General features: G+C 34.0%; 60 protein-coding genes and 5 pseudogenes (1 of these 65 only partly in view). 12 read left to right on the top strand and 53 right to left on the bottom strand.

All coding sequences use genetic code 11. The annotated features are described in order from the left end of the window. Positions 1 to 505 precede the first annotated feature (505 nt). The 9 genes and pseudogenes from ACQVV1_RS00635 to ACQVV1_RS00595 form a co-directional block, all read right to left on the bottom strand. On the bottom strand, positions 506 to 634 hold the full coding sequence (locus ACQVV1_RS00635; RefSeq protein WP_257148973.1) for a hypothetical protein: 129 nt from the start codon (positions 632 to 634) through the stop codon (positions 506 to 508). Positions 635 to 762: 128 nt separating this feature from the next. Further along, the gene (locus ACQVV1_RS00630) at positions 763 to 1,374 is read right to left on the bottom strand and encodes a C1q-like domain-containing protein (protein WP_063223448.1); all 612 of its coding nucleotides are present in this window, start codon (positions 1,372 to 1,374) and stop codon (positions 763 to 765) included. Positions 1,375 to 1,480: 106 nt separating this feature from the next. Next, positions 1,481 to 2,068: a C1q-like domain-containing protein gene (locus tag ACQVV1_RS00625; protein ID WP_375296227.1), complete on the bottom strand. Its 588-nt coding sequence runs from the start codon at positions 2,066 to 2,068 to the stop codon at positions 1,481 to 1,483. 185 nt (positions 2,069 to 2,253) lie between these two features. Then, positions 2,254 to 2,565 carry a hypothetical protein gene (locus tag ACQVV1_RS00620; RefSeq protein ID WP_309260129.1) on the bottom strand — a complete coding sequence of 104 codons (312 nt, stop codon included), beginning with the start codon at positions 2,563 to 2,565 and terminating at the stop codon, positions 2,254 to 2,256. Then, entirely contained in the window at positions 2,547 to 3,569 is a 1,023-nt protein-coding gene (locus tag ACQVV1_RS00615; RefSeq protein ID WP_242251873.1) for an anti-sigma factor, read from the bottom strand. The genes ACQVV1_RS00620 and ACQVV1_RS00615 overlap by 19 nt, the downstream gene beginning before the upstream one ends. Then, positions 3,559 to 4,059 carry a sigma-70 family RNA polymerase sigma factor gene (locus ACQVV1_RS00610; RefSeq protein WP_063223407.1) on the bottom strand — a complete coding sequence of 167 codons (501 nt, stop codon included), beginning with the start codon at positions 4,057 to 4,059 and terminating at the stop codon, positions 3,559 to 3,561. The genes ACQVV1_RS00615 and ACQVV1_RS00610 overlap by 11 nt, the downstream gene beginning before the upstream one ends. Before the next feature lie 147 nt (positions 4,060 to 4,206). Further along, positions 4,207 to 4,379: pseudogene (locus ACQVV1_RS00605) on the bottom strand (IS66 family transposase); the annotation flags it as partial. Positions 4,380 to 4,721: 342 nt separating this feature from the next. Further along, positions 4,722 to 4,979, bottom strand: coding sequence for a DUF3947 family protein (locus ACQVV1_RS00600; RefSeq protein WP_242251872.1), 258 nt, complete (start codon positions 4,977 to 4,979; stop codon positions 4,722 to 4,724). Positions 4,980 to 5,358: 379 nt separating this feature from the next. Beyond that, on the bottom strand, positions 5,359 to 5,757 hold the full coding sequence (locus tag ACQVV1_RS00595) for a CHRD domain-containing protein (protein ID WP_242251871.1): 399 nt from the start codon (positions 5,755 to 5,757) through the stop codon (positions 5,359 to 5,361). A gap of 202 nt (positions 5,758 to 5,959) precedes the next feature. Between ACQVV1_RS00595 and ACQVV1_RS00590 the strand changes: the two genes are divergently transcribed. Then, entirely contained in the window at positions 5,960 to 6,097 is a 138-nt protein-coding gene (locus ACQVV1_RS00590) for a DUF3956 family protein (RefSeq protein WP_000443219.1), read from the top strand. 124 nt (positions 6,098 to 6,221) lie between these two features. Here ACQVV1_RS00590 and ACQVV1_RS00585 read toward each other — a convergent pair whose 3' ends face one another. The 3 genes from ACQVV1_RS00585 to ACQVV1_RS00575 form a co-directional block, all read right to left on the bottom strand. Next, positions 6,222 to 6,497, bottom strand: a complete 276-nt coding sequence (locus ACQVV1_RS00585; RefSeq protein ID WP_242251870.1) for a hypothetical protein — start codon at positions 6,495 to 6,497, stop codon at positions 6,222 to 6,224. A gap of 234 nt (positions 6,498 to 6,731) precedes the next feature. Next, entirely contained in the window at positions 6,732 to 7,385 is a 654-nt protein-coding gene (locus ACQVV1_RS00580) for a DUF6944 family repetitive protein (protein WP_242251869.1), read from the bottom strand. A gap of 478 nt (positions 7,386 to 7,863) precedes the next feature. Then, the gene (locus ACQVV1_RS00575) at positions 7,864 to 8,160 is read right to left on the bottom strand and encodes a hypothetical protein (protein WP_242251868.1); all 297 of its coding nucleotides are present in this window, start codon (positions 8,158 to 8,160) and stop codon (positions 7,864 to 7,866) included. Positions 8,161 to 8,851: 691 nt separating this feature from the next. Here ACQVV1_RS00575 and ACQVV1_RS00570 point away from each other — a divergent pair. Next, complete coding sequence (locus ACQVV1_RS00570) at positions 8,852 to 9,460, top strand: hypothetical protein (RefSeq protein ID WP_431168427.1); 609 nt, start codon at positions 8,852 to 8,854, stop codon at positions 9,458 to 9,460. Positions 9,461 to 9,514: 54 nt separating this feature from the next. Here the strand turns inward: ACQVV1_RS00570 and ACQVV1_RS00565 are convergent, their stop codons facing one another. Beyond that, the gene (locus ACQVV1_RS00565; protein ID WP_431168426.1) at positions 9,515 to 9,793 is read right to left on the bottom strand and encodes a hypothetical protein; all 279 of its coding nucleotides are present in this window, start codon (positions 9,791 to 9,793) and stop codon (positions 9,515 to 9,517) included. A gap of 16 nt (positions 9,794 to 9,809) precedes the next feature. Beyond that, positions 9,810 to 9,884, bottom strand: a pseudogene (locus ACQVV1_RS00560) (helix-turn-helix domain-containing protein); the annotation flags it as partial. A 142-nt stretch (positions 9,885 to 10,026) separates the two neighbouring features. Here ACQVV1_RS00560 and ACQVV1_RS00555 point away from each other — a divergent pair. Beyond that, positions 10,027 to 10,386 (top strand): annotated as a pseudogene (locus ACQVV1_RS00555) (site-specific integrase). A gap of 45 nt (positions 10,387 to 10,431) precedes the next feature. Beyond that, positions 10,432 to 10,773, top strand: a complete 342-nt coding sequence (locus ACQVV1_RS00550; protein ID WP_223290742.1) for a thioredoxin family protein — start codon at positions 10,432 to 10,434, stop codon at positions 10,771 to 10,773. A gap of 26 nt (positions 10,774 to 10,799) precedes the next feature. Here ACQVV1_RS00550 and ACQVV1_RS00545 read toward each other — a convergent pair whose 3' ends face one another. After that, positions 10,800 to 11,219, bottom strand: coding sequence for a YhfM domain-containing protein (locus ACQVV1_RS00545; protein ID WP_242251865.1), 420 nt, complete (start codon positions 11,217 to 11,219; stop codon positions 10,800 to 10,802). Between the two features lie 210 nt (positions 11,220 to 11,429). On the opposite strand from ACQVV1_RS00545, the gene ACQVV1_RS00540 reads away from it, so the two are divergent. After that, entirely contained in the window at positions 11,430 to 12,311 is an 882-nt protein-coding gene (locus tag ACQVV1_RS00540) for a cation diffusion facilitator family transporter (protein ID WP_431168425.1), read from the top strand. Here ACQVV1_RS00540 and ACQVV1_RS00535 read toward each other — a convergent pair. From ACQVV1_RS00535 to ACQVV1_RS00515, 5 genes are all read right to left on the bottom strand, one after another. Next, positions 12,301 to 12,936: a phosphatase PAP2 family protein gene (locus ACQVV1_RS00535; RefSeq protein ID WP_242251863.1), complete on the bottom strand. Its 636-nt coding sequence runs from the start codon at positions 12,934 to 12,936 to the stop codon at positions 12,301 to 12,303. The genes ACQVV1_RS00540 and ACQVV1_RS00535 overlap by 11 nt on opposite strands. 77 nt (positions 12,937 to 13,013) lie before the next feature. After that, positions 13,014 to 13,769 (bottom strand): sporulation protein, encoded by a 756-nt coding sequence (locus ACQVV1_RS00530; protein ID WP_431168424.1) that lies wholly within the window; start codon positions 13,767 to 13,769, stop codon positions 13,014 to 13,016. Then, entirely contained in the window at positions 13,751 to 14,572 is an 822-nt protein-coding gene (locus ACQVV1_RS00525; RefSeq protein WP_242251860.1) for a serine/threonine protein kinase, read from the bottom strand. Before ACQVV1_RS00525 ends, ACQVV1_RS00530 begins: the two co-directional genes overlap by 19 nt. After that, complete coding sequence (locus ACQVV1_RS00520) at positions 14,572 to 14,754, bottom strand: hypothetical protein (RefSeq protein ID WP_016088012.1); 183 nt, start codon at positions 14,752 to 14,754, stop codon at positions 14,572 to 14,574. Before ACQVV1_RS00520 ends, ACQVV1_RS00525 begins: the two co-directional genes overlap by 1 nt. Positions 14,755 to 14,864: 110 nt before the next feature. Next, a complete protein-coding gene (locus ACQVV1_RS00515; protein ID WP_000658451.1) occupies positions 14,865 to 15,044 on the bottom strand; it encodes a YozD family protein in 180 nt (59 codons plus the stop codon). Between the two features lie 150 nt (positions 15,045 to 15,194). On the opposite strand from ACQVV1_RS00515, the gene ACQVV1_RS00510 reads away from it, so the two are divergent. After that, entirely contained in the window at positions 15,195 to 15,362 is a 168-nt protein-coding gene (locus ACQVV1_RS00510; protein WP_064774808.1) for a DUF3930 family protein, read from the top strand. Between the two features lie 4 nt (positions 15,363 to 15,366). On the opposite strand, the gene ACQVV1_RS00505 is transcribed toward ACQVV1_RS00510, so the two are convergent. From ACQVV1_RS00505 to ACQVV1_RS00460, 10 genes are all read right to left on the bottom strand, one after another. After that, positions 15,367 to 16,029, bottom strand: coding sequence for a hypothetical protein (locus ACQVV1_RS00505; protein ID WP_063223421.1), 663 nt, complete (start codon positions 16,027 to 16,029; stop codon positions 15,367 to 15,369). A 189-nt stretch (positions 16,030 to 16,218) separates the two neighbouring features. Next, on the bottom strand, positions 16,219 to 16,434 hold the full coding sequence (locus tag ACQVV1_RS00500) for a YozE family protein (RefSeq protein ID WP_000750725.1): 216 nt from the start codon (positions 16,432 to 16,434) through the stop codon (positions 16,219 to 16,221). Between the two features lie 72 nt (positions 16,435 to 16,506). Next, positions 16,507 to 16,779, bottom strand: coding sequence for a YokU family protein (locus ACQVV1_RS00495; RefSeq protein ID WP_063223422.1), 273 nt, complete (start codon positions 16,777 to 16,779; stop codon positions 16,507 to 16,509). Beyond that, complete coding sequence (gene kamA, locus ACQVV1_RS00490; RefSeq protein WP_431168423.1) at positions 16,776 to 18,197, bottom strand: lysine 2,3-aminomutase; 1,422 nt, start codon at positions 18,195 to 18,197, stop codon at positions 16,776 to 16,778. Before kamA ends, ACQVV1_RS00495 begins: the two co-directional genes overlap by 4 nt. 210 nt (positions 18,198 to 18,407) lie before the next feature. After that, entirely contained in the window at positions 18,408 to 19,793 is a 1,386-nt protein-coding gene (gene rocR, locus ACQVV1_RS00485; RefSeq protein WP_242251930.1) for an arginine utilization transcriptional regulator RocR, read from the bottom strand. Positions 19,794 to 19,891: 98 nt separating this feature from the next. Further along, on the bottom strand, positions 19,892 to 20,737 hold the full coding sequence (gene ablB, locus ACQVV1_RS00480) for a putative beta-lysine N-acetyltransferase (protein ID WP_431168422.1): 846 nt from the start codon (positions 20,735 to 20,737) through the stop codon (positions 19,892 to 19,894). Next, on the bottom strand, positions 20,734 to 22,002 hold the full coding sequence (locus ACQVV1_RS00475) for a peptidase (protein ID WP_309260128.1): 1,269 nt from the start codon (positions 22,000 to 22,002) through the stop codon (positions 20,734 to 20,736). Before ACQVV1_RS00475 ends, ablB begins: the two co-directional genes overlap by 4 nt. Positions 22,003 to 22,017: 15 nt before the next feature. After that, positions 22,018 to 22,680: a CoA transferase subunit B gene (locus ACQVV1_RS00470; protein ID WP_242251857.1), complete on the bottom strand. Its 663-nt coding sequence runs from the start codon at positions 22,678 to 22,680 to the stop codon at positions 22,018 to 22,020. After that, on the bottom strand, positions 22,665 to 23,363 hold the full coding sequence (gene atoD, locus ACQVV1_RS00465) for an acetate CoA-transferase subunit alpha (RefSeq protein WP_063223428.1): 699 nt from the start codon (positions 23,361 to 23,363) through the stop codon (positions 22,665 to 22,667). Before atoD ends, ACQVV1_RS00470 begins: the two co-directional genes overlap by 16 nt. Continuing rightward, positions 23,360 to 24,670 carry an aspartate aminotransferase family protein gene (locus tag ACQVV1_RS00460; RefSeq protein ID WP_063223429.1) on the bottom strand — a complete coding sequence of 437 codons (1,311 nt, stop codon included), beginning with the start codon at positions 24,668 to 24,670 and terminating at the stop codon, positions 23,360 to 23,362. Before ACQVV1_RS00460 ends, atoD begins: the two co-directional genes overlap by 4 nt. An 815-nt stretch (positions 24,671 to 25,485) precedes the next feature. Here ACQVV1_RS00460 and ACQVV1_RS00455 point away from each other — a divergent pair. Further along, positions 25,486 to 26,235, top strand: a complete 750-nt coding sequence (locus ACQVV1_RS00455) for a DUF4397 domain-containing protein (RefSeq protein ID WP_242251856.1) — start codon at positions 25,486 to 25,488, stop codon at positions 26,233 to 26,235. Positions 26,236 to 26,268: 33 nt separating this feature from the next. Here the strand turns inward: ACQVV1_RS00455 and ACQVV1_RS00450 are convergent, their stop codons facing one another. Further along, entirely contained in the window at positions 26,269 to 27,402 is a 1,134-nt protein-coding gene (locus tag ACQVV1_RS00450; protein WP_080468540.1) for a BA2291 family sporulation histidine kinase, read from the bottom strand. A 232-nt stretch (positions 27,403 to 27,634) separates the two neighbouring features. Between ACQVV1_RS00450 and ACQVV1_RS00445 the strand changes: the two genes are divergently transcribed. Next, positions 27,635 to 28,027 carry a YueI family protein gene (locus ACQVV1_RS00445; RefSeq protein WP_063223431.1) on the top strand — a complete coding sequence of 131 codons (393 nt, stop codon included), beginning with the start codon at positions 27,635 to 27,637 and terminating at the stop codon, positions 28,025 to 28,027. A gap of 102 nt (positions 28,028 to 28,129) precedes the next feature. Here the strand turns inward: ACQVV1_RS00445 and ACQVV1_RS00440 are convergent, their stop codons facing one another. Beyond that, positions 28,130 to 29,554 carry an aldehyde dehydrogenase family protein gene (locus ACQVV1_RS00440; RefSeq protein WP_199677600.1) on the bottom strand — a complete coding sequence of 475 codons (1,425 nt, stop codon included), beginning with the start codon at positions 29,552 to 29,554 and terminating at the stop codon, positions 28,130 to 28,132. 132 nt (positions 29,555 to 29,686) lie between these two features. Then, a complete protein-coding gene (locus ACQVV1_RS00435; RefSeq protein ID WP_242251855.1) occupies positions 29,687 to 31,042 on the bottom strand; it encodes a hemolysin family protein in 1,356 nt (451 codons plus the stop codon). Positions 31,043 to 31,392: 350 nt separating this feature from the next. Here ACQVV1_RS00435 and racA point away from each other — a divergent pair, with 350 nt between their 5' ends. After that, positions 31,393 to 31,935 (top strand): chromosome-anchoring protein RacA, encoded by a 543-nt coding sequence (racA, locus tag ACQVV1_RS00430; RefSeq protein WP_063223434.1) that lies wholly within the window; start codon positions 31,393 to 31,395, stop codon positions 31,933 to 31,935. A gap of 96 nt (positions 31,936 to 32,031) precedes the next feature. Here the strand turns inward: racA and ACQVV1_RS00425 are convergent, their stop codons facing one another. From ACQVV1_RS00425 to ACQVV1_RS00370, 12 genes are all read right to left on the bottom strand, one after another. Then, the gene (locus ACQVV1_RS00425; protein ID WP_309260127.1) at positions 32,032 to 32,628 is read right to left on the bottom strand and encodes a hypothetical protein; all 597 of its coding nucleotides are present in this window, start codon (positions 32,626 to 32,628) and stop codon (positions 32,032 to 32,034) included. Between the two features lie 277 nt (positions 32,629 to 32,905). Next, positions 32,906 to 34,756: a hypothetical protein gene (locus tag ACQVV1_RS00420; protein ID WP_431168421.1), complete on the bottom strand. Its 1,851-nt coding sequence runs from the start codon at positions 34,754 to 34,756 to the stop codon at positions 32,906 to 32,908. Next, the gene (locus ACQVV1_RS00415; RefSeq protein WP_431168420.1) at positions 34,746 to 36,566 is read right to left on the bottom strand and encodes a DUF8727 domain-containing protein; all 1,821 of its coding nucleotides are present in this window, start codon (positions 36,564 to 36,566) and stop codon (positions 34,746 to 34,748) included. Before ACQVV1_RS00415 ends, ACQVV1_RS00420 begins: the two co-directional genes overlap by 11 nt. A 106-nt stretch (positions 36,567 to 36,672) precedes the next feature. Further along, a complete protein-coding gene (locus ACQVV1_RS00410; RefSeq protein WP_063223437.1) occupies positions 36,673 to 36,933 on the bottom strand; it encodes a hypothetical protein in 261 nt (86 codons plus the stop codon). Between the two features lie 76 nt (positions 36,934 to 37,009). After that, positions 37,010 to 38,437 (bottom strand): arginine-ornithine antiporter, encoded by a 1,428-nt coding sequence (gene arcD, locus ACQVV1_RS00405; RefSeq protein WP_431168419.1) that lies wholly within the window; start codon positions 38,435 to 38,437, stop codon positions 37,010 to 37,012. Between the two features lie 212 nt (positions 38,438 to 38,649). Further along, positions 38,650 to 40,161, bottom strand: coding sequence for an ABC transporter permease/substrate-binding protein (locus tag ACQVV1_RS00400; protein ID WP_242251851.1), 1,512 nt, complete (start codon positions 40,159 to 40,161; stop codon positions 38,650 to 38,652). A 3-nt stretch (positions 40,162 to 40,164) separates the two neighbouring features. After that, positions 40,165 to 41,112, bottom strand: coding sequence for an ABC transporter ATP-binding protein (locus tag ACQVV1_RS00395; protein WP_063223440.1), 948 nt, complete (start codon positions 41,110 to 41,112; stop codon positions 40,165 to 40,167). Between the two features lie 102 nt (positions 41,113 to 41,214). Next, positions 41,215 to 41,772 (bottom strand): YdcF family protein, encoded by a 558-nt coding sequence (locus ACQVV1_RS00390; RefSeq protein ID WP_309260125.1) that lies wholly within the window; start codon positions 41,770 to 41,772, stop codon positions 41,215 to 41,217. Positions 41,773 to 41,835: 63 nt separating this feature from the next. Then, positions 41,836 to 43,065 (bottom strand): MFS transporter, encoded by a 1,230-nt coding sequence (locus ACQVV1_RS00385; protein WP_431168418.1) that lies wholly within the window; start codon positions 43,063 to 43,065, stop codon positions 41,836 to 41,838. A 1-nt stretch (position 43,066) separates the two neighbouring features. Then, on the bottom strand, positions 43,067 to 43,603 hold the full coding sequence (locus tag ACQVV1_RS00380; RefSeq protein WP_016088035.1) for an NADPH-dependent FMN reductase: 537 nt from the start codon (positions 43,601 to 43,603) through the stop codon (positions 43,067 to 43,069). Positions 43,604 to 43,750: 147 nt separating this feature from the next. Beyond that, positions 43,751 to 44,905 carry a CgeB family protein gene (locus tag ACQVV1_RS00375; RefSeq protein ID WP_309260124.1) on the bottom strand — a complete coding sequence of 385 codons (1,155 nt, stop codon included), beginning with the start codon at positions 44,903 to 44,905 and terminating at the stop codon, positions 43,751 to 43,753. 34 nt (positions 44,906 to 44,939) lie between these two features. After that, positions 44,940 to 46,160, bottom strand: coding sequence for a tetratricopeptide repeat-containing glycosyltransferase (locus tag ACQVV1_RS00370; RefSeq protein WP_309260123.1), 1,221 nt, complete (start codon positions 46,158 to 46,160; stop codon positions 44,940 to 44,942). A gap of 141 nt (positions 46,161 to 46,301) precedes the next feature. Here ACQVV1_RS00370 and ACQVV1_RS00365 point away from each other — a divergent pair. Continuing rightward, positions 46,302 to 46,468: pseudogene (locus tag ACQVV1_RS00365) on the top strand (DUF2711 family protein); the annotation flags it as partial. A 71-nt stretch (positions 46,469 to 46,539) separates the two neighbouring features. Here the strand turns inward: ACQVV1_RS00365 and gnd are convergent. The 4 genes and pseudogenes from gnd to ACQVV1_RS00345 form a co-directional block, all read right to left on the bottom strand. Continuing rightward, positions 46,540 to 47,436 (bottom strand): phosphogluconate dehydrogenase (NAD(+)-dependent, decarboxylating), encoded by an 897-nt coding sequence (gene gnd / locus ACQVV1_RS00360; RefSeq protein ID WP_309260122.1) that lies wholly within the window; start codon positions 47,434 to 47,436, stop codon positions 46,540 to 46,542. A gap of 17 nt (positions 47,437 to 47,453) precedes the next feature. Beyond that, positions 47,454 to 48,385: pseudogene (locus ACQVV1_RS00355) on the bottom strand (gluconokinase); the annotation flags it as partial. A gap of 386 nt (positions 48,386 to 48,771) precedes the next feature. Further along, entirely contained in the window at positions 48,772 to 50,103 is a 1,332-nt protein-coding gene (locus tag ACQVV1_RS00350; protein ID WP_242251844.1) for an erythromycin esterase family protein, read from the bottom strand. 153 nt (positions 50,104 to 50,256) lie between these two features. Continuing rightward, complete coding sequence (locus ACQVV1_RS00345) at positions 50,257 to 51,414, bottom strand: serine hydrolase domain-containing protein (protein WP_309260120.1); 1,158 nt, start codon at positions 51,412 to 51,414, stop codon at positions 50,257 to 50,259. Between the two features lie 647 nt (positions 51,415 to 52,061). Between ACQVV1_RS00345 and ACQVV1_RS00340 the strand changes: the two genes are divergently transcribed. After that, the gene (locus ACQVV1_RS00340) at positions 52,062 to 52,964 is read left to right on the top strand and encodes an ABC transporter permease subunit (RefSeq protein WP_063223330.1); all 903 of its coding nucleotides are present in this window, start codon (positions 52,062 to 52,064) and stop codon (positions 52,962 to 52,964) included. Beyond that, positions 52,961 to 53,980: an ABC transporter permease gene (locus ACQVV1_RS00335; RefSeq protein WP_242251842.1), complete on the top strand. Its 1,020-nt coding sequence runs from the start codon at positions 52,961 to 52,963 to the stop codon at positions 53,978 to 53,980. The genes ACQVV1_RS00340 and ACQVV1_RS00335 overlap by 4 nt, the downstream gene beginning before the upstream one ends. A 150-nt stretch (positions 53,981 to 54,130) precedes the next feature. Here ACQVV1_RS00335 and adhP read toward each other — a convergent pair whose 3' ends face one another. From adhP to ACQVV1_RS00315, 4 genes are all read right to left on the bottom strand, one after another. After that, positions 54,131 to 55,168 (bottom strand): alcohol dehydrogenase AdhP, encoded by a 1,038-nt coding sequence (gene adhP, locus ACQVV1_RS00330; protein WP_431168417.1) that lies wholly within the window; start codon positions 55,166 to 55,168, stop codon positions 54,131 to 54,133. A gap of 314 nt (positions 55,169 to 55,482) precedes the next feature. Then, positions 55,483 to 56,337, bottom strand: coding sequence for a MurR/RpiR family transcriptional regulator (locus ACQVV1_RS00325; RefSeq protein ID WP_242251840.1), 855 nt, complete (start codon positions 56,335 to 56,337; stop codon positions 55,483 to 55,485). Between the two features lie 211 nt (positions 56,338 to 56,548). Continuing rightward, positions 56,549 to 57,184 carry a response regulator gene (locus ACQVV1_RS00320; RefSeq protein WP_242251839.1) on the bottom strand — a complete coding sequence of 212 codons (636 nt, stop codon included), beginning with the start codon at positions 57,182 to 57,184 and terminating at the stop codon, positions 56,549 to 56,551. A 14-nt stretch (positions 57,185 to 57,198) separates the two neighbouring features. After that, on the bottom strand, positions 57,199 to 57,671 hold the final stretch of the coding sequence (locus ACQVV1_RS00315; RefSeq protein ID WP_063223325.1) for a GAF domain-containing sensor histidine kinase. The gene runs 646 nt beyond the window's last position; the window shows 473 of its 1,119 coding nt (coding positions 647–1,119); its start codon lies beyond the right edge, outside the window; it ends in the stop codon at positions 57,199 to 57,201.

The following is a 57,671-nucleotide window of genomic DNA, read 5'->3' as shown; positions in this document are numbered from 1 at the left end:
AGATAAACCTGTACACTTTTATATTTCATAAGTGGTAAACTCACCCGCTGCTTATAAACACTTTAATCAATGTGTACTCAACAATACTTCTTTATTTATTATACATTCACTATAACCCTTGCATTTTCTTTCGATTTTTAAGAATTTGAAATTCCCCTTCTAAATTAACTAAAGATGTATTAAAATTCTTTATATACTCAAGGAGGGCAAATATGTTCAAGTTACATCCAATACTACTTATCTTAGGGTTTATTTTATTTTTATATAGCATAACCGCCTTAATGTTATTCCTTTCAGTACATTAAGTAATATCTACACAAACATATGTTACATATGTAATTTCTATATAGTTAAAAAAAGCCCGTATTTATACGGAATTTTATGTCTTGATAAATTAAGATGTCTTTTCTAATCCATATGACGACTAGCAAATTTAGTGCGAAAGAACTTTCACTACCATAGTACCTGTTTCATTGTACTCTTTTTATTACCTGCAGAAGATCTACTACTCAAAATAAGATAGCCCTTTCCACCCCAAAACTGCAAAAAATAATTTTGAAACTTTCTCTTTCATTTTTTTATGTTGTACCTCATTGTCGTTTTTATTTTCACTTTCATCAATACATCCAAGCATGGGAAATGCTCCTGAAATAAAATACATTTAACCTATTTACTTATATATTTTAGAAAAACAATAATAATCCCCCACCATTTGGTGAAGGGGATTAACTAAACCTACTGAAAAGTATTTTATTGTCTTCATTATTCAGTTGGAGAAGGGAATCTTGCAGCTTCAAAGTGAACTGTATTAAAACCATTAACATTTTGAACAATCACTCCAGCAACACTACTCTGAGCAAAAACTTCAACTGAATCCCCTGCTTCTAATTGAAGAATAGAAGTTACTGAAACATCATTATTAAAAAATACCCCAGTCCCAAAGAAATCATTATCAATTGCTATTGCCGGATTTCCATTCACACGAATTTCAACTCTAGCTCTGTAATTTACATTAAAATCATTTGGGGAGAATGTTATATTCCCTAATACACTATATACCCCTTTAGTCTTCGGGATAAAAATAGATGTTGCTGGATTATATTCATTCGCTAAATCAAACTGTTCATTTTGAAATAATACTTTAACAGAAGTATTTTCCGGGACAGGCTGATTCATTGTATTAACAGCTCTAAATGCAGACGCCCTTACAAGCTTTTCTTTCTTATCCTCACAACAATTCACTTTTACATACTTTCTATCACATGGACTATTTTTTCTAAAGCAATCATGACTTTTATTTTTGTAGCCTTGACAATACTTACAATAATAATAAGACGTAGTAAGTCCTCCTTTAAATTTATTATTACATTCTATGTAACATAGATTAAATTAGTTTGGACAAACTGTTACTCTTTTCAATAGAATAAAATATCCCCACCATTACGGTAAGGATTACACTCTATCTTCTATATACTCGACTTTATTTTATTGGAGAAGGGAATCTCGCAGCTTCAAAATGTGAGCCATCTTCTGAAGGACTTAACACTCCGTCTATGCTACTTTGTGCATAAACCTCAACTTGATCTCCTTCATTCAATTGAATAATCGTCGAAACACTTACTACATTTCCAAAACTTATTGGACCGAAAAAGTCATTATCTATAGCTATTGCTGCGTTTCCATTCACACGAATTTCTACGCGCGCTCTATAATTTAAGTTAAGATTATTTGGAAAAAAACCAATCGTTCCTATAATTGAGTAAACTCCTCTAGTCTTCGGAATAAAAATGGACGTTGCTGGATTATACTCATTTGCTAAATCAAATTGTTCATTTTGGAACAATACCTTTACAAAAGTATTGGCAGGAACCGTTTGATCCACTGTATTTCTAGCTCTAAATGCTGATGCCCTAACAAGCTTATCCTTGTTGTCATTACACTTACTAGTGTTCTTACAACAGTCATGCTGTTTCTTTTTATACTCTTTACAATACTTACAGTAGTAATAGCAAGACATACTAGTTCCCCTTTCATGCTTATTACTCCATATTATGTAAAAGAGATTCATAATGTTTGGACGAGCTATTACTTTAGTCCTATACTTATCGCCTATTTATATACACATAACATCCCCACAAAACCACAATCTAGATGTATAGTGCGCTTTATTCAAATTTGATAGGCTCTTCTCTTATCTATTTTACTTTTATACATAAAAAAAGAGCGAATCTACATTCGCTCTTTCACGCATTTTTATGGCCCAAAGCTTATCATCCAACCTAACATAAATCCAAATATAGAAAACAGCAGCATAAAAAAATATAAACTACATGCCCACAATGCATATTTCCGACTTTTGCTTTTTGTAATCATACCTACGACTGAGCACACCAATCCAATACCAACTATTTGCAGAAAACCTTTACCTATAAATGTTTCTTGAATAAGCAATATAATGTTTAAATACAATAACGCTAGAAAGGCAATAATTAATGAAATAATCCCCATCCACGTTTCCTGTTTATAAATATGATTCTTTCTTTTTTTTAAAAATGCCAATTCCATAATCTCGCTTCACCTACTTTCAATTTTCTAACTTTTTCGTGGCTCATCAATTTTTCAACTTCTGCTTTAGGTCCTGTTACAACTGCCCCATATGTTTTTATCCCATTTTTTTCAAGGAAAGAAATACGCTTTGACAACTCTAATACTTTCGCTCTAGATAGCTTCACTGCTAAATTTTCATGCTTCTGTAATGACTTTAACACATCAATAAATTGTTCCTCATGAGGTGAATCACTTACAAAAGCACCACTTGGCCTTGAAATCATATCTGCCGGAAAGCCCACCGGGGCAACATACATACCCTCGTCATTCGTTTGCTTCTCCTCTAATCCTGTATTAACGGCATACCACACAATATCAATAGTAGGAAACATATTCGTTACCTCTTGTACACTCAATAATTCTCTAAAAGATACAAATGCTTCTACTACAGATTCTTGCGGAAGACCCTTTAATACCTGCGCTTCTTCGCTACTATTATAGGACGCATTATAATTATTAGGATGAGACAATACCTCGTTATCTATATACGGAATTTCTGGAATTTTTTCATCTGTTGTATATTCACGGCTTACTCTCGTTGCTCTACTAAATACATAATCTGTTTTCTCTTCTCCTATTCGAATATCTTTCTTCCCTACCCTTTTATACAAATCAAAATGCAATTGTAAACTAAGCGGTAACAATGATTGCTCCATGTCCCTATCTTTCAAAAATACATTTGGTTCTGTTACACTTAACGTTTGATTTACTACATTCCGTATCTCCATTGCGTTTGTAGGTGCAAATACATAGTATGCGAGTGTAGATATATACAATATAGGTTGAATAAGTAATAAAAAAGTAAATACAATTAAAACATTCGTAATACGCGCTCTTTTCTTTCCTATTTTCAACACTTGCTCCTGTTTTCCATCAGGAAGAGAAGCAGGCCTTTGCTGAAGAGCTTCTTGTAACAATTCTTTATAATCTTCTTGTTCGGAATGAGGTTTATCATTTGTCATTTTGACTCTTTTCCTCCTTTAACAATTGTTTTAATCTCTTTCTCCCGCGAAATATGTGACTTTTATACGTGTTTAACTTTAAATCTAATACAGAAGCACCCTCTTCGTACGTTAATTCATGTACATCACATAATAAAATAGCTTGCGCCTCTACCACCGGCAAAGTATGAATAATCTGAATTAGTTTTTCATAACTATTTTTTGCGACTACATACTCTTCTGTAGATTCACCTGCTTGAATTGCCTCTAATTCCTCCGTTCCTACAAAAGATACTTTTTTCTCTTTCCTAACAAAATCAATAAACGTATGATATGCCACTTTAAAAAGCCATGATTTTACCTTTTGGTTTTCATAGTCTTCTAGATAAAGATACGCTCGATAAAAAGTCTCCTGCATCAAGTCCTCCGCTACATGATGGCTACGAGAAAGGGAAAATAAATACCGGTACACATCGTTGATATAAATCTTATATATTTCTTCAATTTCCATCCCCCTCCTCCTTTCACATATAACACGAATAAGCGAGTTAAAAAGTTGCATTATTTTTCCTTTTTATATTTTTATTTACAAAAAAAAGAAATAACTCTTATAAATTCAAATAACTATTTACAATTATAAACAAAATATAAGATTTTATGACTGTAAATATACTTCAAAGCCAGTAAAAAACGATTCGGATGTTTACCTGCTCTTGTAGGTTGATTGTCAAATGACAATCGTCCTGTACGATATAACCACAGATAGGACTTCTTTGTTGTATCTCGACCTTGTTCAAGTAAGACTTGTAAGTTTGTTTCATCCGTATAAATAAATATTCATGTATCCCTTCATACAAAGCCATTAACCATCATGTGTCATGATTAGATAATTCCCATTCTTTCTTTAATCGGTATCTTCTTACAACAAAAACTCTACTTTTAGTATGTACGGAGATTATCTCATGAGTTATTTACAAATTATATGTGACGACTAATTGACGCTTACATATACACAATTTCATCTCGCCATTTGTGACAAACAAGGCTCATACCTCACAATTCGGCACATGCGAGAAAGTTAGGTGGGGGCCTTGTTGTGCCCCGTATATGCCCGATTGGTAAGGCCTAATAATTGGTTTGGGATGCTTGCCCCGAACTAATTAAACTTTCACTTTATAGGTTAAATACAGTTCCATATGGGATCGTAAGAAAAGAACTTCCATACGGTGTAATAGGTTGCACTGGATAAAAATACTCCATTGATGAATAATACGGCTGGATACCTTGTTGCTGCATTTGCATTTGTATTTGTTGTTGCATTTGTAACGCTTGTTGAACAGCTTGAACTGTACTTTGTGCTCCGCTATACGTTATAGATGTACCATATGCTGGTCGCATACCCGCTTGAGAATAAAAATACGAATAAAACATTTTTTTCAGCTCACTTTCATATAAGTTATTACAAATTATGTTATGATTCTTTATTTCAGCGGGTGCTGAAAGTTAGTCTATTAGCTTTGATTAAGTTTAAAAATTTCTATTATCTCTTACACTTTCATATTTCATTTACAAAGTTTATCTACTAATACTAATTTAATTTTCGGAGGGGCATTTCATTTACAAGTTTTCGATAATTACTTTACAAACTAAAAGATAAAAAATTCACTATTTCTAATTCAATTCGATTACTTTCGAAACTATACAAATGAATTTTCAAGATTATTAAAGGTAAATTATCTATCTATATATACATCCTCCACAAAATAAAAGCACCCTAAACGGATGCTTTATTTTTCACTACTATAATTTCTTAGCAATAATTCAATTGTCCACGAATTTCACCATTAGGATGTTGTACTGTATGAACATTAATATAAATGTTTCCAGATATGATTTCATTTACAAGAGTACCTAATGTTTGACCCGCTAACGGCCCAACCAAATCTTCTTGAGTAATCATTCCCGTAAGCGTTGCACACTCTATTGAAACCGGATTTGTTATTGGTCCAAATAAAAAAGCTATCACAGGACCGTTCGTTCCTTTTGCTCCAAGATGCAGATGGGCAGCTGTTACATCCTCTATATTGAATAGATCCAACTTGAATTTTAGGCTAAGTTTATCCCGACTTAATTTAAAGAAAGCCTCTCCTCGAGCGTCTGTTTCTACTGGTGGGACTTCATTTCTACCACGTAACTTTGCAAAAAACATATCTATCACTCCTATGCTTTTATATACTACCAATATATTCATATCCTTTTTATAAGGTGACAAAAAGGCAGCTGTTAGACTATTGAAAGTCACTTTATATAATAGATTAATTTATCAATTTTATTAAATTTATAAATTAATATATAACATTTTTTAATTCGATTCATATACTGTAGTAGATTACTAGAAAGGAGGTGTAAGCATGGAAAGTTGTGTTTTGTTCGTTAATGGACAACCTCTTTTAGTGGTATCAGTTGCTGGAATCGAAATTGCGAGATTAGAACTTTCACTTCAAGTAGCATTGACTTTAATAGCATTAGGGATTCCAATCTGTGCATAAAAGTTAGGTATTTATTAAAAAGAGGGCTTAAGCTCTCTTTTTTATTTTTATCTTTCCTTCACAACAAAAAAAGACGCCATTAAAATTACGGCATCACGTACAATAACTGCTATTTGTTTAATCATTACTTCACTAGCAATCCTAATTCATGTAGAATTTCTGAGAACGAATAGCCATATGCAAAACCTATAATACGAATCCCTGGGGTCCATCTATGTTCTAAATTTTCATTGTATGTTTTCTTATAATACTTTAATTCAGAATCTATATTATATTTGTCGTTAATAATTACTTCATCACTATGAAATCCATCCATTTCAATCTGAACAGCTACGTACTCTGCTCCCTCAATTAAGGCTTTAATATAACACTTTTCTAATTCCTCTAATGTCATCCCCATTATTAACCTCCTATCATAATGGGCGTTTTGTTCGATAAAAAAGAGCATCTGAATCAGTAGATGCGAAGATATACAAAAGGTAATCTCATTGAGTATTTAATAGTTTATAAGCTCGTTACTTGTCCTACAACATATTATATGATTTTTATATAAAAATGGTTCATCAAAAAAAAGTAAAAATCACCATTTATTATTTTAAAAGATAGTTACAATTTTATTTTTTAAGCTAGTCTATCAATCGCTCCCTTCTAATTCCTGACTTTCTTCACGTATTTGTCCAATTAATGAAAATACAGAACCTACAGCTTGGATCCAACTGCCTATGGTATCTATTGACTGTCCTTCTTTCTTTTTATCCAGCTCACTATTTACTTGATTGTCTAAGTTCCCCTCCGAATCATTTACTAGTTCGTCTTTACTATCCTGCCGCTCTCTTCTAATACTTTTCAGTTCATAAATCCCTCCAATTGCCTGCAATGAATTCCCTATAGCTTGCAATAAGTTTCCTACAATATTAAAAGATTCATCTTTATCTGAAGCATCTTCAAATTCATCTGCTAATGCTGTAAGTCCTCCTAAAGCCTGTGTCCAATTCCCAGCAATCACTAATTTTATTTTTGTTTCATCTTTAAACTCAATAACCAATCCAGATATTACAGTTACATTACCAATTGATTGAATTTCATTTCCGATTTTTTCAAGAGATATTTCTCCTTGACCATCAGCCTCTAAAGCGTTACCAACTGCTTGTAATGTGTTTCCATATATATTTAAATCCTCCCTTACATTACTACTTATAAAATAGAACGGTGTACTTCCAATAGCGGAAGTTATTGTACCTATAGCTGCTATCAATGCACCAAATATTTCTTTTAGTTGGTTCTCCATTTATAACCTATCCCAACATTAAGTAATTACTTTCATCCTATTCACTCACACATCTACCTGTTAAAAATTCAAACTGTTTCTGTTATCAATACTGTTACAAATACAGTTATAGATACGGTCCCAGTAAGGCTTGCTCTAACTGGTATAGCAACTGGAACTATTTGTGGATAATATTAAAAAAACAAAGGGACAAAAAAGCGGTCCCTCTATTTACTTTTTTAAAATCGCAATATACATGGAAAGGATATTAGTCATAATCAAAATTCGATTCATTTCATTCTTCGTATGTATACTTTTATACATTAGTTTGTAAAACCCCTTGTATTAAGAAAAGTCACTGAGTATCTTTACGAACTTTAAACATAGTAATAAATTACCTATATCACACTCTAATCTTATTTTCCTAACCTCATATGCATCATCCCCTAAAATTCCTTACAAAATAAAAAAGCAGCTGTTAAGCTACTATAAATTCGTTTTATCCCCAAGAGAAATGATAAATATATTCTCCCGTTACACTTTGATTAATCCCAATAATTCTAGCAAACCTCATTAAGTCCGCACCCTGAAGAAAATACATCGCAAGCATAACTGGCACTTGCGACCACATAAACTGATAAAGCTCCTCAACTCTCAGGTTTGTCGAAACAATTAAATCATTTACAGGCCCTTGATTCCATACAGAAGTTCTAACTGAACGAAACGGAAGATCTTTCCCATTAACCACGATTCGTGCCATACTTTGAGTTATGTCCACAACAATTCCCTCCATCATTACAAAAATCAGACCTGTGTATTTTACTCCTTTCGTTATAAATATTCTTAACCTTCATAAATGTCTAAGGCAAACCTCTATTTTTGCTTCTATTCAAATGAATTTATTTCACACAGTAAACAAGTTAATGAAATTTCAGTATTACTCTCCTCAACTTCCGTATCATTTAGATCATGTACACCCTTATTCAACTTTACAATCCGGTATGCAAAATTACATATCTTATTATCTCAATATCACTTTATTTACTACAAGATGATAGAAAAACATTCAAACCAATTGATAAATCAACATTTGTAATTTAATTCCTTATTTTAAATCCCACCTTATTATTTTTAAACACTATATTCGAATAATTATATTGGAATTTCTTGTTGTATACACATCTATCTTTTTCAGGTATTATATACGAGAAGAGTAAGGTAAGAGTTACTCTTTGCCATTTTAGGAAAGGTCCTGTTGGAAACAACAGGACCTTTTTTCGTATTAGCAATACTCAATAAGAAACACAAAAGGCACGAAATTCACGCACTTTGGCTAAATATATAAAATTAATTGGCATTTCTGGATCAGCTTTACAATGGCCATTGTGCATGAGCATCGATTTTTCTAGCATCTAGTTCACCTCCTTAAAAATGCAGGATTTCCCTTTTCAATATCGAATTAGTAATGTTTGGAAAGGGGGTGTAACATGGCAGAAATTAAGGTGGGACTTACACAATTTTTAGACTTCACACTGAAAAGTAGTGCAGCAAAAACAAATTTTGTAAAGAATCTAAAATCTCAACCTGAATATCACCCAGTTTTTGATTACTGGAAACAATTACGAGAAACTGTTATTAAATTTCATAAAAACGAACTACATTTTGAATATTTCGAAACATTAATACAAACTGTTGACCAGAAGAAAAAGCAAAACTATATTGATGTTATAAAGCAGTACAAAAAATTTATTAAAAACAAAGACGTCTCTTGGTTTGATCCAGGTAAATCACATTGGTTATCAGATAATTTAATCGTCCGCTCATCACCTGAACTCGGTTTGCTCATTAATGATGAGCCGCATCTTATTAAACTGTTTTTCAAAGGAAAAAAAGAGCGAATTGATAAATATAACATCAACTCAACACTGACGTTATTAAATGAATCAACATTTTCAAATGAACATAACGATGTGAATTATACGGTCCTTAACATCCAAAAGAACAGAATGTATACGAATAACTCTATTAATAATGATCATTTAATAGCACTTGAATCAGAAGCTCACCAACTGTGTTATTTATGGAATAAGATGTAAAGGGTATAGTCATTTCTTTCAATACCCTGTTCACGCTTAATTTGGGCACAATTTTCACAAATCCAATTCGTTTAAGCTCACCTTCTTGTTTCTCAAAAACAATGCAGGGTGGGCGTTTTTTGAAAACAGTTTCTTTACGATCCATCTCACCATCCTAATTCCCCCCTCCGAAAGAATAATATAATGATCTCTTTCTACCACATCTACATTAACCGCCTGACTTCTTAACCGCTGAATAATTCCTAAGATGTTCTTACGATTCCTTTCTCGTTCCACATCATGTTTTTCTTTCGCTCTATATAGTGCAACAATTCTCCCTCTTGTTACTCGCACTTCTTTCACCCCCATTTACTTTATTTTGTTGTGATTGTTGCTGGAACTCAGCTAACGCCGCCCTAATCTCTTCTCTCACAACTTCATGAATAAATGCTTATAACAATTCCTCTAAATTCATACATGCATCCCCTACATCATTTTTTGAATTTCCTGCTTGTTGTTCAATTCACTCATAAAATTTATGAGTAATGATTATCCACCGTTTACCTTCTCTAAGTGCCGGAAAGAGATTGCTTGTTTTATCCGACATTACTTTACTGCTGCTTCATAAACATCTCATAAAAATATCTGAGGAAAAGAACGTTATAGCAATGGCTATCATGTATACAATTTGATGTATCCCACTAATAATGGTAACCTTACAATTTCAGAAGTTTGACACAGCTCACGAAAAAGCTTATAAAGAAAAGTGAGGTTCCTAATATTCATTTCTAGAATTAAGATGCATATCTGAAAATAGCAAATGAACGACTAGGAAATAAAAGAGTAGAATCACACTGGATACCTACTCACATGTTATACCAGGACTTCAAGAAACTGCGGTGAATCAATTTGCTAACGAATTATTCGAAAAGAAAAACTCTCGTTAGAATTTTTCCTTTCACAGCAAATGCACCAACTAAATAACCAAAAATATTGATAGTGAAAAAGGAGAAACAAACATGAAAGAAATCAAATCTGAACAAGAATTCAAAGACATCATCGCAAGCGAGGAGCCAGTAGTTGTTAAGTTCTTTACTACATGGTGCCCAGATTGTGTTCGTATGGACAATTTTATCGGAGATGTAATGGAAGAGTTCAATAAGTTTGAATGGTATTCTATTAATAAAGATGAGTTCCCAAGTATCGCTGAAGAGTATCAAGTAATGGGTATTCCAAGTTTACTTGTATATCAAAATGGTGAGAAGCTAGGCCACTTACATAGTGCTAACGCAAAAACTGAAGAACAAGTTACTGAGTTTTTAGAAGCATACTAAGATGAAAACCCTCTGAAAAATATTTTCTAGAGGGTTTTCTCTTTTTTCACAATTATCTTTCGTAGTTGTTTCGTCATATCTTCAGAAGTGTAATATGCTGTGTCTTCATGACCAATGTACATAATTACACTCCTTTCTCCTTCATCTCCAAGGTATAAATGTATACCCTTCGTATCACTATTTTCATATGTAATTAGTATATCATATTGTGGTATTTCACCTTTTCTCTTTTGTTTTTTCATGTCACTAAACATATTATTAATTCCACTGATTATTTGTTTGTCTTCTACGTTTAGAAAATAATTTTCATTTAATCCACCGAAGCCATTAAAAGTAGATATGGATACTGTAGAAATATTATGTTCCTTCACATTCTCGATATTTGATGAATTACACTCAGTTATTGTAAGAACAAAACATAGTAAGAAAAATATTTGTTTTTCCATCCGCTTACCCCACCCTTTAATTGTAAATCAATCCCAATTAATTTCACACCCTAACTTTGCACCTTACAACATATTTTTCCTTCACGAAACTTTGTTATCCACTTCTTAAAAAGCTATAAAACGTCAACAATGTTTGTATAGACCCACACGAGTTTCGTTTGATACTCTATTTATAGAAAGAAATTCCTTGCAGAAAGGTGAGTGATTAAAATGGATACTCTTTCTCATAAAGAAGCTGATAAAGGTGCGATTGTCAGCATTATGGCCTACATATTTTTATCCTCTATGAAAATCATCATCAGTTATATTACCCTCTCTAGCGCATTACGTGCTGATGGTTTAAATAACTTAACGGATATCGGTGCTTCTTTGGCGATATTAATTGGTCTAAAAATCTCTCGTAAACCTCGTGACCCAGATCATCCATATGGGCATTCGCGTGCGGAGCAAATTGCATCACTGGTTGCTTCTTTTATTATGGCAACGGTCGGATTAGAAGTTGTTATTAGTGCCATTCAATCTTTTTTAAATCCGAAACAAGCAGCGCCTAACGTCCTTGCTGCATGGGTTGCTTTATTTTCTGCTGTCGTTATGTACTTTGTATATTTGTATACGAAAAAGATTGCAGCTCGAACAAAAAGCAAATCATTAGAGGCCGCTGCAAAGGATAATTTATCAGATGCTCTCGTAAGTATTGGTACAGTAGTAGGTATTGTCGGTTCACAGTTCCAAATGCCTATTTTAGATCCGATTGCAGCTCTACTTGTCGGCCTTATTATTTGTAAAACCGCATGGGAGATTTTCGTAGAAGCTTCTCATCTGCTAACGGATGGAATCGATCCAGATAAGATGGAAGAGTACGCTGATGCTATTGAACATATTGGTGGTGTGGAAAACATCGTAGATATTAGAGCGCGTATGTATGGAAATCAAACGTACGTTGATATTACAATCGAAGTAGATGCTCGTATGGATGTTGGTGAAAGCCATTGTATTACTGATAACATCGAGGCTATGCTTCGGAAAAAGTTTGGCATTTACCATGCACATATTCATGTTGAACCAATGGAAAAAGAACCTATTATGACATAGGTTCTTTTTTAATGAACGCTTTATGAAATATAACACATAAAACGAGCCAGCTACCGCCAGCTGCCCATCCTGCTAATATGTCAGATGGATAGTGAACGCCAAGATATATTCGGCTAACTGAAATAGATAATACAACAAAGCTTGCTATGAAAATAATCAACAATTTTTTATGCAATGTAATACGCTCTTCTGTAATCGTGACGTATGCAATAAATCCTAAAAAAGCAGTAGCATTCATCGTATGACCGCTCGGAAAACTATATCCAGTTGCAGTAACAAGCTGCGTTACATCAGGTCTTGCTCGTTCGTACCATAGTTTAAGCATACTGTTTAAATAACGAGATCCATAATAATTAATTGTTAGAAGTAATGCACTAAGCAATTTTTTTCTAACGAGAAAGTACATTACAAGAATAATGAGTAACGGAAAATATACTCTTTTAGAACCAATAAAAGACACCCAAGTAAAGTAGGTTGTCAAATAGTCGTTTCGAAAACTTTGAATAAAATGCGCGACTATATTGTCAAATTTCTCAATACAAGCGGTATGATACGAAAGTGATAATACGACAAAACAAATGAGTAGCGTAAAACTTAACAAGTATAAATGTCGATATCGTTTCACATACATAACCTCACTATGCAAAAAAATGGAGCGGTTGTTTTAGTTTTCCTCTCCATTTCTTTTTTATGCATAGTTTATTAAAAAATATAATTGTTAATTTTTTCTTTCATCGTTGGAATATCTTCATTCGTTACTGTAAAACGAATCACTTTCTCGTCAAGATCCAGCGCTTCTGCAAATAAACCTGCTAATCCACGAGATTTTCTGTCAACTTCCATAATAATCTCTAGGCGATCGTAAGCACTTGGCAAGATTAATAATTCTAGTTCGTCTAATTTCCCATAATACTGTCCGGAAACAGGAACAAACTCAAATTCTTGTGCAAATGGAACGTGCTTACGTAATCGATACGGTAATTCTTCACATTCTATATGACGCGCTTTAAAACCTAATTGATTTACACTCTCTAACACACTATTTAATAGTGCATTTGGCAACACTTGAATATAATCACGATCACTTGGATCTATACTGCGTTTAATATCAAGACCTGTATGCACCCAAACTGTTTTCATTCCAAGTGTAAGTGGCGTTTCAACTGGCATCTTAAATGAAAATGGAATTTCTTTCTTTTCATTCGGCTCAACAGAAAAAGGTTCTGTTAAACGAACTCGCTCTAGATCAAATGTTGCTGTTACTTTTTTATCATCCACTTCTCGTACATATGATGTTGATAACGTTAAGTAAATGCTTTCAATTTGTTGGCTAACTGAACCACCAGTTATATGAACCTTCCCTAGTATCTCTTCTCCAACAATATACTCATCTTTTTCAAGAACTGTATCTACCTTTGCATTACCAATACCAACGCTTGCTAAAAACTTTTGAAACATGGAACCTCCATCCTTTCTAAAGCAAAAGCTACATCTTTTTTTAAATCTTGTACATTCTCATAGTACGGCGATTTTATTTGTAACATTCGCATAAGCATTTCACGATTATAATTTTCCAAAGTTAATTCGTCATACCATGGTTTTTCATGTTTTTCATTAGATTCATAGCCTGCATATAATAAAAATAATGAGAAATGACCAAGCGCATAAAAGTCGCTACGAAAATGAACTTCTCGCATCAAAGCTTGTTCACCTTCATAAGTTGTAGCTCGTTCATCACCCTCACCTTTCAATTTAGCCAATCCAAAATCAATAATACTAATTTGGTTTTCTTTCATTAATATGTTTGGAATGCGTAAATCTCGGTGAATAATACCTACACTATGAAACACCGATACAATTTCTAATATTTCATATAAAATTTTTAAAACTTCACGTTCTGTATATACATGCCCATCTAAAAAAATATAATCTTCGAAATTTTTACCAGGCATATATTCCATCACAAAAAAGCTTTTTTTCTCCCATACGAAATGATCGTATAAACTAGGAATTGCATGATGATTTAATGTTTGCAAAATCATTTTCTCTTGTTCAAATGATTTTCTACCAGACTCATATCTTTGTTTACTTTGTCTTAATTGTTTTAAGACTTTATATCTATTTATTTGTAAATCATTAACGACATATGTAACCCCATAACTACCCATTCCAATTACTGATTCGATTTTATAACGTTCTGCAACAATTGTATTTTTTCGCAGTGGTCTATCAAATAAAGCTAGTACATGACGCCATTTCATCAGCTACTTGAAAAGAAACTACGGCTTTTACGTTTTCTTTTATAATGTTGATGCCCATAACCAGATGAACGTCGTTTATAATCGCTACTTGAATATGAGCGCCCTCTATGACGATAATCACTACTTGAATACGAACGATATTTTTTCTTTCCTAATAAAGAATCAATAATTTTTTTGAACATCCCTTCACCTCTTGAGTAAAATTTTCTTTTAATTATACCAATAATTGTCGGCTATGTTTGTGACAAGTTTGTAAAGAGTAAAAAACGACGAGTTAAGCCCGTCGTTACTTTCACTCATCTTCTTCATCAAAAACTTCATCAATCATACATTTCTCTAATAAATACTCGAATGTAATATCTGCGAGATCTTCAATTTCTTCTCGTTTTGGAACGTATCCTCTTTCAATTAGTTGCTCATAAAAAAACTCCGCAATCTCTTCCGTATCAATTACGACTTCAATTTCCTTCATGAGCATCACTCCTTTATTTCTGTTTTATGAAAAAATCTCAAAATTATGTATATGAGATTAGAAAAATAGTTTTTCTTTTTTTATAGGTCATATCCTTTGGACGAGGTGCATACGATGGTAGTACAAGCTATCAAAAAGGGGGAAATAATTATGGAATACCAATACGAGGTAAAGCAAGAAGTAGGGCAAACAAAAGAAGAGTTCATGCATGAAGATCAATGGGCAGACTCTCTTGTTAAATGGCTTTTTATTTTTTTAATAATTGTAGGCATACCTTATACTGCATATGTTGTTGTTCAATTCATTCTCTCTTTCTAGTTAACTATTTTCTCTCTGTCAGTTTAACTAAATAATTATGAACAACATCCATAACAATTTTGTATTCTTCATCTTTAAATGTATCAAATAACAATTGGTAATCGTTATAAATATCAAGTAATCCATCAATGATTTCTTGACGATTTGTCTTAACACTCACTTTTTTTGAGTTGTTAATTGACTTTAATTTTCCTAAATCTAATTTATTCATGCCAGCTTTATCTTGTTTCATTTTCTTCAAAATTGCATTTGCCGTTTGAGCATTGGCAAGTAACGTTAAATCTGATTCATCCGCTTCTAACCATTCACCATCCGTAATTCGTGACAATTCATATATTGTATCTTCCCATGCGTCATTTTTATATCTCCATACTTCTGTACGAAAACCAACAATACGGAAAACATCTTTATCATAACCTGTTACTTGCACGAGATCACCAAATGTGAAATTATAATTTAATTCAATCCACTCAGTTTCACCTTTTTTCATATCTTGCTCTGAAACGTGCTGCAATGTTTGCTCTACGTAAAATCCATCGTGATTATTGACTTCGTATACATAAACTCCATCTAAAACCTTCATATTTGTGATTTTACCAACGGTTCCATATAGCGTAATCACGACTATGTCCCCTACGTTATATTTAGGTTGCTTTTTCCTTGCCATCTATATCTCTCCTTTTTTTGACGTCGTGATTTTGATAACAGTATATGCAACCTACTTAAAAACGCTTATCACAGAAGCGTATATTCATAAATTTTTTCAATAAAAAATATCACCATATAAAAATTTATTTACAACGTAAAAAAAGCTAGCAAATAGACTAGCTTCACATCAAAACATTTCATATAGTTTTTATCTCTCTTGTATGTACAAATCCCATGCTTCATCAAATATAGACATACTTTCTAGCATTCCACTTAACTCTAAGTATGAACTAATTTCATCATAATCTTCAGATTGCTTTGGAAAACTTAAATCATCATACATTGCCTCTGCTAAATTCGATATTTCATTACTAAATAAAGCTGCACGATGCTTCATCATATAGTGGTAAAATGTCTTTTTCAAAAATATTCCCTACCTTTCTAACTTGGGTACATTATACAAGGCAAAAAAGAAAAAAACCAGCATAAATGCTGGTTAAAAGTCGAAATAATTCCTTTTTAGTAGTCTTGGTCTTCCCATTAATTCTTCATATGTTAGTTGTTTTGGTAAATCTTTCGTATAAATTAAAAACAACTGATCTTCTATTTCTTTCACAGTTTGATCTGATTGATAGTCCATACCACATGAGGAACAAGAAATACATGGTGTCTCTTGGATTTCAATGGCTTTCGTACCATCTGGTAATTCCCAATATACAGTATTTAAGCTTTCTTTCGCTTCTGTACCGTCACACCACATACAATTCATACTGCATCACCCTCAGTTTTTTTGTCGTTCTCTTCTAATTTAGCCATTTGTGCTTGATATTTTTTATCTTTCAATTGGTCGCGCTTATCACGTTTATCTTTTAATGATGCATGAGTGTCATTATCTTCATAGTCTTTACGACGGTTCATACGCTGTAAGTCATCTGGAACAAGGTTAAATTTCTTATCACTCATAAGACCTGCGATACCAATATCCGAACGTTTTTCTTCGTAGTTTGGATAGATTTCTTTAAAGTACCCTTCTGCTCTTCCTGGGATATAGCTCTCTGGCTCTGGATACGTTGTAATTACACCTTCAAAGTTACGAAGCACAACTTTATCTGCACTTTGCGAGATTAAATAGTTTGGTTGAAGCGCAATTTTTCCGCCTCCTCCTGGTGCATCAACAACGAATGTCGGAACCGCATAACCAGACGTATGTCCGCGTAAACCTTCAATAATTTCAAGACCTTTAGATACTGGTGCACGGAAGTGACCGATACCTTCAGATAAGTCACATTGATAAATATAGTATGGACGTACACGGATTTTTACTAGGTCATGCATAAGTTTTTTCATAATTGGCACGCTGTCGTTAATACCAGCTAAAATTACTGCTTGGTTTCCGACCGGAACACCAGCATTCGCTAACATTTCACATGCTTTTTTCGATTCCTCTGTAATTTCAATAGATGTATTGAAATGTGTATTTAACCATACTGGATGATATTTTTTAATAATGTTACATAAGTTTTCTGTAATACGCTGCGGGAATACTACTGGCGCTCTTGTTCCGATACGAATAATCTCGACATGCGGAATCTCTCGTAAATTTTTTAATACATACTCTAAAATTTTATCATTAATTAGAAGTCCATCACCGCCAGAAATTAAAACGTCACGTACTTGTGGCGTTTCACTAATATAAGCAATTGCATCATCTAATTGTTTCTTTGGCACACCCATTCCAATTTGTCCACTAAAACGACGACGTGTACAGTAACGACAATACATAGAACATTGATTCGTTACTAAGAATAATACACGGTCAGGATAACGATGTGTTAATCCTGGAACTGGTGAATCTTCATCTTCATGAAGCGGATCTTCTAAATCATATTTTGTTTTATATAACTCTTCCGAGATCGGTACTGATTGCATCCGAATCGGACAGCGTGGGTCATCAGGATTCATTAGCCAAGCATAGTACGGTGTAATGTTTAACGGGATCGTTTTCGTTGAAATTTTAACGCCCTCTTCTTCTTCAGGTGTTAAGTTAATTACTTTCTTTAAATCATCTAACGTTTTGATCGTATTCGTTAATTGCCAAACCCAATCATTCCATTGCTCTTCAGTAACATCCTTCCACAACTCGATATCCTTCCAGTGACGATTTGGTTTGTATACATCATGTAACATTGCTATTCCCCCTTTTTATACGCTCATCCTTTATATAAGCAATAGTTATGCCAACTTTACTTTATTGATAAGTAAATGTACGGAGAACCCTATTACATAAGCGAAAAAATATTTTTAAGCATTGTATGAAATCCATACATACTATCATATTCATTACTTTTTATATATGTAAACGCTCTTTTACTGGTGCAAACACACAAAAACCGCCAATTATTCGGCGGTTTTGTCGTACTTACTCAGTTTATATTGAAGCGTTTGACGAGGGATACCTAACATTTTTGCAGCTTGTAATATATTCCCTTCCGTTTCAATTAACGCTTGATCTATTAATTCCTTCTCCGTTTGATGAAGTGCTTCTCTAAGCGGTAATATTCTCTTCTGCTTTGGAAGATTCTCTTTCCGAAATGCACGCGGTAAACAATTTGCTGTTAATGTATTCCCTTCTGCGATAATGACAGCATGTTCAATCGTATGTTTTAGCTCCCGAACATTTCCAGGCCATTGGTAAGCCTGTAGTCTTTCTTTCGCTTCCTGATCCATTTGAAGTACACCTTTTTTATAACTTTTATTATATTCATTCAAAAAATAAGACGCTAATAATAATACATCCTCCGTTCTTTCACGTAGCGGCGGAATATATAATGAAAACACATTTAATCTATAATATAAATCAGTGCGAATTTTATTCTCTCTTAAACATACTTCTGGTGGCTGATTCATTGCGGTAATAACACGAACATCTACTTTTCTCGTCTTATTATCACCAATTCGACGAATAACACCATCCTCTAATACACGTAACATCTTCGCTTGTAAATCGAGCGGCATTGAATTCAGTTCATCTAAAAACAATGTCCCTCCATCTACAAGTTCAAATAATCCCGCTCGTTCAATTGCCCCAGTATAACTACCTTTCGTCGTTCCAAACAATAAACTTTCTAATAGCGACTCCGGCAAAGCTGCGCAGTTTTGTGCAATAAACGGCTTGTTCTTCCGCTTAGAAGCTTCATGAATCGCTTGTACAAATAACTCTTTTCCTGTTCCTGTTTCCCCATATATTAAAACATTTGCATCAGTTGGGGCTACTTTTTGCGCTAATTCTTTCGTCTGTTTAAACCGAGCATCATTCGTCACTATCGTCTCAAATGCAACATGCTTTTTGATTGCTTTTTTTCTAGATGACCGCTTTATTTTCGACTGCAAATCTACAATTGTATCCGTAAGTTTTTGAACTGTGGAATAATCCTTTGCGATTTCAACAGCTCCAGCAATATTTCCATCTATAAAAATAGGTAACGTTGTATTTACTGTACAAATGTCTTCCCCATTTAAATTTTGATAATGCTGAACTTGATGAACGATTGGTTTTTTTGTATCTAACACTTTCATCAACGTACTTGTTTCCCTAGATAAAGAAGGGAACGCTTCTAACAAATGTTTACCTAACACTTTTTCAATTTTTGATCCATCGTGTTTTGCAGCTACAGTATTATAGAAAATTGTAATACCATTTTCATCTACTGCGTGTATTGCCTCATCAATACTGCCCAAAATCGCTTCAATGACTTCTTGTGTCGAAACTGCTAGCAATGTCATCCCCCCTCTTGCCGAAAATCCAGCAATTATATGCCGAATTTTCGGCATACCTATGTGCGATTATAAGCATGACGATTCCGTTCTATTTTTATACCGTACTATTTAGACAAATCTTTCATCCATATATTCATATCTTCTAGCTTATCAAAAATATAGCAATTGTTCACCAATCTTCCTGTATACGTATAACCTAATTGATGAAATGCCGCATTCATTCCGAAAGAAAGCGATCGAGCAATTGTATACGAGCAGAAAATCGATTTTTCTTGAAGTTCTTCTTCTAACTTAATTAGTAAACTTTTCATAAACCCATGTTTACGATATTCAGGTAAAGTAGCACAATTCGTTAATTCTGCATTTCCTTCTTTTATATTCATTTCTGCAGACGCCGTACTAATTATTTTCCCCTCGAATTCATACACATAGTAAATTGTATCGTCTTCTTCCATCGTTTGTTTTACATAACTCGCTTCGTTTAAAGGAGTTGGATACACTTCAAATACTTTCCCAAAGACAGCTGCTAATTCTTCCGCATCCTCTACTGTCGCTCTTCTTAATAGAAATTTCTCTGGAACTATTTTTCCCTTTACTTCTTTCGCTTTTACACCGCTTAAAATGGTATCTTCCTCAGCCCAATGAATACTATTTCGTCTTTCATCATTATTAAATTTCACGAAGAAGTATGCATCGTGACCTTGAAAATAATGTGGTATTGTTGCTTCTAATAAAAAACCGAAAGAGAGCCATGTTGAAACATGCTCTCCCTTTCCTTTAACAATACATTTAGTGAAAGAATGTTTCTCTGCTAATTCGTCAATTGTTTGGATAATCCTCTCAATATTTCCTGTGTAGTGGTCTACTCGAATTCGTTTATTAAAATAGTCTAAAACGCCTTCTATTGTATAACCATTCGTCTGTTCTCTAAAAGATTCATAGTATTTCATTTTTTCACCTCACACCAATCTAGTAATGTACATGCAATAATTTTTGCGGCAGCTATCATTTTATCAACTTCTATATATTCGTTTGGATAATGTGCTACTTTCGTCTCACCTGGGCCAAATACTATCGTTGGTACATTGGCGATTTGTGTAAATAAACCTCCATCAGTCCCCCACGGAGATGCTTCAATAATTGGTTTGTTCCCTTCAATTTCAACAAAGTTATGCTCGAGAGTTGTAATTAACTCATGATTTTCTTCTAGTTCACCAGGAACCCATCTCGCTCCAAACCATTCTACTTCTACTGGATTTTCAACAAACCAATTGTCCACATCATTTAATTCAACGATCCAATTCTCGAACTCTTCTTTTGCTGCCTCTATAGTCTCATTCGGCGCGATACCGCATCTTCCTTCTAAAATTAAAGAATCAGGAACAGAACTTGGCCAACTCCCACCTTCAATTTTCCCAATGTTAATTGGAATTGGAATTGGTATTCCTTTAAATAATGGGTCTGTAATTCGGTCATTTCTTTTCTCTTCCAGTTTTCTCAAATGTTCTACAACAAACATACTTTTTTCAATTGCACTTACTCCTTCATAGCGTGTTCCACCGTGTGCTGCTTTCCCTTTCACATGTAAGCGAAACCACATGGACCCTTGTTGTTTCGGGAAAAACTTCATATTTGTTGGTTCAGGAATAATGACACCATCCGCTTTATATCCTCGTAATATAGTCGCTAATGTTCCTGCCCCGCCACTTTCTTCTTCAATTACACTTTGAAAATAAATATCTCCTTTTAATTCAATACCAGATTCAATAATTGCTTCCATCGCAAGCATAAGTGAGACATTGCCGCCCTTCATATCTGTCGTTCCACGACCATATATACGATTTCCTATTCTCTCACCACTATAAGGATGATGGTCCCACTGGTTCACATCTCCTTCTGGTACGACATCAATATGTCCATTTAATATCATAGATTTCCCTTCGCCACTTCCTTTTAAAGTCGCTACAATATTTGGACTATCTGAAAAACTTGTACGCGGTGATACAAAATAGGGATGATCTCTCATTTTAGAAAATGAAGGCTCCCAAATATCAAGATCTAAACCTAGCTCACGTAATTTTTCAATCACAATTGCCTGCGCACCACTTTCATCACCAGATACGCTCTTTTCTTGAATTAATCGTTTTAAAAATTTCACGCTTTCCTCTTCATGACTCTCAATATAATCACAAACTTGTTTTTTTAATTGCTCCATATATTACATCTCCCCTCATTCAATTACTAGTAAGTTAGAGCCAATTTCAAAATCTGCTTCTGTATGTTGTTTTATATCTTCCACTGTGTATGGACTCATCAATTCTTGTAAAACAAGTCCCTCCTTCGTCACTTCCATAACTGCCATATCCGTAATAATTAAATCTACACATTTCTTTGAAGTTAATGGTAATGTACACTCCGAAACAATTTTTGCATTTCCGTATTTATCAACATGGTTCATCACAACAACGACTCGCTTCGCCTTTTGTGCCAAATCCATCGCTCCCCCAATACCTGGAACGCGTTTCCCTGGAACAATCCAGTTTGCTAAATCACCATTCTCACTTACTTGTAATGAACCAAGAATTGTTATATCTAGTAAACCTTTTCGAATCATCCCAAAAGCTGTGCAACTATCAAAATAACTTGCTCCTGTAATAAGAGAGGTTGGCAAACCCGCTGCGTTACATAAATTTCCGTCTTCATTTCCTTTACTTGGCGTAGGTCCCATACCTACGATTCCATTTTCCGCATGAAACATAACATTTATATCGTCAGGCAGATGATTCGGTACAAGCGATGGTATGCCAATTCCTAAATTTACAATCATACCATTTTGTATTTCTTTCGCTGCACGTCTAGCAATCTTATCTCTCACTTCTATGCCCATACCCATTTCCAATTCACTCCTTCCGACGGTACGATATAATTTACAAATACTCCTGGGACAACAATTTCTTCTGGATCTAAACTACCAAGTGGAACGATTTCTTCTGCCTCTACAATCGTTATATCCCCTGCCATAGCTACGTGAGGATTCATATTACGAGCACTTTTGTCAAACACAAGGTTACCAAATGGATCTGCTTTTTTCGCATATACAATCGCAACCTCAGCAGTTAATGCTGTTTCAACTAAATATGTCTTACCATTCATTTCAACTGTACGTTTTCCTTCTTCTACAATCGTATCAACACCTACATCAACTAACACCCCACCAAGTCCTACACCACCAGCGCGAATACGCTCCGCTAATGTTCCTTGGGGAGAAAATTCAACTTGTAACCTTCCTTCGTTTAATTGTCTTCCTGCATTTGGATTTGAACCAATATGAGAAGTAACTAACGATTTTACCCTTTCATTCGTAACAAGACGACCAATTCCTACATCAGGAAATCCTGTGTCATTCCCTATTAAATTTAAATTTGTAACTCCTTTTTCTAATATCGCCTGTATTAAAGATGGAGGGGATCCGATCCCCCCAAATCCCCCAAACATTAATGTCATATCATCGTGGAATAAAGAAATTACTTCCTCAATCTCTTTTAATTTATCGAATGTATTCGTAATAGTTGTCATGCGATACTATGCCCTCCTTTTTGCATCATTTCTTCTACACTTTTTGCAAAAATTGAAAGTAATTCATCTAACTCGGAATATGTAGTTGTCATTGGCGGTGCCACAAGCAGTGCACTATCTTCTTTTCCTGCTTGCCCTGAAACGGCTTGGTATAAGAGAAGACCATTTTTAGCTGCAACCGAAATAAGTTCCGACGCTTTTGTAAACGGTTGCAATTCTACTCCAATCAGCAACCCTTTTCCGCGCACATCCGCAATGATTGTCGATTGTTGTTGAACTTTCTGTAATCCTTTTATTAAATACTCTCCCTTTTCAGCTGTTTTTTCAGGTAGATTATGTTTCTCCATATATTCAATAACAGCTAGCGCTGTTGCTGCAGATAATGGATTTGCACTTAACGTATGCCCACTCATAACAGAACGTGATCCTCGTAAAATTGGCTCCAGAACACGATCACTTACAACCGTCGCTGCCATTGGTGTATACCCAGCTCCTAAACCTTTACCAAGGGTCATAATATCCGGTTCTACACCCCAATGCTCCATCGCAAACCATGCGCCAGTACGACCAAGTCCAGTCATTACTTCATCAGCAATAAATAAAATATCATAATGACTACAAATATCTTTAATGACTTTATAATATTCTTTCGGCGGAACGACTGCGCCTCCAGCTGCTCCGATAATCGGTTCAGCAATAAAAGCTGCGATATGTTCTGCTCCAATTCTTTCAATTGATCTTTCAAGTTCAGTCGCACAAGCAAGCTGACAAGTCGGATATACCTTTTGCACCGGACATCTAAAACAATATGGAGCTGGAATAGTTGGATAATCTTCTAAAATTGACACGAAACGTTGTCTGCGTAGTGGATGCCCAGACATTGATAAGGCTCCCATCGTAATACCGTGATAACTCATCCATCGTGACAAAATTTTATGCTTCCCTTGAATACCTCGCTCTTGAAAATGCTGGATTGCAATTTTCATAGCTGTTTCATTTGCTTCCGTACCACTATTCACAAAAAAGCTCCAGTTCAAATCTCCTACACTTAAATCGCTTAATTTCTTCGCTAATTTTTCAGCTGGTTCACTCGTAAACTGTGATCTATAAACGAAAGCAATCTCCTCTGCTTGTTTTTTGATAACGTCTGCAATCTCCTTTACGCCATGCCCAATCCCTGCCGTAATTGCCCCTGACGAGCCATCAAAATATTTATTTCCGTTTTGATCATACAAATACACACCTTTTCCATGTGAAATCATTGGATACGGCTGACCAACAAGTGGCTTAATTAAGTAATCGCGCATAGCGCTCCCCCATTTCTCCAATTTGTATATATATATGAAGAAAATTGACGTTTCTTTCATAAAAAAGAACCCTCTGCGAAAGCAGTGAATTTATCAAAAAACTATTATAAAATATACAAATGAGTGCTAAATACAATTTTAAAAACAGAAAATTCAGAACTTAAATTGAAGACCAACCCTTATCTATACGCTCAAATAACCCTCCCTTATATAAAATTAACGCTTCACTAAATATTTTTCTAACATAATGCCAGCCTCGCTCAATTGCCGACATTGTGTAAACTTCGACGAAACTCCCTTTAAACTCCTTCCTATTCACCTACTTTATATTGCATATTTTCAAACAAAATTCGACAATTATCCTTACTAAATGCATAGCGATTATTTGTATAGAAACCAATATTCCACATACATTACCGTTCGTTTTATACAATAAAAAAAGAACCGATTAACCACATTAATCAGTTCGGCACGACGCTCTATTACCGGTTAATACCTTCACTTGCAAAAATGAATCAAAAACTATAGCACAAAATCCTTCATAACTTCATTCCCAATCACTTTTGGGATAACCACATCCCAATTCGTCACTCCTTCCCTCAAATTCAAACTACCATTCCTTTATAAATTATGTAGGACAATTATCACTTCGTATGTGTATTTGCCTATAATTTAAAAAATCCCTATTTTTTAAGAATTTCAGACCATGCATTTCAACGTCTTCATTACAAATTTTCTCCTTTAAAAACCATTTTTTCGCATAACCTCGTTCTTGCTAAGCATATAGTTTTAATGATGACAAAGGAGGAATGTTCATGTCTCAATCTGAACTCGAAAAATATGGACAAGAAGTTGCACGTTACGAACAACTCGCTCGTTACTATCAATTTCATAATCCGAAAAAATATGTAGAGTTATATATGAAATATTATGATGCACTTACGAAACTTGTACAGGCATATGAAAAAAGAGATTCACAAGAAGCTACTTTACCGTCACACATAAGGTTTTTTCACTCTGCTTCAAATACACCTGCAGTTGACATTTTAGTAAACGGGCAAAAGGTTATTAAAAATATTTCGTTTAAACAATTTAGTCCCTATTTAACATTAGGGCAAGGTAAATACCGTATAGATATTATTCCTGTCGGAAACGAAACTCCCATTTTTTCAGCTTTAGTACCGATAATGGGAAATCACACTTATACTTTTGCCGCAATAAATAGTGATAATCATCTACAATTACAACCTATGCTTGATAATACACATTTACCAGTTGGCCAAGCAAAAATACGCTTTGCACATTTTTCTCCAGATACCCCTGTTGTAAATATAGATTTAAAAGGTGGAGATCATTTATTTGAAAATGTACTATTTAAACAAATAACAGATTTTTTAGAAGTTAGCCCTGGTACAGCAGATATTGTAGTTTCACTCGCAGATAATCCAAGCGTCTTACTAACTATACCGAATTTCAAAGTCGAACCGAACATCATTTATACAATTTCAATTTTAGGTTATTCAACGAAAGATCCTAAATTAGAAGCCGTTATACTTACGAATTAAAACAGTCTACACCATTCATTTGGTGTAGACTGTTTATTTTTGAAATACAATTTGAAATTCTGTCCAATCGTTATCTGAACGACACATGATGGACCCATTATGTTTTTCTACAATTTGTTTACATACAAATAACCCAATACCAGTTCCTAACTTTTTAGTAGTTACAAATGGTTCAAAAATCGTTTCTACATTTTCAGCTGGAATCATTGGCCCATTATTTTTTATCACAATTCGAATCACTTGATCCTCTTCAAATACGTCAATGATAATTTTTCGTTCTTCTTTCATTGATTCAAGAGCGTCAATTGAGTTCATTAATATATTTAAAACTACTTGTCTCACTTCACTCCGATAGCCAACAAATGAAATTGGATACGGCAAATTCTTTTCAATCGAAACATTTGCATTGACCAAACTCGGATATAAGAACTGTATAATATCTTGAAACAAATCATTAAGCCAAAATCGTTCTGATTCAGTCCACATTTCTTTTTTCGATACGAGTAAAAATTGCGAAATACGAAAATTTAATTGGTCTAATTCATGCGAAATAATATCTAAATACGATAAACTAGGATGATCCGCCTTCAATAATTTGACAAATCCCATTATGGAAGTAAGTGGATTACGAAATTCATGTACAAAACTAGCTGACATTTGCCCTAAAATCGTAAGCCTTTCTTTATGTGTTTCGTTAATATATTGCTGTTTTTCCTCTAAATTTTTTGATATAATTTCCGAGTATTTTAAAACAGTATAATAAATTAATTTGTCAAAACAAGTATGTATTTGAGCCATAATTGGTTTCAATTCACGTGCGCTAACATCTAATTCACACATCGCTTCGAAAAGCTCATTTCTTCCCACATTTGCATTATAAACAAAATCACCAATATTCGCATCTGCTCCTGCACGTTCAATAGCAATTTTCTCGCATAATGGCTGAAGATAATCTATATCTTTTTCTTCCATAGTAAGTTCGATAATTAACTCTAATAAATCCTCTCCATTTTGAACTGCTTCTAGTTTAAATGGATCTTTATCGGAAATTATCATTTTGTTTTTCCAGTTCTCAACGAATTGGTGCCTGTTGTTTTTCAAGTGCGAACAAAATACTTCTTTAATATCCTTATCGATTGGAAAAACCCCCATTCCCTCCATTTCCATGCGACGAACACCCTTTATATTTTGAATATTAACACAAAAATTGCGATTCGTTAATAGATTATTGTCACATTTTGTTAATATGTGTTGATAAAATTTTTATGACTTTATTAATTGTTTAGATTGATACATTCCATTTTCCTTCATTTCATTCAAAGTTTTTTACATTTGATGAGACTTTTTTTGCATCCTGCTTCATTCTTTCGTACAATAGAAAATGAAAGGTGTGAAAAATATGGTAAATAAAAATGTGGAAGATTATCTCCAAGAAGGCATTTACGGCCAAAAGCAGAACAAACCAGAAGAACGTAATATGTATTTAACTACATTACGTGAGCGTGTGGAAATCGCTTTAACTATCGGTCAAGTAATGCAAAGTAATGTATATTCTGAAGTAGCTAGTAGCATGCGCTCTTCTCAATCATTACAAATATTCCTAAATGGTGGCATTGCTTACCCACATTTATCAAAATACATCAAATTAGCAAATGAAAAAAATATTCCTTTTACAATTGTTCAAAATAAAGGTACAGAAACACCAATCGGTTTAGTATTATCTCATAGCACTGCTGTAGATAAAGAACAAATTTATGTAGAAGATGCTATTTTCAAACAAGAAATGAAGTAAAAGGTACACTTAATTAAATAGTTACTAGAAGCGTAAAAAACGAGTATGGAATCGTAAACATTTCCTACTCGTTTTTTAGCGCAAGTTTTAAGTTTCTCTACTTTATTTTTTAATACACACTAATTTCATTTCTGTCATTTCTTCTATTGCATATTTAATACCTTCACGCCCCGTACCACTTTCTTTCACACCACCGTAAGGCATATGATCTACCCTGAACGTTGGAATATCATTTATCATGACACCACCAACTTCTAGCTCATCAATCGCACGCATTGCTTTGAACAAATTATTTGTGAATACGCCTGCTTGTAGACCGTAACGCGAATGATTTACTTTCTCTATTGCTTCATCAAATTCTTTAAATGTATTTACAGTCATGAGTGGACCAAATACTTCTTGGCACTGAACAGATACATGCTCTGGAACATTCGTTAATACAGTTGGTTCAAAAATCCTTTCATCACGTTTCTTACCACCATATAAAACATTCGCTCCTGCTTTAACTGCTTCTTGCACCCACATTTCAATTCGCTCTACATCTTTTTTCGAAATTAAAGCCGATACATCCGTTTCTTCAAGCAGTGGATCACCAACAACAACTGTTTCCATCGCTTTCGTTAGCTTTGAAAGAAATTCATCCATTCTCTTTTCATGTACAAAAACACGTTGTACCGAAATACAAACTTGTCCATTATTAACAAATGCTCCCCATTTTACACGTTCAATTATTTCATCCGTTAATTCTACATCTTCATCAATAATAACAGCAGCATTTGACCCTAGTTCTAGGGTAACTCGCTTTAACCCAGCCTTTGCCTTAATTCCAATGCCAACTTTCGGACTTCCCGTAAAAGTAATGGAAGCAACATCATCATTTGTAACTATCGCCTCACCTACAGTTGAACCAGGACCAGAAATAATATTTAAAGCTCCTTTTGGCAATCCAGCCTCTTCAAATAATTCAACTAATGCATAAGACGATAATGGTGTTTGATCAGCTGGTTTTAATACAACTGTATTTCCGGCAGCAATTGCAGGGCCAACTTTATGTGCTACTAAATTTAATGGAAAGTTAAATGGTGTAATTGCCCCTATAACCCCAATCGGTTTTCTTATTGTATAGGCAATACGGCCATCTGCACCAGGCGCTGCATCAAGTGGCAGTGTCTCGCCGTATATACGCTTCGCTTCTTCCGCTGCAAATTTGTATGTCTGAACGGTACGATCTACTTCTCCCCTCGCAGCACGAATTGGTTTTGCGGCCTCTTTTGCAATAATCTCTGCAAATTCTTCTCTTCTTTCATCCATTTTTTGTGCAACCTTCTCTAAAATAGTCGCACGATCATATGCAGATAATGTATTCATTTTTTTCATTGCATTTTTTGCAGCAGTAACAGCCTCTTTTACATCTTCTTCCGTTCCTTGTGCAATTTCCGCTAATGTATCTTCAGCATATGGTGCGTATAATGGTTTATACGTGTTTACAGACTTCCAATCTCCATTTATATATAAATGCTTTTTCATAATTCTTCCCCTTCCAAATATATGTATACAGCAATACTTCACTTAGTGAAAGGTCTGACTTATGTCATTGTATCATAGCCCTTATTCTCCAAAAAACATTATGCTCAAAAAAACTCTGCCATATAGCAGAGTCTATGAACTAATTTGTTCTTGTAATGAAATTTGTTTTTCATCTTCTAACATAACAATTGATTCTACAGTTTTTGTAACTTCTAATCTCTTAATATAGTGTCCATCTAATTCTTTCACACAAAACTTATAATTTTCAATTTCAATGAAATCCTCTTCAGCAATTTCTATATTCTTCGTTAAAATCCAACCACCTATTGTATCAACACCATTATCATCAATCGTTAAACCTAATAACGTATTTACTTCACTAACTAGCACTTTTCCCTCTAGTATTGTTTTCGTTTCACTTACTTGTTGAATTTCTGGCTGTTCATCTGTATCAAATTCGTCTTGAATATCTCCAACTATTTCTTCTAAAATATCTTCAACAGTAACAAGTCCAGACGTACCACCATATTCATCTATCAATATAGCAATATGTGTTCTTTCTTTTTGCATTTTTAAAAATAAGTCGTGTATTGGGATAGAGTCGATAACTAAAATGATTGGCCTAATATATTGCTCTACTTTCTTATTACTAACCGCCTTATGCTGCACAAAATCTGTGAAAATATCTTTAAAGTTTACAAAACCTATTACGTGATCTTTATCACCATCAACAACTGGATATCTCGTATATTTTTCCCGAGACATTTTTTGCAAAGCTTCTTCAGCAGGCATTTCTTTACTTATAATATGCATCTCAGTTCGGGGTACCATTATTTCTTTTGCTATACGATCATCAAATTCAAAGATTTTATTTACATATTTATATTCAGACTGATTAATCTCGCCATTTTTGTAACTTTCCGAAACTAATAACCGTAATTCTTCTTCTGAATGAACCTCATCGTGCCCTTTCGGCGGTTTCAACCCTAGGAACTTCGTAATAATTCGGGCTGATCCATTTAATAGCCAAATAAACGGAAACGCCATACGATAAAAGAAAATTAACGGTTTAGCAACAAATAAACTCACTTGTTCAGCTTTTTGAATCGCAAATGTTTTTGGGGCCAATTCCCCTATTACAACATGTAAAAATGTAATAAGTAAAAACACTAAAATTACAGCAAAAATGTCTGCTAGTTGAGTAGAAATGTTCAAATTTACAAAAAAAGTGTCAAACATTTGCTTTAATGCAGGTTTACCAAACCACCCAATCCCCAGAGCTGTAACTGTTATTCCTAGCTGACAAGCTGATAAATATTCGTCTAAGTTTGTAATGACTGTTTTGACAGGTGTTGCGCGATTATTTCCTTCCGCAATTAAATAGTCAATTCGTGAACTTCGCACTTTAACAATTGCAAATTCTGCTGCAACGAAAAATGCCGTTAAGGCAATTAAAACAATCACTATACTTATACTATATATGTCCAAATACTTTTCCTTACTTACATTGTAAGCAAGGAAGCCACCTCCTACTTAATTTTATTCAAGTGAAGTAAGCATTCTAATACTTTAACAAAATTCTACATTAGCAACCACCTTTTTATATATTATATGCATACATAAAAAAGATATTTATCATTATGATAATCTAATTCATTTCTCTTAGTCAAATGATTCTAAATCTTACAACGTTTTTTATATACACGATATATTCTTCACAGCCTCATTTCGTGAAAAAACACTTTCTTTGCCGATTCCACACTTCTTTTGTCACACCAGAAGGGAACTTACTTCATAGATCGAAATCATTCAACAGGATATATATAGGAGGGATTATTTTGGAATATAAAACACCATTTATCGCAAAAAAATTAGGTGTTAGCCCAAAAGCTGTTGTCCGGATTGCACAACAATTAAATCTTACGATAGAAAAAAATAAATATGGTCACTTTATTTTTACACAAGATGATTTAGATCAAATGTTAGAATACCATCTTTCACAAATAGAGCATCCCCAAAGCTCTCAACCTGCTCAAAAAACATCATCAAATGATGTTGAAGAATTAAAAACTCAAGTAAACACAATTGTTCAAAACATATCATCGCATGATTTTGAACAATTAACCGCTCAATTAAACACTATTACGAGAAGGCTAGATCGAATGGAAGAACAAATGCAAGATAAAGCAAATGATGTTGTTACATACCAACTTTTACAACATCGCCGTGAAATGGAGGAAATGTTAGAGCGAATTCAAAAGCTAGAAGTTTCCCTTAAGAAAGAAGAACCAATATATATTACTCCTGATACAAAACCAACATATGAACGAGAAAAAAAACCGAAGCGCCGTAAAATGATTTTTAGTATATTTGGATTATAATTTTTAGACCCTTATTAAAATAATAAGGGTCTTTTTTCATGAAGAATGATTTCATATTAAAATAGCATTCTCTTTATTATACATATTCATTTCGTTTTATTTGGTTAACATAATATTTTTACTGTATTCTGCGATTAATGCCTGTGCATGAGCATTCCCTTGAATCACATCTCGAAATTCTTTTAAAGAATACAAATGTGTAGCCCCTTTTCGGGCATGAATTCGTACTGGTACACCTTGTAAAGTATCATGAAACTGAAATGGATTATCTATCGGTTCAATTGGGAAACCGAGTGTTAATAAATACATATACATTCTTTTTGTAACTGCTGCAATATACCATTCTGCTTTCGTTTCTAATGCATGCATAAATAAAATAGCTGTTAATCTTTTGAAGTGTCCTCTTCCACGAGACGTTTTCGCAATACTTAACTTGCCTATTTCATATACATTTTTCAAATCTTTCACTAATTCATTTTTAGAAAACGGATAGAAAAACTCAGAATTCGATTGTTCTGGTACCGTATACTTAATACATTCTACTGTACCGATATGATGTTCATCTTCTATTAATAAAAATCGTGATGGATTTAAATTACGTTCTACGAACATTAAGTTTCTTTCTTCACAAAAATCTCCCCATAGTTGCTCGAACCAAAAATGTTCTTCCTTTGTTTGAACACGCTGGAACATATATACCCGCCTTTCCCATCGCCGCTCTGTTTTTTGATAACGCTTTCACTACCTATCATATAAGAACAAATCTTCGTATGCAACTAAAAATATTTACGACTTATTATATTCTGTAAAATGAATTAAATTCCACCTTTATTGTCTTTTATCCCTCATGTACCGCTCTTCTTACAACATATTTAGATTACTTTCAAATTCAAATCGTATTATGCTTCTTTCCATACTGCATATAATTCTGCTTAATCTAAAAGAAATCCTTTATGAAAAAGGATTTCTTTTACTTCTTAATGCTTTTTAACCACTTCTCAAAAATTTGTACCATTCCATGTTTTCCAGCTAATTTCTCTTCTCCTTGTTTCGTTTTATATGGATATAGTTGCAAGAACATACCGCACCCAGACTCAATTTTTTTACTGTGCATATGACTTCCTGGATATACACAAATGACTTCATAAATGGCCCTTCGATAATAGACTCGTCTTCCATCCTGTTCTTCTACATATTTTATAGACCAGTACTTATACATTTGCTCAGTTGCTTTTGTATTTCCAACGTGCTGAAAAATATTGTACATTGGGCTATACTTCACTTCAATAATAATAGAAGATTGATATACATATTTCTCTTCTTCCTTTACATAACAGTCTAAGCGAATATCTGGCTTCTTCGTGTCTTCTCCATTATAAAAATTACTCCCTTTACTTAATGCAATAAGTGGATGTGTTTCAATTAAATCATTAAATGCGACATTCACTCTAATATCATCTCGATGTAAAACTACTGTCGTTCCATCTTGTAATCCATCAACATAAAAATGTTCCTGTATTTGTTCACGAATGGAATTTCTAGCCTCAAAACCAATTTGCTCTAACATAGAAATAACGATAAAAAAAGCGTAGTATTCATACACTAAAAATGTTGGTTTATAAACAAATAATAAAGATGGGGATTGTTCTGTATATTGTGGAAGTATATCTAAATGCTGTAGTAATTGTTGATGTGGTATCGGTAAATTATGTGTGTTCATGTTACCCGTTTCAGAAACTTCTCTCCAAAATGGAGAATGCGTTAAAGTTTGAAAATATTGTACACTTTCATGTACAAAATGCGCTAATATTTTATATTCTTGTATCTTCATAGAACTTTTTCGTAAATCCGCCTCTTTTAGTAAATGTAAATTTTTATATTTTTGTTTCTCTCTATCGGTAACTGATCCATTACGCTCAATTGTTTGTATAATCGTTTTTACAGCTTGAAATTCTTCAGATTTCTTCCTTTTTGCTCTTTCTAATATTTCAATTGTTTGGCACAAAAAACTTTCAGCTTCAAGTAAATAGAGATAAAATTGCATCGCTTTAAATTTAAGAAATGCATTTTCCTTACTATTTTTTTGTTCTATAAACTTACGATTATAATATTTTGCATACGGTTTTCTATCCGCTACTACGGTTCCTTTTCTCGTTGCTTTACGCTCCTTTTCTTCCCATTTATATTCATGTATAAATTTTGAACTCGATTCTATTTTCTTAAAAATTTGCTTTATCTTTTTCATTTTTTGCGGCAACTTTCTAAGTAACACTAAATAAGAAGAATCTTCAATATCACTAAGTGTAGAGAAAGTCTTTTTATAATAACCTCTATCTAAAATCAACTCATTTAAAATTGATTTCACATAGTTTTGAATCATTTCAAATTGGTCATCAAAAAAATTTTTAGGGACGACTTGAAAAGCGCCATAATACGTTCTATCTTCTATATTCACTTCAAAATGATATAAACCACAACGCCATGGATAAAAGAATTCTGTTTTACCATGTTCATATATTAGTACTTTTTGTTTTTTTTCATTTATTTCATACTTTGACTCTTTTATATTTTTCTGACCCTCATATACTTTATTCCATATAAAAGTAATATTCATTGGACTTTCATAATGGTAATGCAATCTGATTGGTTTTAATTCTTGTACTTTATAAATACATTGAACTAATGCTGTAGTAGATGTACAAAGACGATTTAATAAAATATATTCCCCTTTTGCCTCTGTTCCAATGATTAACTTTAATACAAAAGGAAGTGTTTCTTTCGTATCAACGATTTCTGTTTCATATCGCCCTTCATTTTGCATAGCCATACAACTCCAGTTCTCTACGCTTTTCTCTTATATATGCTAAAGAGTGTTCAAATGTAGATACTCTGTTTGCAAGTGGAGATTGCAAGAGAGGTACTAATGTCGCTCCCCTTTTTACTTCTTCTGAAAGTAAAGAACCCACCATCATTTCAGTCCCTCTTATTTTCGTCAATACACGTTGCTTTATTTGTAAATCAAATCCCTCTTCTCTACTGATCATATAGGAATGATTATTTTGGAACGGTATATTTTGCAAGTAAGTAGCTATTGCGTTTGCACATCGAAAAGAAATTCCCTTTGACGCATCGTGTGATGACAATACACCATGTAACTTATCTAATAGCTCTAACTCTTCTTCAGAAAACACTTCAATCATTGATTTATTCCTGACCCAATTTATGCGAAATTCTCCTGCAGTTACTTTCAGAGGTGGTTGTAATACAACTTTCTCTTGTTCCATACACATCTCACAAAACGGAATCTTTCGTAAAGTTATTACATTCGTCCGATCTAATAATCGATCTGAGAGCTCTTTCGTTGTTTCATCAAAATTTACAGTACCTACAAATATAATATTTTCTCCAATTTCAATTGTTGGTGGAATTGGATTTTCTTTTTCTTGTACACCTTCATACAAATTTAAAATACGGTTTTGCTTTTCAAGTTGAAGAACAGATAGAAACGGAGTAAACCAATGCTCAATATGTGACATATTCATTTCATCAAAAACGATTATATACAGTTGATTTTGATTTTCTTTTGCTTTCATTAATGCCCTAACTAATTTTGTTTCACTTTCAATAAAAGTACCATTTGGGTGAAGGTAACCAAGTAAATCATGTGGTTCTTGGTACGATGGTGAAATCGGAATCCAAACCAATTCTTCCCCATACTTTAATCCGAGTGCTTCTGCATAAGCTTGCACAAAACGGGATTTCCCAGCGCCTGGTATACCACCAAGAATCGTCAACATATTTGTTTTTACGCTTATATGAAAATTATAAATATCCGTTTCATCCAAATATATCCCTTTATTACGCACAAAACTTTTTACATACTGTAAAAAGACGGATTCACGCTCATCCCATTCCCATTCATCCTTATGCACTTTTATTTCCTCTACCTCTACAAGCTTACCTTCTTCAGTCATTCGTTTTTTTAATTGCTCATACACATGATTGCTTACAAAATATAATTGATCTTCTACCGCTATTTCTACATACTTCATCCAGTCATTTAATTCTATATACTTACATTCCCGCTGCTGTTCAAAATATGCGATTGAACTAATTGATGATGACTTTAAAGATATATTTCCATATAACCTTCCCTCGTGCCACAATAATTCAGGAGGCTCAAAGTCTTTCGGATATTTTGGCATTAGAAATGACAAATAACCATTACTAAGTTTTCTTTCTAAAGACTCTCCCTTTCTATAATCGGAAACTTTAGGTACTGGAATCATTTTATAGTCGTTTGCCATTTCTCGCGGTTCTTCTGCACAAATTAACTCCACGTATATATGTCCTCTTTCATAATAGAGACGAAATATAACCAATTGTTTTTCTAATTTTCTTTTCTTTAATTCCGAAAAGACTTTTTCATTCTTTTTATTGCTACATAAACCTTCAAATACGTATGCTTCATTTTTTAATTGCTCTTGTAACGTGAATGGTATTGGCGATAGGCATTGTACAAAGAAATTTTCTCCACTCTTCTCTCTCTCTGCTTTTGTAAACTTTCCGATAAACCTCATATAGTACATTCGTTTTATAAAACTTGGCTGAAGAGCTTTATGTAATTTCACCTTCGTCACCTTCTTTTTTTCATACTATTCTTAGTGTATGAAAGAAACACAAAACTAGAAACAAAAAACCTGACGTTATCCGCCAGGTTCAAAATGAAAACGTATATTAATGAGATGGAAATGCTTTTTTTTCTTGTAAAATGGCATTATGGGCAATTTTTATTTTAGCAAGTACATATCGTAATCGATCTTCAGCGTTTTCATCTTTATTTTGCTGTAATTCCGCCAAATTCTCTACAGCACTCGCTAAATTTTCAATCACTCCTCGCAGTTCAGGATGATGATTAAAAAAAGATTCTTGCACTAATACTTTCCTTACTTCACTCGCTAAATCAGCAATTCTAGTCAACTGTTCTTTTTCTTCCATTTTCATCCCTCCTGAATATCTTATGTATTAAATATTCTCTAGACAAAGAAAAAAGCCCTTTAAATGAAAAGGACTTTTACATTTTTATATTTCCAGTCAATAACATATAAAGAGATGTGACAGCTGCAACTACAATTGCCCACATTACATATCTCTCTATGCCAGTAAAACAACGATTCCCTTTTTCTTTTCTTGCATACATATAAACAATAATCCCGATTCCATATACGATTGAAACGAGTAATAAATTCTTTAAACCAGCTGCATAAATAAGCCATACAGAGTAAATGGAAGCAGCTAAAGCTAGCAAACCGTTTTTTACTTTTGCATCTTTTAGTTCATTTGTAATTACCAATTTAAATTGGAATAACGCTGATAATAAATATGGTACTAAAATTGATGTTGATGCTATGAAATACATAATTTGATATGTTGATTCTGAAAACAGAACAATTATAAAGATAATTTGGGCAACACCATTTGAGATCCATAATGCCATATGCGGCGTTTGTTTTTTATTTGTTTTTGTAAAGACTTTCGGAAACACGCCATCTTTTCCTGCTACGTGGGAAATTTCAGAAACAAGTAAAAACCAACCTATTAATGTACCTACAAGTGAAGCAACTAATCCGATATTAATCGCAACTGCGCCCCATGTCCCAACAACATGTTCTAATACATGTCCCATTGACGGCGTTTCTAAAACAGCAAGCTCTCCCCTTGTCATCGCTCCCATTGATAGAACAGAAATTAAAATATAAATAGACATTACTAAAATAAGCCCTAATACTGTCGCTTTACCTACATCTCGACTATTTTTTGCTCTTCCAGATAATACTACCGCTCCTTCAACCCCAATGAAAACCCAAAGAGTTACAAGCATTGTATTTTTCACTTGACCAAGTATAGAGGAAACTGAAATAGTTCCTTCTCCCCAAAAATCATGTGTAAATGTATCCCATCGAAACGCTGTTACCATGGCAACAATGAATAATACGATTGGAACCAATTTTCCTATTGTTGCGATCACATTCATAATTGATGCTTCACGAATTCCAAATAAAATTAGAAAATGAAGTGTCCATAATAAAAGCGATGCTCCAACGATAGACGCAACATTATTTCCGCCTTTAAAAATGGGGAAGAAATAACCTAATGTACTAAACAGTAACATGATTGTTGCAACGTTTCCTAAAATTCCTGCTAGCCAGTATCCCCAAGCACTGTTAAATCCAATATATTCACCGAAACCAGCACGTGCATAACTATAAATTCCGCCCTCAAGCTCCGGTTTTTGTCTTGCTAACGTTTGATATACGAGCGCAAGTGGAATCATTCCCATCGCTGTAATACACCAGCCAATTATTATAGATCCACTATTCGCTCCTACTGCTAAATCATGCGGTAAACTAAAAACACCGCCACCAACCATTGTTCCGACTACTAATGCAATTAATGGAAAAAACCCTAACTTCTTTTCTATTTGTACCACCCCATCTGTCATTCTAGGTGTTATGTTCGTTCAACTATTAAAGTCACCTTTTCTCTAATAGACGTTTCTCTTATATTTTTTCAGGAAAACATTACTTATTCTAAAAGAAAATGAAGAAAAATGGAATACTTTTTTGAAAAAATGTATAAGTATGCACAAAAAAACCGGTCATTTTGTAATGAACGGTCATTTCGCACATATAAATTTGTATATTTTTTGTAAAATTAACGAATTAAATTCTCCTTTTGTAAAAATTGTTTCGCAACCTCTTCACTTCTTTTCCCATTCACATTTACTTCATAATTCATTTTTCGCATTTCTTCATCTGTAATCTTCCCAGATAATTTATTTAACACTTTTTCAAGTTCAGGATATTTCTGTAATGTCTCTTTTCTTAATAATGGTGCACCTTGGTATGGTGGGAATAATCCTTTATCATCTTTTAGTACTTTAAGTCCGTATTGCTCCAGCTCACTATCTGTTGAATATGCATCGATTACGTTAACATCCCCTGATTGAATTGCACTATAACGTAGTTTCGGTTCCATCGTTTTCACATTTGAAAACTTATAGTTATATAATTTTTGCATTCCTTTATAACCGTCTTCACGATCAGCAAATTCTAATGTGAATCCTACTTTCGCATCCTGTGCAATTTTCCCTAAATCAGAAATTGTATTTATATTATTTTGAGCTGCTATTTTTTTCGGCATAGCTAATGCATATGTATTGTTATACTCCATTGGCTTCAACATGGCCATATTATATTTCTTTTCCATTCCTATGCGAGCTTGTTCATATACTTCATCACGATTTGTACTTCTCGGTTCTTCCTTCACGAAAGTAGATAAAGCTGTTCCTGAAAACTCTGGGTATATATCTACTTCTCCTGATTTTAACGCTTCAAATACAAACGCTGTTTTTCCAAGACCTGGTTTTAATTGTACGTGTAAATCGGTATCTTGTTCAATAAGCTGCTTATACATTTGAATCAAAATTTCAGGTTCTGATCCAAGTTTCCCCGCAATAACAATATCTTTCTTTTGCGTATTCCAAAGAAATGGAGCGGCGACCATTACAAGAGCGATGCATATCGTCAATATAACACGCTTAGAAGAGCGTTTTGGTTGTTCAAGTATGCGAAGTACTACATCAAAGAATAAAGCGAGTAACGCGGCTGGTACGGCCCCTAAAATGATAAGCGCATGATCATTCCGATCGATACCAAGTAAAATGAGTTTACCGAGCCCACCAGCACCTATAAGAGCTGCTAATGTAGCTGTTCCAACAATTAATACCATCGCCGTACGAATACCGGCCATAATAATTGGTAAGGCAAGAGGAAGTTCTACCTTCCACAGTCTTCTCCAACTATTCATCCCCATAGCTCTCGCTGCTTCTATTAGAGATTCATCTAATCCCCTTATTCCTGTATATGTATTTCGTAAAATAGGTAATAGTGCATACACAACTAATGCAATAATGGCTGGAAGTTTGCCAATTCCTACTAACGGAATTAAGAGTCCTAGTAATGCAAGCGATGGGACCGTCTGCATTACTGCTGAAGTTCCTATTATAAACTCAGCCAGTCGTTCTTTTCTCGTTAATAAAATGCCAAGTGGCACTGCAATAATTACTGCAAAAAATAATGAAATAAGCGATATTTGTAAATGCTCACTTAATGCAGTTAGTAATTCTATTTTTCGTTCTTGGAACGTTTGTATAAAATCAGTCACTGTTTAGCCTCTTTCCTTCATTTGTTCAACAATGTAATTGACAATATGACGACTTGTTAAAGCACCAACATATTGACCATTTTCTTCAACTGGAACGACTTCTTCAGCTCGTACACGAACTAATGCTTCTTGTAAAGAAGAATGTAATGATAGTGCCTCCCCTTCTACCCGCATGCTTTCATCAAGTGGTAATACATCTTCTATACTTTTCCCCTCATACCAAGGTCGTCCACGATTTCCAATGAACTCCTCTACAAATTCATTTTTCGGATTATGTATAATACCTTCTGGTGTATCTAATTGAACAACTTTTCCTTCTTTCATAATACAAATACGATCTCCAAGCGATAACGCTTCTTGCATATCATGCGTTACGAACACAATTGTTTTTTGAATCTTTTTTTGCAATTGTACAATATCCTTCTGAAGCTGTTCCCTACTTAACGGATCTAACGCACTAAACGGTTCATCCATAAGAACGATTTTCGGATTTGCGGCTAATGCCCTTACGACACCAACACGTTGCTTTTGCCCCCCTGACAATTCATCAGGCATACGATTACGATATACATCTGGTTCTAGCCCGACCATCTGTAGCAACTCATCGACACGGGCTTTTATTTTTTCTTTATTCCATTTTCTCATTTCAGGAACAACTGCAATATTTTCTGCAATTGTCATATGCGGAAACAAAGCGATTTGCTGCAGCACGTACCCTATATCCCAACGTAATTCATTAATATTATATTGTTGAATATCTTTTCCATCGATTAAAATTGAGCCTTCTGTCGTTTCAATTAAACGATTAATCATCTTCATTGTCGTTGTTTTCCCGCAACCACTCGGACCAATGAGAACAAAAAATTCTCCTTTTTTAATTTCTAAATGCAATGAATCCACTGCTTTTGTGCCATCTTCATATGATTTTGACACTTGATTAAACTGAATCACAAATACAACTCCTTTATCGTTGTTTTCTTTATTTTGATGGAATATGGAATTCATTTCAAATGATACGCATTATTCCACAAAAAAAGAGCTCACATTTGAGCTCTAACGGTCTAACAATATTGTTTTCATTATAGCAGCATATTCACGCACATACATTTTTCTCTTAGAACGCATTGGTGTTTCAGCAGCTAGTGCCTCCATCTTCATACCTAAACGCTTTGCAATTATTTTCGTTCTATATAAATGATACGTATTACTTACAACTACCGCATGTTTCACATCATATAAATCCATACTAAACTTTAAATTTTCATACGTATTTGTAGAGCTGTCTTCTATTAAAATACGACTCTCATCTATACCATGTGCCATTAAATAGTTTCTCATACTGTGAGCTTCTGGTATATCTTCATCTTCCCCTTGACCGCCTGAAACAATTACTTTTACATCAGGATGAGAATATAAGTATTCCAGCGCTACATCTAAACGATTTCGAAGAGATAAAGACGGTCTATCTCCAAATAACTTTGCACCCAGTATAAGAACGTACGGAGAGTCATGGCTCAACTTTTCACGAGCAACTTTCTTCATTTGAAACGTCATATAAATAATGTATATTGGTGGTAATAATAAGATGCTAAGCAAGATCCATTTGTTCATAAATAAGTTTGCACTCCCTTTCTTTTTATTATATAGAAAAAAATAGGAAGGCAGAAGAACTTTTTATACGATTGATTTATTTGAAACGTTCGTCCCTACTTTACGTTGTGAAAGTACATAATAAATAGCGATTCCTAATGAAAAGATCAATATGCAGCTTAATACGTAAAAAGGGAGCATTACCCCAGCTTTAGATACACCAGCTGTAAACAGCATTAATAATACAATTCGTATTCCTGTACCAATTAATCGAAATAAGCTGTCTACGCGTCCCATTACTTCGTTTGGAATTTCCTCCATCATCAATACATTTCTCGCCACTCTTGTCCCCGCATTTCCAATCGCATGTAAAATCGCAAGTCCATATAACAAAATTACGGAAGGTTCAATAATCATTACGGTAATTGAAATTACATAAATGAACATCGTCATAACGATTGAAACTTCTGTTTTCACATATTTCATTATAAGTGGAATACAGATCCCTGCAACAACCGCTCCGACACCATACATCATGCCCTCTATTGCATATACAGAGGCATTGGCTTTGAGTATATCCGAAATATAAACTGGTATTAAATAATTTGCCATCATGACACCGATAAACGGCATATAAGTGGCCAGTAAGAACCAAAAGAGCTTGGGACGTTTTTTCATAAAGTGAATTCCTTCGAACAATTGCTTCTTAAATGTTACTTTCTTTTTTACTTCCTTTTTCTTTACGTATGGTATACATAAGAACAGAAAAAGTGCTCCTACAAAAGTAAACATATCTACTAACAAAATCCACTTCAAAGACACAATTTCAATTAGGAAGCTCGCGGCTGCTCCTGAAATAACTTGTGTTAACTGTCCTTGTATTTCCATCGTCCCACTTAAACTTTTATAATGTTCTGCTTGAAAAATTTCTTGGTTAAATGCAAAAATTGTAGGATAAAATAACAAATAGTAAAAAGACCCTGCTATATAAATAAGAATATAGTGAATAGAATGATAGGATTGCCCCGCAAATCCCCATATAACCATTATTCCGATTACGGCTATCCCGATTCCTTCGTTACATAACAATAAAGATTTTCTTGAGAAGCGATCAATACTTTGCCCGATAAATGGCGTTAATAAAAACATAATTAGAGTTGAGATGATGGAAACATAGCAAAACGTTGTCTCCCCTCCACTTTCTTTAATTAACAACCATGGAATCGTTATCATTACAATTCCGGAACCAATAGCTGATAGACTATTGGCCCCCAGAATGAAATACAAGCGTGAATCTTTATATAGAGATGACATATCACTCAACTCCTAGTTGCTTTTTCACCTCTTTATATACACTCATATATGCTTTTAATTCTTTAACTAAATCATGAATTAATGGTTTTGCATCTTCTCCGAGTTCACCGTCTTGTACATGAAGTCCATCAAGCACCACTTGTTTTGGTATTGCATTTGCATATACCCCTCTAGCAACAGTGCGCATACTGTTTAATGCGTTAATTCCACCTTTACCGCCTCCTGCAACCGCAAGTAATGCGACAGGTTTATGAACAAATTCACTACTACTTAAGTAATCTAATGAATTTTTCAGCGCGCCGCTCATCGCATTATGATATTCTGGTGTACATAATACTACCCCATCAGCAGCTTTCACTAACGCCTTTAATTTTTTTACCGCTTCTAATTCGCGTTGTGATTCTTCCCCGTTATATAACGGTAACTCTTCTATCGCTAAATCATATAATTCCCCTTCAAATTGATCTGCAATATATTTTGCTACCACGCGAGTTCTACCGAATTTTCTTGGTGTACCGTTAATAACAACTAGTTTCATCATTATTTCTCCCCTTTGTTTTCAAGTTACACTTATATATTATCAGAAATTTCTATACAAAACACACTATAAAGAGGGAACTATCTTGATAAAATAGTATGATAGAAGAAAAAAAAGAACTCATACGAAAGTATGAGTTCTTCACAATTATTTTTTCTCCCCTTTAGGACTCAGTATGCCTATACTACCTTTAGCTTCAAAATGGTTATACGCTTTTTCTGCTAATTTGATACGTTCTTCTGGTAAGGCTACATATTTCATTATATTGTCTATCATTTTGTCGTACGAAGTAAATACAATTCCTGGCCACTCTATCTCGTCTTCGGGATTACTATTTTCCGAAATAATAAACTTCTTATTTGCCACTGCATAAGAAACACGTGGTGTCTCAAGAATTCCTGATAGGTAAAAATGAATATTTAAAATAATTTTAGACCTAGCAATTAGCTCATTTCTAGCAATTCCCCAAGCATTATTTTTAAAAACAATATTTAAATTGGGTGCAACTGCTTTTAATTGATCCAAAATAGCTTGCCGCCTCGGATTAAGAGCACCTATAAACAGTATATCAATGTCTTCCGTAATCTCATCTTCAAATACATCTTTTTTTATTTCTAAAGTTGGTGCATAGTTCATTCCTACATGTTTTATTTCTTTTCCTACTCCCTTTTGTTTTAACCATTCTATATTTTGTTTACTATAATCCCAAATTTCTTTATCTTTTAATAACATTAAATAAAGTGGGTGCGCATAAGGGCTTCCTTCATATAGCTGTTCTAGATTATAAATAATTGCATTTTTCGGAAGTAGATTCGGGTTATGTGCATATGTATGCGCTCCAAAAACAATTGTATTTTTCACATTTTCTAGTATTGTTTCTGATATGATTGCTGTATTTCCCTCCTGCTCTAATCGCCATTTCAAAGCTCGCGCGACATCTATGAAGCTCCCATACGTCTTTGGGCATATAAACAGACAATAATCATATCCTTTATTCAAATATGCTTCCATTAACCTTAAATTATTTTTATATAAATCCACATCCGGATATTTCAGTAAAAGCTCATTTGCATGTTTTTTTGCTACTTTATATAATCCAGCATAATAAGCAGCAATGCACCTTCTTAATTCAATTCTTTGCCGATGTTCATCTGCTACGTCCATGTCTAAAAGAAGATTTGCGATACAATACGCTTTTAAATGATCACGATCATAATAGTAATCTAGTAGTGGCATCAATTCTTCATACGTATTTCCATGCACCGATTCCCCTAGTTCTAGCGCCCATCGTATTAATTCCATGATTACTCCACTACTCCTTTAACCGAAATTGTATTTAATAAAATTTCGCATTACTTTCCACCATATTTGCTATATGCAATGGTAACTCTTCTTTTTTCGATTCTAAATATTTTTGTGATACTGCACCTAAATGTTTTTTATGTGGTATATAAAAAGCATTTATAGAAATCTCATAATCAAATAAGTAATCATACACATGATAATCTACAAATAGAAGATCATCTTTCGGAAAAGGCACTTCCTTTCCCTGCAGGGCATACATCAAAGCAATATTGCTTTGAGATTTTAATCGATACATTCTTGCAAGTTGATATAACGGCTCAGCCCTAGTTGGTCTATATTCCCACGCCTTTTGAAAATAAAGAACAGCTAATGCTGTATATTGTTCTTCTTGCTTCTTAGCATTTTCTTTTTCATCCGCTTCTGTTACTTCATGTTGTTTATTTGCTGAACGGTTCGCTAATTGTTCATAACAAAATCCTATTCTCAATAACGAGTAGAATACCTCTTCAACCCATCCGCCTGCTTCCACTCGTTTTTTATACCATTTAATTGAATCTTCAAATTGACTTAAATGAAAATAAGTTTGGGCTAAATAAAATAAATATCTTATATGCAAGTCTGGCGTTGTTTCTGGATCGTTTATTCCTTGTAACAACAACCTCTCATCTCTTTCAAATTTATCAGCTTTACTACCGCCATCCCCAGGATCATTAACGACAAGCGTCTCTAGCCTAGCTACTCTCGTATTGTAATTCGCTCCAACTTTGGAACGATCTATATCCCAATACTCATGAGTAACACCGACAGATTTCCATGGTAAAGAAGCTTTTAAAAGCCGTGTAAGCCAATATTTAATATGAATATCATATTGCAGTGTAAGATAATGGTCTTCCGTTAAACTAGTCTTATCAAACTCAGGATCAACTTCTAATATCATATCTGCATCTAATATTAATAAATAATCTGCTTCTGGATATGTTTTTTGTGCTAATGAAACAGCTAAACTTCTATTATAACCAAAGTTTTTAAATGGTTCATGATGAACTGTTCCAGGAATTTCATTTTCTTCACACCAATTTTTAATAATTTCAGGTGTATTATCAGTTGATCCAGTATCACAAATAGAAACAAAATCTACAATTGATTTTGTAGCATTTAAACATCTTTCCATAATTCTAGACTCATTTTTAACAATCATACAAAGACATAATTTTTTTTCTTCCCCTACATTCTTCACTTGCTCATTTCCCATTTAACCACCTCATATTTTATTAACACGCTCTTTTCATATGTAACACCATTTCATAGCTACACTGATGACATAAGCATCCTTTTACTATTTATGAAAACTTCATTTTATTTATTCTTATTTTTATATTGAGACATTAGCTAGAATGAGTTAATTATTACTAACGAAAACAAGGATTAAGCATTTATGAGTATGTATGAATCCTTTACAACTTTATTATTAGTTAAAGACGAAAATATAGAATACATTGTTCAATCGATGAACGTTGAAGCTGTCATTTGTAATAAAAAACAATGACTGATTGCTATTTTAAAATTAGTGATTTCTTAAGCTCTAAAAAAGAAACTTGCGCTTATGCACAAGTTTCTTTTCAAAAACATCCTTATTTTTTTACAACTTCATGTCCGCCGAACTGATTACGTAGTGCTGAAACTACTTTTCCATGGAATGTATCATCTTCTTGAGAACGGTAGCGCATAAATAGTGACATCGCGATTACCGGTGCCGCTGCTTGAAGTTCAAGTGCCGTTTCAACAGTCCATTTCCCTTCTCCTGAAGAGTTCATTACACCTTTAATGCCATCTAGTTTCGGATCTTCTGCAAATGCTTTTTCAGTTAAGTCCATTAACCAGCCACGGATAACTGATCCGTTCGCCCATACTTTTGCAACATCTTCATAATTGAAATCAAAATCACTTTTATCTAACACTTCAAACCCTTCAGCGATTGCTTGCATCATGCCGTACTCAATACCGTTATGTACCATTTTTAAGAAATGCCCACTACCAACGCGGCCTGCATAAGAATACCCATTTTCTACCGCTAAATCTTTAAATAAAGGTTCTAATTGATCATAAATTTCTTTTTCTCCACCAACCATTAAGCAAGCACCGTATCTCGCTCCTTCTACACCACCAGATGTTCCGATATCTACGTAATGTAAACCAAAGCTTTTCGCTTCTTCTGCACGGCGTAACGTATCTTTATAGAATGAATTTCCGCCTTCAATAACGATATCGCCTTCCTCTAATAATGGATATACATCTTTTAGTACTAACTCTACAACTTCTCCAGCAGGTACCATTACCCAAATTGTACGAGGAGCTTCTAGTTCAGCAATCATTTCTTTTAATGTATGACGTGCAGTAATTCCTAGTTTTCCTGCCTTTTCAACAAGCTCTTTATTTACGTCATATACAACTACTTCATGCTTGTCTTCATATAAATGTTCCGCTAATGGGAATCCCATTTTTCCTAATCCAATTAAACCTAGTTTCATATTAATCAATCTCCCATTCTATACAATCTCAATAATATTCCGCCGTTATTCGTTGGTCCGCCGATCACCCAATGCTCGTCTGTTAATGCATAACAAAACGTTCTTCCTTTTTCATCTGTATTAACACTTGATGAAATCGTTCGAACTGCACCACTTGTTCCAATCGTAATTGCAGCTGAGCCAGGCGATATTGCACCAACGCCTACATTCGCAAGAACTCCATCACTTGCACCAATAACAACTGGAGTATCTTTACGAATCCCCATCTTTTGTGCTAATTCCGGTTTCATACCCGATAAAATATATGTAGTTGGTACTGGAGTTGATAATTGTTCTGTAGAAATATTTAACATTCCCAACACATCAACATCCCAATTTAACGTTTCTAAATTGAATAACCCTGTAGCAGAAGCAATGGAATAATCAACTACGTAGCGTGAAAATAATTGGTAAATAACATACTCTTTAATAGAAATAAATTTATAAGCACTTTTATATAATTCTGGTTCCTCTTCTTTCATCCATAACAACTTAGATAGTGGAGACATTGGATGAATTGGTGTACCTTACGTTTATAAATTTCATGTCCATTCATATGTTGTAATAATTTTTCTGCTTGTTTCGTACTACGATTATCTGCCCAAATAATAGAGCGCGTTAACGGCGCGCTATTTTCATCTACTGCAATTAATGCGTGCATTGCTGTACTAATGCCGATTGAAGAAATATCTTCTGGTAATACATTACCCTTTTCGATAGCAACGCTTACAGTTTTATAGACAGCGGCACATATTACATCAGGATCTTGCTCAGCCCATCCGACGTTCGGTTGAATAATTGGATAATCAACTGCATGTGATGCAACGACTTTTCCTTTTTCTGTGAACACAACCGTTTTTGTACTTGTGGTACCGATATCAATCCCGATTACTCTCCCCCTTGTTTCCATGCGAATCTTCCCTTCGTTTCTAGCAAAATACGATCTAGTAAACCGTTTACATGAATTAGTGTATAAAATATTTTTCTTTAATCAAGTTTCAAAAAGAAATTTTTTTTCGTAACGAAAAATAAATCCCCTAATTCCCTTTCATTTACATAATTTTGAAACACACTCTTTTTCTAGTTTTTGGGTAACTAGTTCTTTAGCTTGATGGGTATGTGGTTCGTTGTACAAAACTAACATTTTTAATAAGATTTCATAAGGTATTAGGAGATAAAAAGTTTTACATTCCTTAACCAAATTGTTGTAATAGATCAGATACAAAAACGCCATCCTTTCCTATGATTCTATAGAAAGAATAGCGTATTTTTTCATTAAGGTATATTATTCTAAATTTATTGATGTAGTTGAGATGGACTCACTTTTTGAATTTGAACAAGTATATCAAACGCTTTACCTAATGATATATCAACAGTTTTTGGTATATCAGGCCCTTCGGTAGTTACTCCAGCGAAAATTGGATGTTGTTCGTTTAACCAAGTTTTTGTCACGCCGTTTGCCTTACGTAAATCAATAAAAAATTGATCTTTTTTAACTTGTCCAAAGATGTAGTTATAACTGTTTGGATCATCCGATTTTAATATTCCATATGGGCCAAATTCACCATCGCTATTCTTGACATTGTATTGTCCTTCATAAACTGACGTTCCAATAGATACGTACTGTTTTCCATAATACTCTGCTAAATACTGCCCAGCTACTTTAGGGTATACAAAAGGAAGCATATTTGTTTTCGAAACGTGTCCATTATGCCCCCATACAATGGTTTTTCCTAAATGTTCTTCAGTCCACTTCGCATTTTCATACATTGCAATATCATGTTTCAAATATAAATCAGATGGTTTATCAGGAGGTGACGCTAACATTGTAGTAAACTGTTCAATAATACGAGCATTTTGTTTTATCCATGCGAACTCTTTAGATTTCCCATTTAAATAACTTTTATTTTCCTCTAATAAAGCACTAATTTGTTTAGCATCTGAAATATACTTTTCTTTTTCTTCTTTCGTAAGGCTTTCAAAAGTACTCATATCCTTTGTTACAGGAATAAGACCTTTTATCTTCTCTTCTACCCTCGGCACAAGTTTTGAATTGGTTCTTTTAACATATTCTATTATATTATTATAAACATTCTCGTTTACTGATTGAATGTCCATCCCGATGATACGCACTTTAGATTTATGTTTTGGATTAGCATTATATTGCCGAATCCAATCAAGTAAATCTAACATTTCTTTCGTCTTAAATACAGGTGATAGATGTTGGCTTGGATTTCCCTTACCAGTAAGAACATATCGATCAAGTTCTAAAGCTCTGTCCCACCCCTCTTCTAAAACTAGGTTGGTAAAGCCCTTTTCAGATACTAAATAATTCACAATACGGTTTTTCATCGTAAAAACTTCATGAGCCCCATGCGTAGCTTCACCTAAACCTACAATTGAAGCTGAACCTACCATATTCTTAAGTGGTTTTAAATCATTAAAAGATGCATTTGGATTCGTTGTTTTTAAAGGCTTCGCGTGCATTTCTAACCATTCCGCTATTTGATTTTTATTGTAGGGAGCTGTAACAGAAACTCCTGTTTTCGAGTCTGCATAAGTACTTCCTACAAAATTAGTCAGTATTATAGCAGAAACACCAAGTGCAGTAATCATTTTCTTTTTCATAAAACCCTCCTGAAATATTTACTTAAAACGATAGCGTTCTTTTATACTTAATTACGAGTATTAAATTTTTTTAGAGTAAGTTGTTTTTTCCACCAAAATGGTATGTTTTAAACTATAAAACTATGACAAAACTTATCCATTTCTCCTTTTTGCCTACTTCCTAAATTCAGCAAGTAAAATACTTTTAAAAGGATCAGGATTACTAAAGTTAAAGCTGTTCAAATTGACGGCCAATGTATGCTTGCCTCCAAGTGTTCCACCAACAAAAGTGGAAAACCCTAGAACGCTACCTCTATGTCCCCATACCGAGACACTGTTCGGAAGCTTAAATTCAACGATTCCAAGACCATATCCCGTTCCTTCTCTATCTGTAGGAACTGTAGTAAGCATTTGATTTAGCTGCTGTTCCTTCAGCAATTTACCACTGAGTAAGTATGAGAAGAATTTATTTAAATCGTCAGCAGTAGAAATCATATCTCCATCCGAGCTACCTGGGTTAATATACGTAACGTCTTTTAGCTCACTTGCTCCGTCTAGTTGAATATAGCCACGGGCATGCTTGGTGCCTGGAATCACGCTTGAATTACCAGGTAGAAATGTATTTGACAAATCAAGCGGTTCAATAATCCGTTTTTCAACCTCTTCTGCATAGCTGTTGCCAGTTACTTTTTCAATAAGGATCCCCAGTAATACGTATCCTGTGTTTGAATAAGACCAACCCTTTCCTGGGGCAAAGTCTGGGGGAAGTGAAATCCCCATCTTTACAAATTCTTCAGCCGTATACGATTTTTTTGTATCCATAATATCGAAGTCTTTTGAATTCATATAGTCAGCAATACCACTTGTATGATTCAATATTTGCCGGATCGTAATCTGGTTACCATCATATCCGTTTCCTTGAATGACACCAGGCAACCATTTTTCAATGGAGTCGTCTAGATTCAAACGATTTTCTCCAGATAATTGAAGTAGAACTGTTGCAATGAACGTTTTCGTTACACTGCCAATACGAAAGCGAAAATCTGCTTTCATTGGTTTCTTGGTTCTCACATCTGCTACCCCAGCGGTATAACTCCAAGTTTTACCACCCTTAGAAATGTTAGCGAGTATTCCCGGATATCCAAGTTGTAGTGCATCCCGTATTGCTTTCTTAACGGAAGTACGATCGCTTTGCGTACTTGTTTGTAACGAACTAGATACATTTTGCATGGGTTCTGCTTTTACAATTGAGTTTGGTGTTATATATAACAGGGAACTTCCAGCTATTAAAAGTGCTAGACTTGCACATGTAATTTTACTGCGTGTTTTCATAAAGCATTCCTCTCCTCTATTTAAATTGTATTGATGGTTGATAGGTATGTCATATGCTAACCACATAGCTATCAACTCTCCCAATGATAAAAGTCAACACTGAATTTGCAATCATCTATAGATCAATTATTTCTACAAGCAACTCTCTGACCTAATAAATGATTAATCCCTCTTCTTCAGATGTCTGTTAACATCTATAATTTCTTCTTTTCTTCCATAGAGTTTTATTAATTTGTTTTTTATAAAAATATATAGTAACTATTCCCCCCTCTCGTTCTTCTCTATATTTTGATCATACACATTGAAAATCTCTTTTTTCTTACTCCTTTCTTACAAATTCCTTACGTTCAAAACTACTTCTATATTTCGGTGGTTTTTATTTTAAGAAAACTTAGTTCTATTAACTTAATAGCAATGGAATAGCACCAAATGCCAATCAACTGAAGAAAAGTAAATGCCTCGAAAATGGAAATACTGCGCATTTTTTCTTAATAGACATAGGAATCGGCTCCTTACTATAACCTTTTAACCATATAATTACGTATTATAATTATAAAACTTAATTAATTTCTTATTTTTCAGAAAAATAAGAAACAATAACAAGGAATTTATTGTATAATGTTGTAAAAAGATGTCGGAGGGATTTAATGTTAAATAAAATATCTCAATTCACAATAAAGCTCTCATCAATTCTCTTATCACTCTTATTATTATTAAATTTACCTTATTTATTTATCACTCAAAATGGATTTACCTTTCAACCAATTCTTTTTTTTAATCAGATTGTTACTATGTTAAAAGATGTTTTCTCCCCTGAATCATTAGTGGTTATAGGATCAGACCCGAAATTTGGTAGTTTCAAAAAAACACCCTTATTCCCAACTGTTTTAGAACCTTACCTATATTCATTTACTGTATTATTTTTAGCCTTTTTACTTGCGCTCTTTCTATCATCTAGCATGGCATTTTTTTATTTTTTAGCAAAAGATTATATAAAAAAATGGATAAACCGAATTGTGTTCATATTAGAAGCTGTCCCTGATATGATGATGATGATTTGTTTGCAAATATTTTTCATATGGGTACTTAAGAAATTTGGGGAATCTCCTGTCACCATTATTTCTTTTAATGAAAATCGAGCTTATTTACTCCCTATTTTATCTTTAGCAGTCTTACCTACATTACAAATGTTTCGGATGATGGTGTTATACATAAAAGAAGAACATGGAAAAGATTATGTAGAGGTTGCCTATGGAAAAGGCCTTTCATCAAGTTATATACTATGCATTCATTTATTCAAAAATATATCTATCCACTTCTTCCACCATTTAAAAACGATTTTTGTTTTCTTACTTTCTAATTTATTCATTTTAGAATTTGTTTTTAATATGGAAGGCATTATTCAATTTTTATTTAATAAGGCGTTTGTTTCACCTCCAGCTGCATTTATCATACTTGTTATGATTATTGTACCGTTTTATGCCATTTTCCAAATAATCTCATTCATGATGAGTAGATGGCAAAAGCAATTGAAAGGAGTAGCATTATGAAATCTATTTGGAAATCAAAACGCTTTTTAGTCGGCTTTACTTATCTATTCATACTTATTTCAGCTAGTTTTATTTATAGTTGGTTCTTTAAAGATAACATCCCAAAACCTCCTCAGTTACTTTACAATGACAATAACGAATTACTTGGAAAGGCCCCCTTTCCGCCATCGTTAATTCCGCCTTTTGGATCTGATCGTTTTGGAGAGTCTGTTTTCTTACAAATTGTAGAAGGAGCAAAATTCACTATTTTATTAGCCGTCGCAATTAGCTTCTTTCGAATTTTATGTGGAACATGTATAGGAATCCTCTTAAGTTTATTTGCTCCAAAACTCAAGAGATTTTTCCAGGCATGCTCCGAAGTTTTTTATTATATTCCAACTCTATTTATCGCATTCATACTCATCACGCCCGTTAATATTGTAATCATATCAAATGCTGATGGGTTAGATCCAAATATTTCATTTACGTTTTATCAAGTACTCGTACTTATTTTCGTCGCTCTGCCTACACTTTCTTTATATATATCCTCAGAGGTTGATGAATTTATGAAACGAGATTACATCTTAAGTTCAAAATTACTGGGTGCTAGCCGTTTTCATATTATCAAAAAACACTTACGAGTCTTATTACTTGACCGCTTATTTGTATTATTTATGGAACATATCGTCCAAACACTCATACTCGTTATCCATTTAGCGTTGCTTAACATTGTAATTGGCGGGATACAAATGCGTGAACTCTATGACGGAGTGCTTAAACCTGTTTCTCTATCTAATGATTGGGCAGGCCTTATTGGATTAAATCGTACTGAAATGAATCTTTCATGGTGGATTATTTTTTATACTCTCTCTTCATTCTTTATTACGATTCTATTTATTAAGCTTATGACAATCGGGATTCAAGATACACTGAAAGCAAGAGATTCGCAAACTGTAGCAATTCAATCCGTTCCAGATCAAAAGAAATTTGTTAAACATAAAGATTCTTTTTCGTTTGCAAATAAAGTGAACCTTTAATCATGTCTCATTAATCAAGTATGAATTGGCATTGATATCAGTAGAATATAAAAAAGATGATCCCTATTGAATACAGGGGTCATCTTTTTATGCAGTCTAACTTTTTTACATGTACTTTGTTAGACTCATACTTTTTATATTTAAAGTGAATTATTTGTAATCACAATTATGCTGTTTAAAATCTATTACCATACGCCCTTGAATTCTACCTTGTTCCATTTCTTCGAATACATTTTGTACTTTATCTAAAGAACAAGTTTGAACAACCGGCACTACTTTACCTTCTGCCCCGAACATAAATGCCTCTTCTAGATCCTTACGAGTACCGACTAGAGAGCCAACCACTTCAATTCCGTCTAGTACAAGACGCGGAATGTTCAAATCCATAGTTTCTACTGGTAAACCTACTGCAACGACTTTACCACAAGCACGTACTGCGTCAACTGCTGAATTGAAGGCTACTTTTGAAACAGCTGTTACTACAGCAGCATAAGCACCACCAAACTCCTCTTGAATAATCTTATCAGCAGGACCTTGAGAAATTGGATTGATAGTCATATCAGCACCAAACTCTTTTGCTAAGGCTAGTTTATCATCATTAATATCTACTGCGATTACCTTTGCACCAAATACATTTTTAGCATATTGGATAGCTAAGTTACCTAATCCACCACAACCATAGATTACGATAGATTGACCAGGTTTAATATCTGATACTTTTATTGCTTTATATGTAGTTACGCCCGCACATGTGATTGATGATGCTTGAGCAGGATCTAATCCTTCTGGTACTTTCACCGCATAATCAGCTGTAACAATACATTGCTCAGCCATACCACCATCTACTGAATAACCAGCATTCTTAACTTCGCGGCAAAATGTTTCTCTACCAGTCACGCAATATTCACAACGTCCACAAGATTGGAACATCCATGCAATACTTACACGGTCTCCTATCTTTAGTGACGTAACATCATCAGCAATTTTCGTCACAATACCTACACCCTCATGACCAAGAATACGGCCATCTGTGTTTCCAAAATCATGATTTGCAACGTGTAAATCAGTATGACAAACCCCACAATACTCTACATCTACTAGTGCTTCACCTGAGTGTAACGAGCGTAATTTCTTTTCAATAACTTCAATATTTGCTTTTCTATTTTTATTAACTACTACTGCTTTCATATGTGATCTCCCCTTTAGTGTTTTAGAATTTTTTATGAGTTCATCTCACAACTTCTGTCTTCACTAGTTTGGCTAATCATCGTGCCAAATTTAAGTGTTCAATCATCATTACATGTTTATCATAACATGACACTTCATAAACAAATTGTGAAATTATGAACAATATTTGAATTATTGCATAAGTCGGTTTTTATTTTATATTTTTAAAAATGAGAGTCTATCACTGCCTATAAGTAAGTCACATATTTCTACAAGAAAATAAATCAGCAAACTATTTACCAATAAAAAAAAGCCCTTCATTTGAAGAGCTTTTCTTATATTCGTTTCATCGAAATTGTTTCACGTATACTTTGTAAATTTTGCAATGTTTCTTCTTGGCGTTGTAACGATAAACCAACATATAAAATATCTAACAAACTTAACTGTGCTAATCTTGATGAACTTGCTTCTGTGCGGAATTCTGTCTCACGTGTTGAAGTATAGAGCGTTATATCAGCAAGTTGACTTAATGCCGATTTCTGATAGCTCGTAATCGCAATAATTTTAGCTCCTCTTGCTCTCGCTATTTCTAATGCTTCAAGTAACCCTTTATTGCTACCAGAATGAGAAATACCGATAACAACTGAATTTTTCGAGAGTAAACCTGCTCCCATAATTTGAAAATGCGAATCAGTATGAGCGATACATGAAATACCCGTCCTCATAAACTTATGATACGCATCCATCGCAATAATACCAGAGCCACCATTTCCATAAAACTCGATTCGATTTGCTTCTTGCAAAGCTTTTACAGCTTGCTCTAATGCTGTGTCATTTAACAAATGTAATGTATCTTGCAGTCCTGTAATATGCGAATGAAAAACTTTTTTAGCAACAGTTACCATACTATCTTCTGCTGATACTTCTTCATGAATATTTTGCATCGGTGTATGTACAATTTCACGAGCTAATGTAATCTTTAAATCTTGAAATCCTTGCAAACCAAGGTGTTTACATAAGCGGAATATCGTAGCTTCGGAACTATTCGTAACTTCTGCTAATTCAGTAATAGATTTATGTACAACATCTTGTGGATGTTTCAAAATATGTTCGGCAATACTTCGCAATTTCGGTGACAAACCGTTTAACGAAGCCTGAATCTTTCCAATTCCACTTCTTGTTCCAGGCATAGTATATCGTCCCCTTCCATCGTAGCTTTATCCCGTAAAAACCCAATTGGTGTGAGCTAATAATTAGCGGGAATAGACCCTCCACTAATTAAAGTTTCACTTTATTGTACCTAATTATTGAAAGAAGAAAAACCTTTATTCAGCTTTACAATAAACTTTTAATTGTTCCTATGTATTGTTTCATAATATGTGACACAATTATTCACACTTATTATTTCTCCCCGTGTTTCACTGCGTACAATGCAGCTTGCGTACGATCATCTACTTCCAATTTAGCTAAAACATTTGAAACATGTGTTTTCACAGTTTGTTCTGTAATATGAAGCTCTGCTGCAATTTCCTTATTACTTCTTCCTTTCGCAATTTCACGAAGTACCTCTTGCTCTCTTTTCGTTAACATCGAAAAATGGTTTTCTTTTTCCTTCTTAACTGCTGACCGTCCTAATAGTGCTGGTGTTACTTTCGGATGAAAATTCGTATTTCCTTGGTGTACTGCAATAATAGAAGTAACAAGTTGTTCAGGTTGCACTTCTTTTAATTGATAACCATCTGCTCCAGCTTCTAGTGCTGGTAAAACATAATCTTGCTCTGAAAAACTACTTAATATAAGTATCTTTATTGTTTCATCATATTGTTTTATTCGTTTTGTTGCTTCAATACCATCCATCTTCGGCATTGATAGATCCATTAATACTACATCTGGTCTTTCCGTTCGGACAAATGTTAATGCCTCTTCACCATTTTCTGCTTCCCCAACTATTTCAAATTCTTCTCTCGTTTTCAAAAAGAATACAAGTCCTCTTCGAACGATATGATGATCCTCAACTAGTAGTAATTTAATTTTCAACCTTCTTCTCCCCTTCAAACCGGCAATTGAATTTCAATTTTCGTACCCTTTTTCAGCTCAGTTTTTATTTGAAATGATCCCCTCATTAACTGAATACGTTCCTTCATACTTTTTAAGCCGAGCGCTGACTCTCTTACGTGATCTTGTATAAATCCTATTCCGTTATCCTCTATGTAAAAATACAGCTGATTATTTTCTATTTTCAAAAGAACATTTACCTTTTCACATGAAGCATGTTTTTTACAATTATGTATTGCTTCTTGACTAATACGCCATAAAACTTCTTCTATTTCATCTCCAATTGAAACCATTCCATCAATTCGAACTTCCACGTGAACCCCTAACAACTTTCCGTAATTTTTAATTGCTTCTGCTAAACCTTTCTCTAATCCTTCCGGTCTTAATTGCCAAATCAAAAGTGTCATCTCTTGTAATGCTTCCTGTGATAATTCTCCAATATAGCTCAACATCTCTTGCAAGTCTCTAT

The organism is Bacillus basilensis, from assembly GCF_050630465.1.
Taxonomy (GTDB): Bacteria; Bacillota; Bacilli; order Bacillales; family Bacillaceae_G; genus Bacillus_A; species Bacillus_A basilensis.
Note: the sequence above shows the minus strand (reverse complement) of the source record. Positions and strands in the feature narration are given on the sequence as shown.

Excerpts from the sequence above, each read along its gene's own strand:
- ACQVV1_RS00455 (WP_242251856.1), top strand. The coding sequence starts at position 25,486 with ATGTCTCAATCTGAACTCGAAAAATATGGACAAGAAGTTGCACGTTAC.
- ACQVV1_RS00520 (WP_016088012.1), bottom strand. The coding sequence starts at position 14,754 with ATGTTCAAAAAAATTATTGATTCTTTATTAGGAAAGAAAAAATATCGT.
- adhP (WP_431168417.1), bottom strand. The coding sequence starts at position 55,168 with ATGAAAGCAGTAGTAGTTAATAAAAATAGAAAAGCAAATATTGAAGTT.
- ACQVV1_RS00325 (WP_242251840.1), bottom strand. The coding sequence starts at position 56,337 with ATGCCTGGAACAAGAAGTGGAATTGGAAAGATTCAGGCTTCGTTAAAC.
- ACQVV1_RS00510 (WP_064774808.1), top strand. The coding sequence starts at position 15,195 with ATGGAATACCAATACGAGGTAAAGCAAGAAGTAGGGCAAACAAAAGAA.
- ACQVV1_RS00475 (WP_309260128.1), bottom strand. The coding sequence starts at position 22,002 with ATGGAGCAATTAAAAAAACAAGTTTGTGATTATATTGAGAGTCATGAA.
- ACQVV1_RS00525 (WP_242251860.1), bottom strand. The coding sequence starts at position 14,572 with ATGAAATGGCGTCATGTACTAGCTTTATTTGATAGACCACTGCGAAAA.
- ACQVV1_RS00335 (WP_242251842.1), top strand. The coding sequence starts at position 52,961 with ATGAAATCTATTTGGAAATCAAAACGCTTTTTAGTCGGCTTTACTTAT.
- gnd (WP_309260122.1), bottom strand. The coding sequence starts at position 47,436 with ATGAAACTAGGTTTAATTGGATTAGGAAAAATGGGATTCCCATTAGCG.
- ACQVV1_RS00620 (WP_309260129.1), bottom strand. The coding sequence starts at position 2,565 with ATGGAATTGGCATTTTTAAAAAAAAGAAAGAATCATATTTATAAACAG.
- ACQVV1_RS00440 (WP_199677600.1), bottom strand. The coding sequence starts at position 29,554 with ATGAAAAAGCATTTATATATAAATGGAGATTGGAAGTCTGTAAACACG.
- ACQVV1_RS00570 (WP_431168427.1), top strand. The coding sequence starts at position 8,852 with ATGGCAGAAATTAAGGTGGGACTTACACAATTTTTAGACTTCACACTG.
- ACQVV1_RS00540 (WP_431168425.1), top strand. The coding sequence starts at position 11,430 with ATGGATACTCTTTCTCATAAAGAAGCTGATAAAGGTGCGATTGTCAGC.
- ACQVV1_RS00410 (WP_063223437.1), bottom strand. The coding sequence starts at position 36,933 with ATGGAAGAAAAAGAACAGTTGACTAGAATTGCTGATTTAGCGAGTGAA.
- ACQVV1_RS00615 (WP_242251873.1), bottom strand. The coding sequence starts at position 3,569 with ATGACAAATGATAAACCTCATTCCGAACAAGAAGATTATAAAGAATTG.
- ACQVV1_RS00495 (WP_063223422.1), bottom strand. The coding sequence starts at position 16,779 with ATGAATTGTATGTGGTGTGACGGTACAGAAGCGAAAGAAAGCTTAAAT.
- ACQVV1_RS00575 (WP_242251868.1), bottom strand. The coding sequence starts at position 8,160 with ATGATGGAGGGAATTGTTGTGGACATAACTCAAAGTATGGCACGAATC.
- ACQVV1_RS00590 (WP_000443219.1), top strand. The coding sequence starts at position 5,960 with ATGGAAAGTTGTGTTTTGTTCGTTAATGGACAACCTCTTTTAGTGGTA.
- atoD (WP_063223428.1), bottom strand. The coding sequence starts at position 23,363 with ATGACAACTATTACGAATACATTCGATAAATTAAAAGAGATTGAGGAA.
- ACQVV1_RS00420 (WP_431168421.1), bottom strand. The coding sequence starts at position 34,756 with ATGCAAAATGAAGGGCGATATGAAACAGAAATCGTTGATACGAAAGAA.
- ACQVV1_RS00585 (WP_242251870.1), bottom strand. The coding sequence starts at position 6,497 with ATGGGGATGACATTAGAGGAATTAGAAAAGTGTTATATTAAAGCCTTA.
- ACQVV1_RS00345 (WP_309260120.1), bottom strand. The coding sequence starts at position 51,414 with ATGAAAACACGCAGTAAAATTACATGTGCAAGTCTAGCACTTTTAATA.
- ACQVV1_RS00595 (WP_242251871.1), bottom strand. The coding sequence starts at position 5,757 with ATGTTTTTTGCAAAGTTACGTGGTAGAAATGAAGTCCCACCAGTAGAA.
- ACQVV1_RS00380 (WP_016088035.1), bottom strand. The coding sequence starts at position 43,603 with ATGAAACTAGTTGTTATTAACGGTACACCAAGAAAATTCGGTAGAACT.
- ACQVV1_RS00545 (WP_242251865.1), bottom strand. The coding sequence starts at position 11,219 with ATGGAAAAACAAATATTTTTCTTACTATGTTTTGTTCTTACAATAACT.
- ablB (WP_431168422.1), bottom strand. The coding sequence starts at position 20,737 with ATGAAATACTATGAATCTTTTAGAGAACAGACGAATGGTTATACAATA.
- ACQVV1_RS00385 (WP_431168418.1), bottom strand. The coding sequence starts at position 43,065 with ATGTCATCTCTATATAAAGATTCACGCTTGTATTTCATTCTGGGGGCC.
- rocR (WP_242251930.1), bottom strand. The coding sequence starts at position 19,793 with ATGACATTGCTAGCAGTTTCGACACAAGAAGTCATTGAAGCGATTTTG.
- ACQVV1_RS00340 (WP_063223330.1), top strand. The coding sequence starts at position 52,062 with ATGTTAAATAAAATATCTCAATTCACAATAAAGCTCTCATCAATTCTC.
- ACQVV1_RS00390 (WP_309260125.1), bottom strand. The coding sequence starts at position 41,772 with ATGAACAAATGGATCTTGCTTAGCATCTTATTATTACCACCAATATAC.
- kamA (WP_431168423.1), bottom strand. The coding sequence starts at position 18,197 with ATGTTACATGATGTATACAAACCAAATCGTCACTGGAAGGATATCGAG.
- ACQVV1_RS00505 (WP_063223421.1), bottom strand. The coding sequence starts at position 16,029 with ATGGCAAGGAAAAAGCAACCTAAATATAACGTAGGGGACATAGTCGTG.
- ACQVV1_RS00425 (WP_309260127.1), bottom strand. The coding sequence starts at position 32,628 with ATGTTCCAGCGTGTTCAAACAAAGGAAGAACATTTTTGGTTCGAGCAA.
- ACQVV1_RS00625 (WP_375296227.1), bottom strand. The coding sequence starts at position 2,068 with ATGAATCTCTTTTACATAATATGGAGTAATAAGCATGAAAGGGGAACT.
- ACQVV1_RS00445 (WP_063223431.1), top strand. The coding sequence starts at position 27,635 with ATGGTAAATAAAAATGTGGAAGATTATCTCCAAGAAGGCATTTACGGC.
- ACQVV1_RS00580 (WP_242251869.1), bottom strand. The coding sequence starts at position 7,385 with ATGGAGAACCAACTAAAAGAAATATTTGGTGCATTGATAGCAGCTATA.
- ACQVV1_RS00375 (WP_309260124.1), bottom strand. The coding sequence starts at position 44,905 with ATGGAATTAATACGATGGGCGCTAGAACTAGGGGAATCGGTGCATGGA.
- ACQVV1_RS00370 (WP_309260123.1), bottom strand. The coding sequence starts at position 46,160 with ATGGGAAATGAGCAAGTGAAGAATGTAGGGGAAGAAAAAAAATTATGT.
- ACQVV1_RS00635 (WP_257148973.1), bottom strand. The coding sequence starts at position 634 with ATGCTTGGATGTATTGATGAAAGTGAAAATAAAAACGACAATGAGGTA.
- ACQVV1_RS00450 (WP_080468540.1), bottom strand. The coding sequence starts at position 27,402 with ATGGAAATGGAGGGAATGGGGGTTTTTCCAATCGATAAGGATATTAAA.
- ACQVV1_RS00610 (WP_063223407.1), bottom strand. The coding sequence starts at position 4,059 with ATGGAAATTGAAGAAATATATAAGATTTATATCAACGATGTGTACCGG.
- ACQVV1_RS00530 (WP_431168424.1), bottom strand. The coding sequence starts at position 13,769 with ATGTTTCAAAAGTTTTTAGCAAGCGTTGGTATTGGTAATGCAAAGGTA.
- arcD (WP_431168419.1), bottom strand. The coding sequence starts at position 38,437 with ATGACAGATGGGGTGGTACAAATAGAAAAGAAGTTAGGGTTTTTTCCA.
- ACQVV1_RS00350 (WP_242251844.1), bottom strand. The coding sequence starts at position 50,103 with ATGAAAAAGAAAATGATTACTGCACTTGGTGTTTCTGCTATAATACTG.
- ACQVV1_RS00460 (WP_063223429.1), bottom strand. The coding sequence starts at position 24,670 with ATGCGCGATTACTTAATTAAGCCACTTGTTGGTCAGCCGTATCCAATG.
- ACQVV1_RS00515 (WP_000658451.1), bottom strand. The coding sequence starts at position 15,044 with ATGAAGGAAATTGAAGTCGTAATTGATACGGAAGAGATTGCGGAGTTT.
- ACQVV1_RS00470 (WP_242251857.1), bottom strand. The coding sequence starts at position 22,680 with ATGGGTATGGGCATAGAAGTGAGAGATAAGATTGCTAGACGTGCAGCG.
- ACQVV1_RS00600 (WP_242251872.1), bottom strand. The coding sequence starts at position 4,979 with ATGTTTTATTCGTATTTTTATTCTCAAGCGGGTATGCGACCAGCATAT.